The following is a 55,067-nucleotide window of genomic DNA, read 5'->3' on the forward strand; positions in this document are numbered from 1 at the left end:
CCCGCGCCCGCCCCCCCCCCCCCCCCCCCCCCCACCCCCCCCCCCCCCCCCCCCCCGCCCCCCCCCCCCCCCCGCCCCGCCGCCTCGCCAGTTGCCGCAGATGCACGTGTTGCCTTGCCAGACGCTCGGCGGGACTCACGAGGCGGCGCGCGAGCCAGTCGAGTTCTTGGGCGCGACGCTCCATCGTCCGGCCAAAACTTCGTGCGAGCGCCGCGTGACGCTGATCCAATTCCTGCAGCAACACCACGCGCTGCGGACTGACGAGTTCGGCAGCGGCGGTCGGCGTCGGCGCGCGCATGTCGGCGGCGAAATCGGCGATCGTGAAGTCGGTCTCATGGCCGACGCCGCTCACCACCGGCACGCTGCTCGCCGCGATCGCCCGCGCGAGCACTTCCTCGTTGAACGCCCATAAATCTTCGATGGACCCGCCGCCCCGGCACACGATCAGCACATCGACTTCGCGCCGCGCGCTCGCCGCTTCGACCATCGCCGCGAGCTTCGCGCCGACGCCCGTTCCTTGCACCGGCGCGGGATAAACGACGACCGGCACATGTGGCGCGCGGCGCGCGAGCGTCGTCAACACGTCGCGCAACGCCGCCGCCTGCAGCGACGTCACGATGCCTATGCCACGCGGATGCGTCGGCAGCGCGCGCTTGCGTTCCGCCGCGAACAAGCCTTCGCTTTCGAGCTGCGCCTTCAGCCGCAGAAATGCCTCGAAAAGCCGCCCCTGCCCCGTGCGCCGCACCGCTTCCACGTTGAGTTGCAGTTCGCCGCGCGGCTCGTACATGGTGACGAGCGCGCGCACCTCGATCTTGTCGCCTTCGCGCGGCGTGAATTCGGCGTATTGCGCGCGGCCGCGAAACATCACGCAGCGCATCTGCGCGCCCGCATCCTTGATCGAGAAGTACCAGTGTCCGCTCGCGGCGCGCGTGAAGTTCGAGACTTCGCCCGATACCCACACGAGCGGAAACGACCGTTCGAGCATCGTGTTGATCGCACGATTGAGCACGGAAACGGGGATGACGGCATCGCTGCCTTGCGGCATCAAAGAATCGGGAGTCATGGGCGAGAAAGCGAAAGATCGGGCCGGAAGAACCATCTGACTGATGGACAAGATCCGCCGGATAAGGTACGCCAGTGTAGCAAGTGTCCACACAGAAAGACTTACCGCTTGCTGATCGCAAGCACCCCGGCGAGCCTTTGAGTACGTTGCAACTCGTTGATTTAACTCGCTTATATTCGTCTTATGTCTGCATTATCCGAAGCAACTCTTTCCTGACGCGGAATCGCTGCTCTTCGGCCGCGAGTTTTTCACAGAGTTATCCACAGGCGCTCGCCCTCGGCCGTTTGGCTAACCGGCTGGCGTCGAGGCCGTCCGCGCGATAGAGTCCGGGGTTCGAGCACCGGCCTGACCCTGCGTAGCAATCGTCGCCGGCCATGCATTCCGTTCAACGCTGACCGTATAGAAGGAGTTGCCGTTGCGCGCCAAGCTTCACCCGTTGACCGGCTCAAACGCCATCGTCGCGAAGGCGGACCATGTCTGACTTCAAACCGCCCATCGAAAACTTTTTCGCACGCGAATGGCGCAAGCGCGGTCCCGTTGCGTGGGCGCTCACGCCCTTCGCCTGCATCTTCGGCGCGATTGCCGCGACGCGCCGAGCGTTCTTCGAACTCGGCTGGATCAAGCGCGTCGATGTCGGCGTGCCGGTGGTCGTCGTCGGCAACGTGACGGTCGGTGGCACGGGCAAGACGCCGACAGTCATCGCGCTCGTCGAGGCTCTGCGCGCGGCAGGGCATCAGCCGGGCGTCGTTTCGCGCGGATACGGCGCGAAGATCGCGAAGCCGACGAGCGTCGCGCCGACCTCGGCCGCCGCGCAAGTCGGCGACGAGCCCCTGCTGATCGCGCGCCGCACTCACGCGCCGGTCTTCGTGTGCCCGGATCGCGTGGCGGCGGCGCGTGCGCTGGTCGAGGCGCATCCCGAAGTCGATGTCATCGTGTCCGACGACGGCCTGCAGCACTATCGGCTCGCGCGCGTGTTCGAGCTCGTCGTATTCGACGATCGCCTCGGCGGCAACGGCTTCCTGCTGCCCGCCGGCCCGTTGCGCGAACCGATGTCGCGCCATCGCGACGCGACGCTCATCAACAGCCCCTACGACCGCACCTTGCCGCCGTGGCCCAACACCTTTGCGCTCGAACTCGAATCGGGCGATGCCTGGCTGCTCGACGATCCATCGGTGCGCCGTCCGCTCGCGCAGTTCGCAGGCGAGAAAGTGGTCGCCGCCGCGGGCATCGGTTCGCCCGAGCGTTTCTTCGCGACCTTGCGCGCCGCCGGCATCACGCCTGGCACGCGCGCGTTCCCCGATCACTATTCGTATCGCGAGAATCCTTTCGAGGACGTGAAAGCCGACGCCATCCTGATCACCGAGAAGGATGCAGTAAAATTTGGGGCCTGGCGTGATGCGCGCATCTGGGTCGTTCCCGTGCAAGCCGTGCTCAGGCCTCGCCTCATCGCTCTAGTTGTGGAGAAACTCCGTGGACGCACGTCTGCTTGAAATCCTCGTCTGCCCGATCTGCAAGGGTCCGCTCACCTATGACCGCGCGGCGCAGGAACTCGTCTGCAGCGCGGACAAGCTTGCTTATCCCATTCGCGACGGCATTCCCGTGATGCTCGTCGACGAAGCGCGTCAAACGGTGGAAGGCACGCCGGTCGAACCGTTGAAGCCGGTTGGCGGCGCGTAAGGTCCGATCATGTCCGTGCCGTTCATCGCCGTCGTTCCGGCGCGTCTTGCTTCCACACGGCTGCCGAACAAACCACTCGCCGATATCGGCGGCAAGCCGATGGTCGTGCGCGTCGCCGAACGCGCGCGCGAGTCCGGCGCGAGCCAGGTGATCGTCGCAACCGACTCCGATCGCGTGGTCGAGGCTTCGCGCGATCACGGCATCGAAGTGATGCTCACGCGCTTGGATCACCCCACCGGCACCGACCGTCTCGCCGAAGTGGCGACGCGTCTGAACTGGCCCGACGACGCCATCGTCGTGAACGTTCAGGGCGACGAGCCGCTCATCGACCCGCAACTCGTGCGCGATGTCGCCGCGCATCTCGCGGCGCATCCCGAATGCGCAATCGCCACGGCCGCGCATCCCATTCACGATCCCGCCGACGTGTTCAATCCGAATGTCGTGAAAGTCGTGCTCGATGCGAAGAGCGTCGCGCTCTACTTCTCGCGTGCGCCCATTCCCTGGACGCGCGACGCGTGGCAATCGCACTGGCCGGACGTCGCCGCGCTTTCGGCGCTGCCCGCGGTGCCCGAAAACGTGCTGCGGCATATTGGCCTGTACGCGTATCGCGCGAAGTTTCTGCGCGAGTTTCCAAACCTCGCGCAAGCGCCCATCGAAGCCGCCGAGGCGCTCGAACAACTGCGCGCGTTGTGGCATGGCGAGCGCATCGCGGTGCGCGTCACGCATGAAACACCTGCACCGGGCGTCGATACACCCGCCGATCTCGCGCGCGTCCAGGCGCTCTTTTCCAGCGCCGGCTGAAAGCTCGCACAACCCGTGTATACCCCCGCCAAACGCTTGCGCGGCGGGAATCACAGCGATTTCTATCGCCGTTATTACGGCCGCGTTCGTAATGAGCCGTGGCATAATCAAGCGATTGCGCGAGCCTTCCGGTCAGCGCCACGCTCAACGTTGCGCCGCTGTCCGCGGGTGCCGCGCCGACTTTCGAATCGGCTGCGCGCTCTGTCGTCGACGCCGCGCGAGCCTGGCCACCGGATGCAGATTCAGACTCGCCGCGCGGTTTCTAGACGATTCGGAGATATCACCATGCGTTTGATCCTGTTGGGCGCACCCGGCGCGGGCAAGGGCACCCAGGCAAACTTCATCAAGGAAAAGTTCGGCATTCCGCAGATCTCGACCGGCGACATGTTGCGCGCGGCCGTGAAGGCGGGCTCGCCGCTCGGCGTCGAGGCCAAGGGCTATATGGACGCGGGCGAGCTCGTGCCGGACACGCTCATCATCAATCTCGTGAAGGAGCGGCTGCTCGCGGACGACTGCAAGAACGGCTATCTGTTCGACGGTTTCCCGCGCACCATTCCGCAAGCGGAAGCCATGAAGAACGCGGCTGTCGTAATCGACTACGTGCTGGAAATCGACGTGCCGTTCGACGAGATCATCACGCGTATGAGCGGGCGTCGCGTTCACGCGGCGTCGGGCCGCACGTATCACGTCAAGTTCAATCCGCCGAAGAACGACATGACGGACGACTTCACCGGCGAGCCGCTGATCCAGCGCGACGACGACAAGGAAGAAACCGTGAAGAAGCGGCTCGACGTGTATGAAGCGCAGACCAAGCCGCTCATCGCGTACTACAACGACTGGGCGAAGCGCGGTGAAACGAACGGGCTGAAGGCGCCGGAGTATCGCAAGATTTCCGGGCTCGGCGCGGTCGATGAAATTCGCACGCGCGTGTTCGATGCTTTGAAGTAACTTGCCCGCGTCACGGAAAACCCGCTCTTCGCCGAGCGGGTTTTTTTACGCCTTCAGACTTGCTCGCCAAGCTAAAACGGCGAGCCATAAAATCGAACGGCCTCACGAGGGCCGCGAATGCAGCACTTCCTCATATCAAGGAGAAGAGACATGGAGATACAAGGCAACGTTTTTCTGATCACTGGCGGCGCGTCCGGCCTGGGTGAGGCCACCGCGCGGCTCGTCGCCGGGTTAGGCGGAACGGTCGTCATCGCGGACATGAACGAAGCGGCGGGCGCCGCGCTGGCGAAGGAGTTGTCCGGCGAGTTCGTCAAATGCGATGTCAGTCAGGAGAGCGACGGCCAGCGCGCCATCGAAGCCGTCACGCAACGCGGCACTCTGCGTGGACTGGTGAACTGCGCGGGCATCGCGCCGGCATCGAAGACGGTGGGCCGCGACGGGCCGCATCCGCTCGATCTGTTCAGCAAGGTCATCGCGGTTAATCTCATCGGCACGTTCAACATGATCCGGCTCGCGGCCGAGGTCATGTCGAAGAACGCGCCCAACGAAACGGGCGAACGCGGGGTGATCGTGAATACGGCGTCGGTCGCGGCGTTCGACGGGCAAATGGGTCAGGCGGCCTATGCGGCGTCCAAGAGCGGCGTGGCCGGCATGACGTTGCCCATCGCACGCGATTTGTCGAGAAACGGTATCCGCGTGATGACCATCGCGCCTGGTCTCTTCGAAACGCCGATGCTGCTCGGCATGCCGCAAGACGTACAGGACGCGCTCGGCGCCATGGTTCCGTTCCCGCCGCGTCTTGGCAAGCCGAACGAATACGCGCTGCTCGTCAAACAGATCTTCGATAACCCGATGCTCAACGGCGAAGTCATCCGTCTCGACGGCGCAATTCGCATGCAGCCGAAGTAAGCAAAAAAACGGCGGATCGCTCCGCCGTTCTTAGTCGCCGTCGTGCTGCGTGCGCTGCCTCAGTTCATGCAGCTCGGTTTCGACGACGGTTGCATCTTCCGCATCGGGACGATCTTCCAGATAACGCTGCAGATCTTCGAGCGCCGGACGCAGATAATCGAGCCGCGCGTAGGCAAAACCACGGTCGCGCACTTCCTCGATACTTCCCGGCAACACGATGACGAGCCGCTGCTGCACGGCGAGCAAGCGCTGCCAGCGCTCCGTCTGCAAGTAGATGCTTTTCAGATTGCGCAGCATGCGCGCGACGATCTCGCGGCGCGTCGCAGGCTGCAACAACACGCGCAACGCGCTGCCAATGGATTCGCCCACGCGCTGCACGTACGGCTCCAGCATTTCGACCATCTGCGCTTCGGAAAGCGTCTGGCCGGTGGTCGGATCGAGCATGAGATCGTGATCGGGCGTCGAGACACGCAGCAGGAAATGCCCGGGAAACGACACGCCGCGCACGGGCAGACCGAGCTGATCGGCCATTTCCAGATAGATCACCGCAAGCGAAATCGGAATGCCGCGACGCCGTCGCAACACCACGTTCAGATGGCTGTTGTCCGGGTCGTAGTAATCGTTGAGGTTGCTCGAGAAACCCAATTCGCGGAAGAAATAACGATTGAGCGCCTCGACCTTTTGCTTCATGTCCGCGTCGTCGGGCATGCGGCGGCGCGCCCGCACGACGAGTTCGTCGATCTCCGCGAGCACCGCTTGCATGTCGAGATCGGGATACGCGTCCTGCGCAAGCGACAAAGCCGCTTCCGTGAGCGGAAGACTCTCGTCGTCCGCCACGAGCGAAGTGAAGTAATCGAGGATACGCGTTGTCGTCATCAAAGCGTTCGTCTCTTGAAATAGGCGTATTTGAAGCCCATCGCCGCCAGAATACCGAAATATAACGCGGCGAACACGACAAGGCTCGCACCCAGCAACGCGATCCGCGTGAACGGCGTTGCGCGCATGGCGATCCAGTCGAAGTTGCCAGCGACCCAGTGCATGGTTCCAGCCAGCACGAGGCATGCCCCGATCATCTGCACGAAGAATAGCAGCCAGCCCGGCGACGGCTTATAGATCTGCCGGCGACGCAAGCCGATGAACAACAGCAGTGCGTTCGCGAGCGCGCCGAGGCCGATAGAGAGCGTAAGACCCGCGTGCGAGAAGATCGGCACGAAGACGTAGTTGCTCACCTGCGTCATGATGAGCACGCCAATGGCGATCTTCACCGGCGTCTTGATGTCCTGCTTCGCGTAGAAGCCCGGCGCCAGGATCTTGATGAGGATCAGCCCGATCAGCCCGATGCCGTACGCCGACAGCGCGCGGCCGACCATCACGACGGAATGGCTGTCGAACTTGCCGTAGTGAAAGAGCGTCGCGGTGAGCGGTTCGGCGAAGAAGAACAATGCGACCGCGCTCGGCGCCGCGAGCAGAAAGGTGATGCGCAAACCCCAGTCGAGCAGCGCGGAATACTCGTCGTTGTTGGCATCGACGTGGGCTTTCGAGAGACTCGGCAGCAGGATCGTGCCGAGCGCCGCGCCGAGGAGCGCGGTGGGAAACTCCATCAGCCGGTCGGCGTAGTTGATCCATGACACCGCGCCCTGCCCGATATTCGACGCGATATTCGTGTTGATGATGAGGCTCAGTTGTCCGACCGACACCGCGAACGTGGCGGGCACCATCTTCAGCAGCACGCGCTTCACGCCCGGATGCCGCAGCGCCTGCAAGAAGTTGAGCCCGATGCGCGGCGCCATGTCGATCTTCCGCAGCCCCGGAAACTGCACGAGGAACTGCAACGCGCCACCCGCGATCACCGCGTAGGCCAGCGCGTACACCGGCAATTTCAGATGCGGCGCGACGAACACCGCCGCGAGAATGAACGACACGTTCAGGAGCACCGGCGCGAACGCGGGCAACGAAAACTGCTTGTACGTATTGAGCACGCCCGAGGCGAGCGTCGTCAGCGAGATAAAGATGATGTACGGGAACATGATCCGCGTCATCTCAACGGCAAGGACGTACGCCTGACCATCGTGCTTCAGGCCGGACGCGACCGCGAAGACGACCCAGCTCGCGCCGGCCATGCCGACGAGCGAAAGCACGACGAGGCCCCAGGTGAGCACGGTGGACATGGCATCGACGAGCGCCTTGGTCGGATCGTGACCCTGGCTGTTCTTGAACTCGGCGAGGATAGGAACGAACGCCTGCGCGAACGCGCCTTCCGCGGACAGACGCCGCAGCAGGTTCGGTATGCGGAACGCGACATAGAACGCGTCGGTGTATAGACTGGCGCCGAAGGCACGGGCGATCAGCGTTTCGCGGATCAGGCCGGTCACGCGCGACAAAAGCGTGAAGCCGCTGACCGTCAGGAGAGCTCGGAATAGATTCATGGGGCGCTTATTATACGGGGCGTGCGCGATGCGCTTCGGATCGCGGCGGCCGCATCGGCGTTCGCGCACGTCACTTTGACCCATTGGATCGAATTTGCGGCGCAATGGCGTCAGAGCGAGGCTTTTCTTGTCACATCTCGTATTTGCTTGCTATAATCACGGGTTTCGAAGCTCGGCTTTCGCGCACTGCTACAATCCACGCAGTCGTCACGCACTTACAGTTCGCACAGTTCGACGCTTCATGTCATTTCTTGCCTAACAGGCAAGGGAGGCAAGGGAGACACGTGGAAATGGCATAGAGTCGACAGCAAGATTCACGCTGTCAGGCCAAGTTTCAAGGCTCCCGGGCAATCGTTCCCGGGAATTCCGATCATAGGCAGTGCGTTAAGAATCGCCCTCTCGTGCTCATGTCGAGCGCTCCCGGCAAGGCGCCGGAGTCATCGAGACAAGGGTAACGCGCTCCAGACAAGTAACAGCAGAAACAGGATAAGGAACCGTCATGGCAAATACCGCACAAGCTCGCAAGCGCGCCCGTCAGGGTGCCAAAGCCAACTCGCACAACTCGGCGCTGCGCTCGAAGTTCCGCACGGCCATCAAGGCAGTTCGCAAGGCGATCGACGCCGGCGACCAAGCCAAGGCAGCCGAATTGTTCAAGTCGTCGGTCAAGACGATCGACATCATCGCGGACAAGAAGATCGTCCACAAGAACAAGGCTGCTCGTCATAAGAGCCGCCTGGCCGCAGCCATCAAGGGCTTGCAGGCCCCCGCTGCCCAGTAATTCCGGCTTGCTTCCGGAAAACGCGCGCATGCAATGCTTTGCCGCAGTTGACTGGAAGCAGCTTCCTGTTTCCGCTGCGCAGTAAAGAAAAAGCCCGCAAACGCGGGCTTTTTTTCGTCTGTCCACAAGCGCTGATTAACGCTTCTGCTGCGTCTGCGTGCCGTGATGCGGCGGCAGTTCGCATGCTTCGGTCACGACCAGATCGTTGTCCTTCGCGAAGTTCAGCACGAAGTCGAAAGCCATTGGCTCGATGTCGCGCAGGCGCGAGTCGAGAATGACGACCTTGATGTCCCCGATGATGGTCGGCCGCACATAGATGGAATATTGCAGGCGCGCGTTCGGCCCTTTCTTCCCCGGCCCAAAAGCCGACATCACTCCGCACAGGCGCTCGGACCAGTCGCTTGGCCGAAACGTGCGCCCGCTCTTGGTGATGCCTTGTATGAAGTACTCGGTAGGGGATGATTCAGCCATGTAGCATTACCTTTTGACAGCCGGTGATGCACACCGGCGAACGCGCCGACCGGACGCGGAAACCACGAGCCCTGCATTGGCAGGCACTAGCGGCTCTGAACGCGGCAGTCACAGAAAATTCCCGACTTGGCCACGCCCGCACCCTGAAGACGGACTCGACTGCACTGTTGAATCCAGACACGCAAGGGGTAACACGAGCGGCTCTTGCGAGCCTTCGTACACATACGCGTGAAACGGTGCTGAATGTTGCAGAGCGGTTGAAACGAGCGAGCGCAATTATACAGCAGCGACCCTTCTTCCGCAGCGCACCAATGCTTGCAAGCGCCCTGCAAGGCCGTCCAGAAGCCTTCTGGAGAAAGCGATCGGCTCCTCGGTAGCCTCGTCAAACATCGCAAAATCCTTTATGCTCGAACGCGATACCACTCCCGACGGCGGCGCCGTCCGGTCTTTTCGATGCCGCTTCGCGCATCGGCGGGCACCGGGTCGAAGCCGCCGCTTGCGTTTCATGACCGCCAAAAAAATTCGCCATTATCTTCAGTTCAAGGATTTTTCACTCGACGACTACGAGTACGTGCTCGAACGCGCGCGCATTCTGAAGCGCAAATTCAAGAACTACGAGACTTATCATCCGCTGCACGACCGCACGCTCGCGATGATCTTCGAGAAGAATTCGACGCGCACGCGCCTTTCCTTCGAGGCGGGCATCTTCCAGCTAGGCGGCCACGCGGTGTTCCTCAATACGCGCGACACGCAGCTCGGGCGCGGCGAGCCGGTAGAGGACGCGGCGCAGGTCATCTCGCGCATGGTGGACATCATCATGATCCGCACGTTCGGGCAAGAGATCATCGAGCGCTTCGCGGAAAATTCGCGCGTGCCGGTCATCAACGGGCTGACCAACGAGTATCACCCGTGTCAGGTGCTCGCGGACATTTTCACGTACTACGAACAACGCGGGCCGATTCACGGCAAGACGGTCGCGTGGGTCGGCGACGCGAACAACATGCTCTACACGTGGATAGAAGCCGCGCAGATTCTGGGCTTCAAATTGCGCCTCTCGACGCCGCCCGGCTACACGCTCGATCACGCGCTGGTTTCTGAAGACAGCAAGCCGTTCTACGAAGCATTCGAAGACCCGAACGAAGCGTGCGCGGGCGCCGATCTCGTCACCACCGATGTCTGGACCAGCATGGGCTTCGAGGCGGAAAACGAAGCGCGCAAGGCGGCCTTCGCGGACTGGTGCGTCGATAGCGAGATGATGTCGCGCGCCAATCCGGATGCGCTCTTCATGCACTGCTTGCCGGCGCATCGCGGTGAGGAAGTGAGCGCCGAAGTGATCGACGGCCCGCAAAGCGTCGTGTGGGACGAAGCGGAAAACCGTCTGCATGTGCAGAAAGCGTTGATGGAGTTTTTGCTGCTGGGCAAGCTCAATCACTGAGTTGCTGTCCGGAAGGGCGGGGTTCGAATCGAAGTGCCGCCCTTCTTTGCGGCGTTTGTCAGGGTCTGGTCACGCGCGCGTGGCTGACCTCATCGCGGTCAACGCGACCGCATGCCGCCAACGTCGGCCCTCGACGCACGAACCCGCGCTCATCGGTTTCACAAGCAAACCGGCTCCATCTCCAGTTCGACGTCGAAGCGCGCGAGCACGTCGCGCTTGATCGCTTCGGCGAGTTCGAGCACTTGCGCGCCGGTCGCATCGCCACGATTCACGAGCACGAGCGCCTGCCGGTCATGCACCGCCGCGCCACCGACGCCACGCCCCTTCCACCCGCACTGGTCGATCAGCCAACCCGCGGCCAGCTTCACCGCTCCGTCCGGCTGACGATACGACACGACGCCGAGTTCGCGCACGCGCAATGCATCGAACGCTTCCGCGCTCACCACCGGATTTTTGAAAAAGCTGCCCGCGTTGCCGAGCACGGTCCAGTCCGGCAATTTGGCGCGGCGCACGGCGACGACGGCATCGAAGATGGCTCGTGCATCGTGGCTGGATGCGCCTTCCAGCGCCCGCGCGACATCCGCGTAGTCTGCGCGCGGCTGCCACGCCTTCGGCAGCCGGAACACCACCGACGTGATCAGAAAGCGCCCGCGCCCTGCCCGCTTGAAGAAACTGTCGCGATAGCCGAACGCGCATTCAGCCCGGTCGAAACGGGCGTGCGCGCCAGTCGCGAGTTCCACCGCGTGCAGCCGTTCGAAGCGCTCGCCCATTTCCAGGCCATACGCGCCGATGTTCTGGATAGGCGCCGCGCCGACCGTTCCGGGAATGAGCGCGAGGTTTTCAAGGCCCGGCATGCCTTGCGCAAGCGTCCACGCGACGAACTCGTGCCAGCTCTCGCCCGCGCCCGCTTCGACGAGCCAGGCGTCGTCGTCTTCGTGGATCACGCGCTTGCCACGAATGCCGACGATCAGCGCGACGCCATCGAATTCGCGCGTCAGCACGACATTGCTGCCGCCGCCGAGCACGAACTGCTGCATGTTGGCGATGCGCGCATCGGCGGCGAGCGAGATCGCGGCATCGACGCTATCGACGTGCATGGCGTGACGCGCTCGCACGTCGAAGCCGAACGTGTTGTGCGCTCGCAGCGAATAGTCGTCGAGCAACGGTGGCGGCGTGAAGGAAGCGTGGGACATGACAGGGAAAAACCGCGTGGCGAACCGGGAGAATCGGCGCAACCTTGGGGAACCGCAGGCGCGTCGGTAGAATGACGTCAGGTCTGTGATTATAGCGATTGCGCGAGCCGCGCCCGCTGCGCGCTCGCCTCATTGAAGGGGAAAACAAGATGCCATCGTTTGACGTCGTCAGCGAAGCAAACATGATCGAAGTGAAGAACGCGATCGAACAATCGAACAAGGAAATCTCGACGCGTTTCGACTTCAAGGGTTCGGATTCTCGCGTCGAACAGAAGGAGCGCGACCTCACGCTCTACGCCGACGACGATTTCAAGCTCGGCCAGGTCAAGGACGTGCTGGTCGGCAAGCTGGCCAAGCGCGGCGTCGACGTGCGTTTTCTCGACTACGGCAAGCAGGAAAAGATCGGCGGCGACAAGCTCAAGCAGGTCGTGACCATCAAGAAAGGCGTGTCGGGCGATCTGGCGAAGAAGGTCGTGAAGATCGTGAAGGACAGCAAGATCAAGGTGCAGGCGAGCATTCAGGGCGACGCGGTGCGCATACAAGGCACGAAGCGCGACGACCTGCAAAGCACCATCGCGCTGCTCAAAAAGGAAGTCACGGACACGCCGCTCGACTTCAACAACTTCCGCGACTGAGGTTTTCACCTTTAGCAAGCGGGCCAACGGCGCACTGCAGGACTTTCCCGCAGCGCCATGCAGCGCACGCAAAAACGCCGTTCCGCATGCCTGTGGAACGGCGTTTTGTTTGGTAGGACGAGCGTTGCGCCGGTCCGCGCTCAGTCCGCCTCGCTCGCCGCCTGCGCCGCTTTTTTCTTGTCGCCGATACGGCTCTCCTGCCCCGCCAGCAACTTCGAAATATTGGCCCGATGCCGCCAGATGAGCAGCGCGCTCATTGCCAGCACGGCGAGCGAGATGCGGCTCGGCCCGAACAGGAACACCTGAAAAAACGGTGCGAAGACCGCCGCGACGAGCGCCGCGAGCGACGAATAGCGAAAGAAGAACGCGATGATCAGCCAGGTCAGCAAGGTAGCCGCCCCGAGCGCCGGATGAATGGCGAGCAGCACGCCCGCCGCCGTCGCGACGCCCTTGCCGCCCTGAAACTTGAAGAAGATCGGGTACAAATGCCCGAGAAAAACCGCGATGGCCGACAGCGCGATCGCGCTCGCGAGCCCGGCCGGATCGAGCCCCCAGCCCGCGCCGAAGTGCACGACGACCCACACGGGCAGCCAGCCTTTGAACGCATCGCCGATCAGCGTGAGGATGGCCGCTTTCTTGTTGCCGGTGCGCAGCACGTTGGTCGCGCCGGGATTGCCCGAGCCGTACGAACGGGGATCGGCGAGTCCCATCGACTTGCTGACGACGACGGCGAATGAAATCGAGCCGATCAAATAGGACACGACGGCGACGATCAGAGGAATCATGTTGGCTCTTTCTTTGACGTGGCGAATGCGGTCAGCATTCTAATCGACGCTCGCGCACTGCACGGGCTTCGCGTTGAGCAAGCCGGTGAGCACCGCCGGATCGAGACTGACGAGATAGCCGCGCCGGCCGCCGTTCAGATAGATGATGTCGAGTTCGAGAATGCTCGATTCGACAAACACGGGCATTGCCTTCTTCGTGCCGAACGGCGACGTGCCGCCCACGAGATAGCCCGAATGCCGGTTCGCCACTTCGGGCTTGCATGGCTCGATGCGCTTCGCGCTCGTCTGCCGCGCGAGGTTCTTGGTCGACACCGTGCGGTCGCCATGCATGAGCACGATGAGCGGCTTCGCGTTCTCGTCTTCCATCACGAGTGTCTTGACGACGCGATGCTCGTCCACGCCGAGTTGCCGCGCGGACTCCTCCGTGCCGCCGTGCTCGACGTAATCGTAGGGATGCTCGCCGAACTCGACCTTGTTACGGCGCAGAAACTGCGTCGCCGGGGTTTCGGAGACATGTTTGGTTTTCGACATGGAGGCATTGTAGCGGCGCGGCTTCACGCTCACCATCGGCTGAACGGCCAATGCAGCGGCACGATCGTTCTGGCGAACAAGTCAACCGCGCGGGTGATGCTCCCGATGCAGCTTTTGCAAGCGCTCGCGCGCGACGTGCGTATAAATCTGCGTGGTCGAGATATCGGAGTGACCTAGCAGAAGCTGCACGACGCGCAAATCCGCGCCGTGATTGAGCAGATGCGTCGCGAACGCGTGACGCAGCGTGTGCGGCGAAAGCGGCGCCTGCACGCCGCCGTTCAGCGCATGACGCTTGATGATGTTCCAGAACTGCTGCCGCGTCATGCCCTCGCCGCGCGAGGTGACGAAGAGCGCATCCGCGGCGCGCGCGCCTAGCAACGCGGGACGCGATTCACGCAGATAACGCATCAGCCACTCATGCGCTTGTTCGCCGAAGGGCACGAGGCGTTCCTTAGAGCCCTTGCCCATCACGCGCACCACGCCTTCGTTCAGGCCGACGGCCACCGTCTTCAAGGTGACGAGTTCGGTGACGCGCAGGCCGCTCGCATACATCAGTTCGAGCATGGTGCGGTCGCGCAGACCGAGCGGCGTTTCGATGTCCGGCGCGCCGAGCAGCGCTTCGACTTGCGCTTCGTTGAGCGTCGATGGAAAGCGCGGCGGCTGCTTCGCCGAGCGCAGCTTCAAGGTTGGATCGATCGTCGCGCGATGCTCGCGCAACGCCCAGCCGTAATATCGGCGGAACACGGACAGACGCCGGTTCGCGGAGGTCGCCTTGTCGCCACGGCGCGCAGCCATGTAGCCGTTCAGGTCGCTTTCACTCGCCGTGTCGATGGACCCGCCGCGCGTCTTCGCGAGCCATTCGGCGAAGAGCTTCAGGTCGCGGCGATACGCTTCGAGCGAATTCTTGGCGAGCCCGTGTTCGAGCCAGAGCGCGTCGCAAAAGAGATCGATCGAGTCCGAACTCGCGATCAGTTCCGGCGTCGGCAGTTCCTCGGCGATTGCGCTCATGCGATCGATACACCCTCATGCGCCAGCAACCAGCGCTTCACGTCACGAAAAAAGCCATCACCGGGCGTATGCGCGAAGCCGCCTATCCCGCTCGATGAAACCACCCGGTGGCACGGTATCACGATCGGCAGCGGATTGGAGCCGCACGCTTGCCCGACCGCGCGCGGCACGCTGCCGACTTCGCGCGCGAGCTGGCCGTAGGTCCACACTTGTCCCGCCGCGATGCCAGAAATGCCCTTCCACACGCGCTCTTGAAACGCCGTGCCGCCGGTGCCGAGCGGCAGATCGAAACGCATGGCGGGTTGCTCGAAATATTGGCGAATCTGTGCGATGGCTTGTTGCACGAGCGGCTTGTCCGACTCGATGCTTTCGACCTCGGCCGAAAGATAGACGATCTCGCGCACGGCGCGCTCGTCGGCGCGAATGCCGACTTTGCCGAAGGGCGCGTCGATCACTGCATCGAAATGCTTCATGCCGGCCTCGCTATTTCGTCTGGCGCCGCGCGCTGCGCGAGCGCCCATTGCACATGCTCGCGAACCAGCGCGGAAGGATCGTCCATGCGCGCCTGCAACGCTTGCACGATACGCTCGCGCTCCACGCTTTCGAGCGACGCGCGCAGTGCATTGCCCATCGCCACCGCGATATTGCGTAGCCATCGCTCGTGTCCGATACGCCGGATCGCGCTGCCCTGCATGCGCGTGTCGAAGTCCTCGGCGCTCCACGCAAACAACTCGACGAGCGTGGAACGATCGAGCCCATGCCGCACATCGAAGTCCACGACCGGCGTGGCCTGCGCGAACTTGTTCCAAGGACACACGAGCTGACAATCGTCGCACCCGTACACGCGGTTGCCGATCAAAGGCCGCATCTCCTCGGGAATACTGCCTTGAAGTTCTATCGTCAGATACGAGATGCAGCGCCGCGCATCCACGCGATACGGCGCCACGATCGCGCCAGTCGGACATGCGCCGATACAGCGCGTGCACTGCCCGCAATGCGCGCCGTCCGTCTCGGGATGCGGGTCGACGGGCAATGCAATATCGACGTAAATCTCGCCGATGAAAAAGAGTGAACCGGCATCGCGATCGAGCAGCAACGTATGCTTGCCACGCCAGCCGACGCTTGCTTTTTGCGCCAGCGCGACTTCGAGAACCGGCGCGGAGTCCGTGAACGCGCGATGCCCGAACGGCCCGATGGCAGCTTCGATGCGCTCGGCCAGTTGCTGCAGCCGGTTGCGCATGACCTTGTGATAATCGCGGCCGCGCGCGTAGATCGAGACCATCGCCTGCGATGGATCGCTCAAGCGCGACCATTCGACGGCGCGCCAGTCGTTCTTCTGACCATCGGCTGTCGCGACACTTTCAGCGCCCTTGTGCTCGAGCGTCGCGCCAGGCAGATAAGCCATGCGCGCCGTGATGACCCGTCGCGTGCCGGCCACAAGCTCGGCGGGCCTTGCGCGTTTCATCCCATGTTTGGCCATATAATCCATCTCGCCGTGATAGCCTGCTTCAAGCCAACTGGCAAGGCCTTCCTCGGCATCCGTCAGGTCGGTATCGCCGATACCAACCGCACCGAATCCCAACTCGCGCCCCCACGTCTTGATGCGTAGCGCGAGTTCCGCCAGCGCGGCCTCATCGCGTAGTTCGACGTGATGCAAGGCGCGCGGCTCATCGGCGGCGTCGCTGGACGCGGTCGTGATTTCAACGGAATGTTCCGGCAATCGGTTCATCACGACATTTTACGAGCAATGCCCGAAAGCCCTGTACGAACGACGCCTGATTTTCCTTCCGCGCTCCTCGAACGCCGCTTCGATCTGCGCGACGAAGCGGCAACGCTCGCCTTCGGGGAACGCTTCGCACGCGCCATCGACGAGACGCGCAAGCAAACCTCGGCCGAACGTTTTTCGGGCTTGCAGGTCCAGTTGATCGGTGACTTGGGCGCGGGCAAGACCACGCTCGTGCGCGCGACCTTGCGCGCGCTCGGTCATGCGGGCCGCGTGAAGAGTCCGACTTACACGCTCGTCGAGCCCTATTCGCTCGACACGCCAGGCGGGCCGCTCGATGTCTATCACTTCGATCTCTACCGCTTCGCCGATCCCGCCGAATGGGCCGATGCAGGCTTTCGCGAGTATTTCGATCGCGGCGCGGTGTGCCTCATCGAATGGCCGCAGCAAGCAGGCGGACTGCTCGGCGTGCCGGACCTCGTGTTCGAACTTGCCTTGCCCGACGAGAGCCGTGAAGTCGAAGAAGGCCGCGTGCTGAATGCGCGGGCGTTTAGCGAAACAGGAAAGACATGTCTCGAAAGATGCTGATCAAGCCGTTTCATTCGATCGAATCGGGTGCGAGCGCGCCGCACAACTGGCGGCGGCGTCAGGTGCTGCGCGCGGGCGCATCGACGCTTGCGCTTGCGCTCGTCGCACCGAAGCTCGCGCACGCGAGTTCCGTGCTCGGCGTGCGCGTTTGGCCCGCGCGCGATTACACGCGCGTGACCATCGAATCCGACCAGCCGCTCACGAACAGCAATCAGACGCTGCAAGGCCCGGACAGACTCGTCGTGGATCTGAACGGCATCGATCTGGATCAGTCGCTGCGCGATCTCGTCTCGAAGATCACGCCGAACGATCCGCAGATTCAATCGGTGCGCGTCGGTCAGTACCAGCCGCATGTCGTGCGCATGGTGTTCGACCTCAAGGGTTCGGTGAAGCCGCAGGTCTTCACGCTAGGGCCAATTGGAAGCTACAAGTATCGGCTCGTGTTCGATCTTTACCCGGCCGTCGCGCCCGATCCGCTGATGGAACTGCTCGCGCAGTCCGAGCACAAGCAGGAGGCCTTCGACCGCGCCAATCCGAATCCTTCCGCGCCGCCGCCCGCCACGCTTTCGGGGCCGGCCACGCCGCAGAAATCGCTCTCGCAGGATTCGACCGACGAGTTTTTCCAGAAGTACGCTCAGGGCGATGCCCCGGACAACGCCGCGTCGGTGGCGCCGAAGCCTGCGCCTATGCCTGCGCCATCCGTGCCGAAGCCGTCGCGCGTCGTGCCGCCCGTGATCGCGAAGAAGGATGACGACGACAGCGACCAATACACGTTCTCGCAGCCCAAGCAGGATCGCTCGGGGACGACGCGCCTTCTGACTGTGGCCATCGATCCGGGTCACGGTGGCGAAGATCCCGGCGCCATCGGCGGCGCGGGGACGTATGAGAAGCACATTGCGCTCGATATCGCGAAGAAGCTGCGCGCGAAGATCGACGCGCAACCCAACATGCGCGCCATGATGACGCGTGATGCCGATTTCTTCGTGCCACTCAATGTGCGTGTGCAGAAGGCGCAGCGTGTCGGCGCCGATCTATTCGTGTCGATTCATGCGGACGCGTTTACCGAGTCTTCGGCGCGTGGTTCTTCCGTTTTCGCGTTGTCGGAACATGGTGCGTCGAGCGCGGCAGCGCGGTGGATGGCCGCCAAGGAAAATTCGTCGGATCAGGTCGGTGGCATCAACGTGAAATCGCAAGACGCTAGCGTGAATCGCGCGCTTTTCGACATGTCCACTACGGCGCAGATTCGCGATTCCATGCGGTATGGGAGTTTCGTGCTGAATGAAATCGGGGGCATTAACAAACTGCACAAGGGATCGGTCGAACAAGCAGGGTTTGCCGTGCTCAAGGCACCGGATATTCCTTCGATTCTCGTCGAAACCGCGTTTATCAGTAACCCGGATGAGGAGACTCGCCTCAACGATGATGCCTATCGGGACAAGATGGCTAGCGCCATTATGAAAGGCATCAGGCGGTATTTTGCTGCTAATCCGCCTTTGGCTAAGAGTCGCATGACTTGAAGACGTTGGTTTGCGGCTCTTTTGCGGTTCTTTTGCGGTTCTTTTGCGGTTCTCGCGCAGTCTCGTTCAGTAGCCGCCTCCCCGGCGGGGGGGTCCCTTTCTTTGCTGCTGCAAAGAAAGGAACCAAAGAAAGCAGCTCAGGAACCGGCTCCTGAAGCACAACTGGTTCCCCGCTGTTTCTCACAAACCCTTTGGGCACTTCCCATTGCTCGCGCTCGTGGTAATCAATTACTAGGCATGCGGATTTTTTTGACTGCGCTGGGACCTTTTTTGCGGTCTGATGTTTTTTCGCGCTTCTGATGAGTTGAGCCGTTGCCTTGCGTTTCCGTTCAGTAGCCGCCTCCCCGGCGGTGGGGTCCCTTTCTTTGCTGCTGCAAAGAAAGGAACCAAAGAAAGCAGCTCAGGAACCGGCTTCTGAAGCACAACTGGTTCCCCGCTATTTACCACAAACCCTTTGTGCACTCCCCCTCCACTCACGCTCTCGGTAAAACTCATAAGACCAAAGCTTTTTTCGGAGTCGCTGTTCGAGTTTCTTCTCTGGCACTTCCAAGGAAGTCGGCCGTTGTATTGCTTTTTTCTTTAGCCGCCTTCACTTTAAGGGTTCATTTTTCGCGGTTTTTTTATCGCGGGACGGGGAATAGTCTCTGTTTCAAGCGTGCGCCGAATACATTGACCGCCAATCCCGCCATTACCAGCGCCGCGCCCGCTACTTCCGCCGGTGTCAGCGCCTCGCCCAGAAACACCGCCGCCGATGCAATACCTATCACCGGCACCAATAACGAGAACGGTGCGACCTGCGCCGCCGGGTAGCGCGCAAGCAATTTGCCCCACAAGCTGTAGCCAATGATGGTCGCGATGAACGAGAGGTAAACGATCGCGAAGATCGATATCGACGGGATCGCCGCAAGGCTCGCTTCAATGCGCGCCGGGCCCTCGAAAATCAACGACAACGCAAGAAACGGCAGCGGCGGTATCAGGCTCGCCCACACTACGAGCGACAGCAAGTCGACCTTGCCCATGCGCTTCGTGACGACATTGCCAAGCGCCCACATCGACGCCGCGCCAAGCGTGAACAAGAACCCTGTGAGGGTCATCGCGTGGCCGCCCTGCATGCCGATCAGCGCTAGCCCGGCCGCCGCGATCAAGAGTCCAGCTATGTTCATCGCGCGGATGCGCTCGCCAAGCATGAAGGCGGCGAAGATCAAGGTGAAGAACGCCTGCGCCTGCAAGACGAGCGAAGCAAGTCCCGCCGGCATGCCGACCGACATGCCATAGAACAACAACGCAAACTGGCCGAACGAAATGGAAAGGCCATAAGCGAAAAGCCAGCGCAGCGGAATTCGCGGGCGCTTGACGAAGAAGACCGGCACCGCGGCCAGCGCGAATCGCAAGGCGCCCAGCAAGAACGGCGGCACGCCGTGCAAACCCAGTTTGATGACAACGAAATTCACGCCCCACGCGAGAATCACCACCAACGCAATCAACAAATCCCTTGGCGACATCGCCGCTCCTTCGTGCACTTCGATTGAAAGTCACACGAGTTTAGCGGGGCGCACTCTGCGGTGGCTTGTGAAAAACTGCGCTCACAACGCCTTGGCGTCTTGGCGCATGCAGACAAAAAAATGCCCGCGCCTCCCAAGGGAAGCGCGGGCGCTTCACAGCAATCCGGACCGCTTACTTGCTTTGGCCGGATTCCGCTGCCGCATTGTTGCCGGTTTCGACGTCAGGCGTCTTCTTGCCTGCCGACGGATGCGCGCTGTGCTTGCGCATCTTGTGCTTGGTCGTGCCCGACGACGACGTGCCATCGGTCGACGCGCCAGTGTCGGTCTGGCCCATGGCCGCCGACGAGTTGCCCGACGAGGTCTGGGCCATTGCGCCGGTTGCAGCCGTGGCGCTCAAAAGACCCGCGGTGATGGCGATCAACAGTTTATTCTTGCTCATGGTTTCCTCTCCTATCAATTGACGTTTGCGCACATTCTGCACGCATGCTGCAAAAAGCGCGGTCCCTTCGTAAAAAACACGTGAAGCACGCGTAACTCCGCACGAAGTCGATGAAGCGTTTTCCACATCCCCGATGAGAGCGCATCGCCGTAGCGGCCGGTAGAATCGGCGGTTCCAGGCGCGCAACCGGCGCGTCAGCTCCCGGAACCGCCAATGTCCACGTCGATCCGCGTCCTACTCAAACCACATCAACACGATGTCGGCGGCCTCACGGTGAGGCGCGTGCTCCCCGCACTGGCAGCACGCACTGTCGGACCCTTCATCTTCTTCGACCACATCGGTCCCGCAACCCTCGTGCCCGGACAGGGACTGGATGTACGGCCGCATCCGCATATCGGGCTCGCAACCGTCACGTATCTCTTTGAAGGCGCGATCATGCATCGCGACAGCGTCGACTCCGTGCAGAAGATCGTGCCCGGCGACGTCAACTGGATGACCGCCGGGCGCGGCATCGTCCATTCGGAACGTACACCCGACGAGGAACGCGAGCGAGGCCAGACGATGCATGGCATCCAGACCTGGGTCGCGCTGCCGGTGGCAAGCGAGGAAGTCGAGCCTTCGTTCGAGCATCATGCGGCGTCCGCCTTGCCGCAAATCGAGCGCGACGGCGTGACTTTGCGCGTAATCGCGGGCACCGCGTTCGGCGCCCAAGCGCCCACGCGCACGTTCTCGCCAACGCTTTACGTCGCCGCCGATTTCGCTCGCGGCAGCGCGCTCACGCTCGATACCGAACACGAGGAACGCGGCGTGTATCTCGTCGAAGGCGATCTGTCCATCGACGGCCAAGCGCTGCCCGAACAGCAAATGGCCGTGCTCGAACCGGGCGCGCCGGTGCGTTTCGAGAGCACGAACGGCGCGCGCGTGATGATTCTCGGTGGCGCGCCGCTCGACGGCGCACGCATCATCGAATGGAATTTCGTCGCCAGTTCGCGCGACAAGATCGAGGCCGCGAAACAGGCATGGAGCGAGCAGCGCATGGGGCACGTTCCCGGCGAGACGGAGTTCATTCCGCTGCCGCCCGCGCGCCGCGAGAATCGCGCGCCCGAGGCATGAGACGTGCATCGGCGTGAATCAACGCCGTGGCCGTTGAGAGTTATGCAAGCGTCCCCATCTAATTTCAAGACACATTGCAGGCATTAGGAGAGAACGCATGGAAACGACCCTCGCTACGTTTGAAAACGACGTCATTAACGCGTCGATGCTCGCGCCCGTTCTCGTCGATTTCTGGGCTCCGTGGTGCGGCCCGTGCAAGACGCTCGGTCCGATGTTGGAACGGCTCGAAGCCGAAGCCGCCGGTAACTGGAAGCTCGTCAAGGTGAATGTCGACGAGAATCAGGAACTCGCGCAGCACTTCCAGGTGCGCAGCATTCCGCACGTGATCGCGTTCGCGGAAGGCCGGCCAGTGGACCAGTTCATCGGCGTGTTGCCGGAGGGCCAATTGCGCGAGTTTCTCGACCGGCTCGTGCCTGCTGGCGCCGAGGCCGAGCGCCGCGCCGCGCACGACGCGTGGGCGAGCGGTAACCGCAAGGACGCGATCGATCGCATCAAGGCCACGATCGCGCTCGATCCGAGTTACGAAGATGCGCGCCTCGATTTGATCGAATGGCTGATCGCGGAACGGCGGATCGACGAAGCGAAGGAAGAAGACAAGCTGCTTTCGCCTAAGACGACGCAGGGCATCGACGCGCGCTACAACGCGCTCAAGACCGAACTCGACGCCGCCGATGCAGCCGCCGGACTGCCGCCCGCCGACGATCTCATCGCGGCGGTGCACGCGAAACCGGACGATCTCGAAGCGCGCTTTGCGCTTGCGAACCGTTTGATTGCCGGCCGCGATTATGGTGGTGCGCTGGAACATCTGCTGGAAATCGTCGTGCGCGATCGCGCGTTCATGGACGACGTCGGCCGCAAGACGATGCTATCGGTGTTCGAACTCGCGGCGAATCAGCCGGATGTCGTGGCGTACTGGCGGCGCAGGCTGAGTGCCGCGATGAATTGAGCATGCATGATCGGCTCGTGGATGCAAAAACGGCCAGCTCGTGGAAGCTGGCCGTTTTTTGTTGGCTGCGGTTGGTCGCGTGATGTCAAGCAGCGCATGTTCGCCGTGTGGCCACGTCGACTCGCGTGCATGCATGAAACTGGCGGATTTGCCGCGACGCCAGCTCGTCATATTCGTGCGAAAACCGACCTGCCATCGACGCAAGCCACCACCATTCACGCTTCTGTGACTTTATCCGCGCGCCGTTTTTACGTCCCCGCAAGAACCTGCCGCCCTAAGCCGCCTTCTTCGCCAACGCCCGAAGCACGAACGCCGCCGCCGCGAACCCAAAGCTCGCCGTCACACACACGCTGGACCCGAAACCCGCGCAATTCAGCCCGACCGGGCCCGCGTATCCCGCGCCGGTTTCTAGATGCTCCGCGCCCTCGCTGATATCGCAAGCCGCCGCTTCCGGGTAAATGAGCGGCTCGTCCGAATACACCGCGCTGACCTTGAAACGCGCCTTCGGTCCGCGCGGAAAGCCGTGCAATTTGCGCAACTGGCCGCGCACTTTCGAAAGCAGCGGGTCCTGAATGGTCAACGCCAGGTCGTCGATGCGAATACGCGTCGGATCGAGCTGCCCGCCCGCGCCGCCCACCGTGATCAGCGGCTGCTTGTTCGCGACACACCACGCAATGAGCGCGGTTTTCGTGCGCACGCTGTCGATGGCATCGACGATGAAGTCGAAACCGCCGCCGAGCATTGCATCGAAGTTACCCGGCTCCACGAAGTCCTCGATCTGCCGCACGTCGCAGGCGGGATCGATCAAACGGATGCGCTCGGCCATCGCCGTGACCTTGGCCTTGCCGTAGTTGCCGTCGAGCGCGTGGATCTGCCGGTTGGTGTTGCTTTCGGCGACGTTGTCGAGATCGATCACCGTGAGCTTGCCGATTGCGCTGCGCGCCAGCGCTTCAGCCACCCACGATCCCACGCCGCCTATGCCGATCACCGCGACATGCGCGCCTTCGAACGCCGCGAGCGCAGGCGCGCCATACAGACGCGCGATGCCGCCGAAGCGTCGGTCGCGGTCGGCGATCTCGTCGGCGGAAGGTGACTCGTTGGGAGCGATGGTGGCAGTCATAGGTGGAAGCAGAAACCGAAAAAGCGCGGAAGGGCTTCGCGGAGCATGGGCAAAAACAAGCCAAACGCCGCTGCGGCCCGTCAGGCATAGCTTACAAGCGCCTGTCTAATTGACAAAGTTGGTAGACCATTCATGCAGAAAGCGCGCGAATTGCGTATTCTGCCTTATCGAAACCCAAGGGGTGATAGCCGGACCGGATTCACCACGGCAAGGGCAAGAAAGAACCACCTTGGCTATACTGACGCCGACTGTAGCGTTTGCATAAAAATGACCACCCTCGCAGACCTTCGCAAAAATTATTCTCGCGGCTCACTCGACGCCGCCGACGTCGCGCCGGACCCGGTGCGCCAGTTCGACACCTGGTTCGCCCAGGCGCTCGACGCGAAACTGCCCGAACCCAACGCCATGACCTTGGCCACCGTCGACGAGAACGGCCGGCCCTCCGCGCGCATCGTGCTGATCAAGGGGTTCGACGAACGTGGCTTCGTTTTTTTTACCAATTACGATAGCCGCAAAGGCCGCGAAATCGCCGCCAATCCCGCGGCAAGTCTGCTGTTCCACTGGATCGAGCTCGAACGTCAGGTTCGTGTCGAAGGCGTGATCGTCAAGACGAGCGCCGAGGAAAGCGATGCCTATTTTCAGTCCCGGCCGCTCGGATCGCGCATTGGCGCGTGGGCGTCGGAACAGAGTCAGCCGCTCGAAAGCCGCGAGGCGCTCGAAGCGCGCGAGCGCGAAATGATCGAAAAATTCGGCGACGCACCGCCGCGCCCGCCACATTGGGGCGGCTACCGGCTCGTGCCGGACACAATCGAATTCTGGCAAGGACGTCCGTCGCGGCTGCATGACCGCATCGTCTATGAGCGCGAGCGCGCGGACGGCCCGTGGGATATCAAGAGGCTCGCACCCTAAGACGGGTCCGGTAGCAGGCAGTACGTCGTCATAAAACGCAGCACCACGGCAACGAACATGAAGGCGCGTCGATGCACGGGCATCCAGAACCGGCACGGCGGGCCTTCCCCTTGATTTTCTTTAGCGCGGAGAAGCAAGCATGTTCTGGGAGAAGAAGCTGACGCAATGGGTCGAGGAAGTGCGGGCCAGGGCCAACCTGCCTGCGCGCCTCGTGCTTTGGGATGGACAGCAGCACGACTTCGGGCAGTTCGCCGCGCCGCAAGTCACGTTGCATGTAAAGAGCGCGACGGCGCTGCCTTATCTGCTGGAACCGAGTCTCGACAATCTCGGTGAAGCGTACGTGAAAGGCAAGATCGATATCGAGGGCAAGCTCTCGGACATCATCAACGTCGGTTATTCGCTCGCGAAGAACACCGTCACGAGCGCGGGCAAGCTGGCTCGCGTGCGGCGCTACTTCAATCACTCGAAGGCGTCGGACAAGAAGGCCATTCAGTACCACTACGATGTGTCGAACGAGTTCTATCAGCTCTGGCTCGACAAGAACATGGTGTACTCGTGCGCGTACTTCGAAAACGGCGACGAAGATTTGGCCACCGCGCAGATCAAGAAAATCGATCACATCCTGACCAAGATTCAAGTGCAGCCGGGCCATCGTTTGCTCGACATTGGCTGCGGCTGGGGCGCGCTCGTGATCCGCGCCGCGCAGAAGTTCGGCGCGAAGTGCGTGGGCGTGACGCTCTCGGAAAACCAGTTCAAGCTCGCGACGCAGCGCGTGAAAGATGCCGGCCTCGAAGATCAGATCGAAATCCGTCTGCAAGATTATCGCGACGTGCCGGGGCAATTCGACCGCATCACGAGCGTGGGCATGTTCGAGCACGTCGGACGCAAAAATCTGCCGGGCTACTTTGCAAAGATTCGCGATCTGCTGGTCGATGACGGCGTCGCGATGAATCACGGCATCACGTCATCCGACGCCGACAGCGGCGAGACCGCGCTCGGCGGCGGCGAGTTTATCGACCGCTACGTGTTTCCGGATGGCGAGTTGCCGCATATCGGTCTCGCGCTCGAAAGCATGCAGCGCGGCGGGCTGGAAGCGATCGACATCGAAAGCTTGCGCCGGCATTACGCGCGCACGCTCGACATCTGGGCCGAGAGCTTCGAGGCAAATGCCGAGCAAGCCAAGAAGCTCGTCGATGACGAGAAATTCCGCATCTGGCGCGTGTATCTCGCGGGTTGCGCGTACGCGTTCGAGAACGACGACGTGTCGATCTATCAGGTGGTGTGCCGCAAGGCGGGCCGCAGCGCGACGACCTTGCCGTGGTCGCGGAAATACATTTACGAGAAGGCGCTCTGAAGCAGGGATCGAAGTTTTCGGGAGAGGACGCTGCGCGTGACGGCGACGCGCAGGGCTCCCTGCTCGATGACGCGGCGCCGAGTGAGATTGCGCCAGCCGGTGAGCCAGAGTGCCTGCCGGCGTCGGCGGAACACGGGCAAGCCACAGAACCCGACCTGTTCGAAGAACCCGCGCCGCGCAAGCCCGCGAGCCAGCCGAAGGCACGCGGCGTCCTGCCCGCGCCATTGAACGCCGATCTCTACGCGCTCGCGAAAAAACTGCCCGAAGCCATTCATCTCGGCACATCGACATGGTCGTTTCCGGGCTGGCGCGGCATCGTCTACGGCGACGCGTATTCGAACACGAAGCTCTCGCGCGACGGCCTTACCGCCTACAGCGCACATCCGTTGTTGCGCTGCGTGTCCATCGACCGCTCGTTCTACGCACCGCTTTCGCTCGCCGACTACGCGCGGTATGCGAGCCAGGTGCCGGAGCACTTTCGCTTCATCGTGAAGGCGCCTGCCGCCGTCACCGACGCCTTCATCCGCGGCCAGCGCGGCGCGCCCGATGCGGAGAACCCCGCGTTTCTGAACGCGCGGATTGCCATCGACGAATTCGTGACGCCGTGCATCGGCGGGCTTGGGACGAAAGCCGGCGCGCTCGTGTTCCAGTTCTCGCCGCTGCCGGATGTGATGATCGTCGAGCCATCGCGCTTCATCGACCGGTTGGCGGCGTTTCTCGGCGCGCTTCCGCCGCTCGAAGGCGAGACGCGTTACGCCGTCGAATTGCGCGACGCCGTCATGCTGACACCGCGCTTCATACGCGCGCTGCGGGACGCGAACGTGCGCTATTGCATCGGCGTGCACGCGCGCATGCCGGACGTGCGTCGCCAGGCGAAGGCGCTCGCGTTGCTGGACGAAGAAACGCTAGGGCCGCTCGTCGTGCGCTGGAGTTTGCACAGCGGCTTTCGCTACGAACAGGCAAAGGCGAAGTACGAGCCGTTCGACCAAATAGTCGATGAAGACCGCGACACGCGCGAGGCGCTGGCCGAACTGGCCGCGCGATATGCGATCGCGGGCCAACCGGTGGTCATCGCGGCGAACAACAAGGCGGAGGGTTCCGCGCCGCTTACGTGCTTCGAGCTTGCGCGTGGGATTGCGCGGGAATGCGAGCGCGTACAACGCGGCTAGCGGTAAAGCTATAACGTGCGACGGCTGAAATCGACCGGGCTCCCCGGCGTACTGGCTGAACGCTCTATCCACCGCTATCGAGCCGCACTTCAGGCACGGCTCGCATGCCGTCACGTCTTTTCTTCAAGCGTGACTTGCACGCTAAGATGCCTTGCCTTATGGCATGGACTGAACGCGGCGACTTCCCGGCTCCGACACGGTATGCAGACCGCCCTCAAGCGCGGCCTCCGCCCCGCCTTTCACTTCTTCAACCGATGCGCGAACTTCTTGCGGAACTTTGCGACCTTCGGGCCGACAACCGCCGCGCAATACCCCTGGTTCGGATGCTGCTCGAAGTAGTTCTGGTGATACGCTTCGGCCGGATAGTAGTCGTTATCGAGCGCGGTGACCTGCGTGACGATCTTGCCGCCGAAGACATCCTCGCGCTGCAGTTCATCGATCACTTCGAGCGCGACCTTTCGTTGCTCGTCCGAATGCGTGAACACCGCCGAGCGATACTGCGTGCCCACGTCATTACCCTGGCGATTGAGTTGCGTCGGATCGTGCGTCGCGAAGAAAATCTCGAGCACTTCGCGGTAGCTGATGATCGCCGGATCGAACACGACCTTCACCACTTCCGCGTGCCCGGTTTCGCCGTCGCAGACCTGTTCGTACGACGGATCGACCACCTTGCCGCCCGCATAGCCGGATTCGACCGACACCACGCCTTCGACCGCCAGAAACACCGCTTCCGTGCACCAGAAGCAACCGCCGCCGAGCGTCGCGGTTTCGGTTCTCGCCTGCTCATTCTGCTGGGTCATGCGCAACTCCTCGTCAAGTGCATGCGGCCATGCCGCGGATCACCCATATGGATGCGCCTCGCCGCTTCTTCAACATTCCCCACGGTTTCTTCGATGTTTCGATGCGCGCAAAGGGCTTGCTCCGAGCTTACCGGCTTTTACAAAGCGGCGTTGGCCACACTGCCGACGCTGGCTTATGGCGGTTCCGGACGGCTGATTCCGCTAGAATCGAGCCAATCTCCAGCTTTTAGACAACACGAGAACAGGCCCTTCCGATTCGAATGCAACACGTATCCGGTTCGGCAAGACGAGATTCCACCACCTGATGACAAGCCCTTTCGCCCCGAGGAAACGCGCGTCCGGATCGGCATAAAACAAGACACTTCTAACCGATGACAAGTCCTCTCGCTCCAAGCGAAACTCGTCAGGTCGGCGAAAAAACAAGACGACTTTGCCCGATGACAAGCGCTAAAACCCCGAACTTCGATCCGAAAGAATTCCGCGCCGCGCTCGGCCAGTTTGCGACGGGCGTGACCGTCATCACCACGCGCACCGAATCCGGGCAGTTGATCGGCATCACGGCCAGTTCGTTTAATTCGGTATCGCTCGACCCGCCGCTCGTGCTGTGGAGTCTCGCCACCAAGTCGGCTTCGATGCCGGTGTTTCGCGCCAATAGTCACTACGTGGTGAACGTGCTCGCGGCATCGCAACTGGAGCTTTGCCGGCGCTTCGCCACGGTCAAGGGCGACCGCTTTGCGGGCGTCTCGCACGCGGCGGGCGACACCGGCATGCCAGTGCTCGACGGCGCGATTGCCTGGTTCGAATGCCACAATCGCAGCCGCTACGACGAAGGCGACCACGTGATCTTTGTCGGCGAAGTGGAGCGCTGTGGCGTGCGCGCGAAAGACGACAGCGCGCCTCCGCTCGTGTTTCACGCCGGCGGATTCCACACGTTGGGATCGATCGAATAAGCGCCTCGACGCTTGAGTATCAACGCCTCAGGCTCAAGGCGGGCTGCTTGGCCGCGCCGGTTGTTCGATCAGCGCGACGGGCACACCCGCATCGTCCTTCATGGTTTGCAAGACGATATTCGAGCGAATGTCGATAACGCCCGGCGCCTTATACAGCTTGCTCAGAATGAAATCCGAGTAGTGCTTGAGGTTGTGCGCGAGCACGCGCAACACGTAATGCGTGTCGCCCGTGACGACGAACGCGCCCACCACTTCCGGCCATTCGCGCACGGCCGCCGCGAACTTCTCGTGCCAGTTTTCCTGGTCGTTGCGCATGGAGACGTGCACGAAGGCTTCGAGCTCGATGCCCAGCCGCTCACGGTCCAGACACGCGCGATAGCTCGCAATCACGCCCTCTTCTTCGAGCAGGCGCATGCGGCGCAAACACGCCGAAGGCGAGAGCGCGATGCGCTCCGCAAGGTCCAGGTTACTGATCCGTCCATCTTCCTGCAGTACCGCCAGAATTCGGCAATCTGTTGCATCGAGCGTGAATCCGGTCATTTTTTAGTCCCCTAGCCCGTTTCATCGAATTATGTTCTAGCCACAACGTTTTTGGGTAGTTTTTTTGCAATCACATTTCGAGATAGCACGGCTATGATTTGACGCATCCCAGCGCTTTCTGTTAGCCGACATGACGCTTCTCGATGTTTCTCCGCCGATTTCCACCGACACGCCGGTCTGGCCGGGCGATACGCCCGTTGGTATCGAACGCGTCTGGCGCATGGAAGCGGGCTCGCCCGTGAACGTGGCGCGTTTCACGCTTTCGCCGCACACCGGCGCTCATGCCGATGCCCCGCTGCATTACGACGAACACGGCGCGGCTATTGGCGAGGTGCCGCTCGACACGTATCTCGGCGCTTGCCGGGTCGTGCATTGCATTGGCGCGGCGCCGCTCGTTTTGCCAGAACATATCGCCGATTTTCTCGACGATGACAACGCCCCGCCGCGCATCCTCCTGCGTACCTACGCGAGTGCGCCGCTCGACACTTGGGACAGCGCATTTTGTGCCGTCGCGCCCGCGACCATTGATCTATTGGCGGCGCGTGGCGTGAAGCTCATCGGTATCGACACGCCATCGCTCGATCCGCAGGAATCGAAGACGATGGACGCGCATCGCCGGATTCGCGCGCACGGCATGGCGATTCTCGAAGGCCTCGTGCTCGATGCCGTCGCGCCCGGCGACTACGAACTCATCGCGCTGCCGCTCAAATTTTCGACGCTCGATGCGAGCCCGGTGCGCGCCGTCCTGCGCCCGCTTTCCTGATCGCCCGATCTTCCCTGAACAATTGGACTTTTCGATGAAAAACCGTGACGACGCCGCCGCACTCGACCGCGACGACCCGCTGAATGCCCTGCGCGATCAATTCGTGCTTGCGAACGACGTGATCTATCTGGATGGCAACTCGCTCGGCGTGCCGCCCAAAGCGGCTGCCGCGCGCGCGGCCGGCGTGATCGCCGAAGAATGGGGCGAAGGGCTGATCCGCAGTTGGAACACCGCCGGCTGGTACGCGCTGCCGCGACGGCTCGGCAACAAGCTGGCTCCGCTCATCGGCGCGGGCGAGGATGAAGTCGTCGTGAACGACACGATCTCGGCCAATCTCTTCAAGATCCTCTCCGCGGCGCTCAAACTCGCGAACGAGCGCGATCCGAAACGTCGCGTGATCGTCTCCGAACGTTCGAACTTTCCGAGCGACCTGTATATCGCGCAGGGTTTGATCGAGCAGCTCGATCGCGGCTATGAACTGCGTCTCGTCGATGACGCGTCCGAACTGCCTGCCGCCATCGACGAACACACCGCCATCGCGATGATCACGCACGTGAACTACCGCACCGGCTACATGCACGACATGGCCGCGCTCACCGAGACGATTCATCGCTCGGGCGCAATCGCGGTCTGGGACCTGGCGCATTCGGCAGGCGCGGTGCCGGTCGATCTGAACGGCGTCGGCGCGGACTACGCCGTCGGCTGCACGTATAAGTATCTGAACGGCGGACCGGGTTCGCCTGCGTTCGTGTGGGTGCCCAAGCGTCATCAGGACACATTCTCGCAGCCGCTCTCGGGCTGGTGGGGGCACAAGAAACCGTTCGCGATGGACCCGGTGTATCGCCCGGACGATGGTATCGGTCGATATCTGTGCGGCACGCAGCCTATTGTCTCGATGTCGCTCGTCGAGTGCGGGCTCGATGTATTCCTGCAAACGGATATGCAGACCTTGCGGCGCAAGTCGCTTGCGCTTGGCGATCTGTTCATCGAGCTGGTGGAAGCGCGTTGCGGCGAGTTTCCGCTGACGCTCGCGACGCCGCGCGAACATGCGCGACGCGGCTCGCAAGTGAGCTTCGAGCATCCGAACGGCTATGAGGTGATGCAGGCGCTGATCGCGCGTGGCGTGATCGGCGATTATCGCGAGCCGCGTATTTTGCGCTTCGGCTTCACGCCGCTTTACGCGCGTTTCGTCGATGTCTGGGACGCGGTTGAAACCTTGCGCGATGTGCTCGCGACCGAAAGCTGGCGTGCGCCGGAGTTTGGCGAACGCGCTTCGGTGACTTGAGAGGTGACGGCCATGAATGAGGTCAAAGGCGGCGGATGTCCGTTCGGCCACGGTGCGGCCGATGCCGCACGGGCGGTGCATCCGGCAGAATCAGGCTGGCACGAAGCCAAGCTCGATTTCTCCGATTCGATGAGCTACGGCGACTATCTCGGCCTCGATTCGATTCTGACCGCGCAGCATCCACGCTCGCCGGACCACAACGAGATGCTGTTCATCGTGCAGCACCAGACGAGCGAACTCTGGATGAAGCTCGCGCTCTACGAACTGCATGCTGCCCTCGAAGCGGTTCATACCGACGCCCTGCCATCCGCCTTCAAGATGCTCGCGCGCGTGTCGCGCATCTTCGAGCAACTGGTGCAGGCGTGGAGCGTCCTCGCGACCATGACGCCTTCCGAATACACCGCGATGCGGCCGTATCTCGGTGCGTCATCCGGGTTTCAGTCGCATCAGTATCGGCAGATCGAGTTCATGCTCGGCAACAAGAATGAGCAGATGCTGAAGCCGCATGCGCATCGGCCGGAGATTCTCGCGCAGGTGCGACAGACGCTCGAAGCGCCTTCGTTCTACGACGAAGTGATCCGACTGCTCGCGCGACGTGGCTTCCAGATCGCGCCCGAAAGACTGCAGCGCGACTGGACCCAGCCCACGACGCACGACGCGTCGGTCGAAGCGGCGTGGCTCGCGGTGTATCGCGATCCGTCACGCTACTGGGAGCTCTATGAGATGGCGGAGGAACTCGTCGATCTGGAAGACGCCTTCCGGCAATGGCGCTTTCGGCATGTGACGACGGTGGAGCGCATCATCGGCTTCAAGCAAGGAACGGGCGGCACGGCGGGCGCTTCGTATCTGCGCAAGATGCTGGACGTGGTGCTGTTTCCGGAGCTTTGGCATGTGCGCACGATGCTTTGAGGTTGCGTGCGGTCGATGAGCTCAAGCTGCGGCGACTGCGCAATCGCGCGCGACCCTCGCCGCCCGGCGACGCTTCGAGCACGGCTGCTTCACGATGCCGCGAGCAGCCCAATCGAGCGGTCCTTCAGGCGAGCCGTCCCGCCAACGCCCTTAGCTTCGGCGCAATCGACTCGCGGAAATAACCCTCATCCATCGACGACGCCGGCCCGCTGCTGCTCAACACCAGCCAGCGCCCATTGCGCACGTCGCGAAACGGCGCGGCAATCGCGTTGACGTCGTCGTGCCATTCACGGAATGAATAGCAGCAGCCGTCGCGCGCGAAATCTTCGATCGCGCGCTGTGCCGAAGCCACTCGTTCGGCGCCTTCCCGTTCCCGCAATTCTTCCAGCAAGGCCGCGCGCTCATCGGCGTCGAGCACGGCGAGATAGGCGCGTCCCATGGAACTCGTGAGCATCGACAGACGCGATCCGGGCGCGAGGCCGAGCGTGAGCGCGGTTTCGCTACGAATGGTTTCCAGATAGATCATGTCGAGGCCATCGCGACAGCCGAGCGATACCGCCGCGCCGATCTCACGCGCCAGCGCCCGCATATGTGGCCGGGCGAGTTCCAGTGTGTCCGCGCCCGCCAATAGCGAGAAGCCGAGCGAGAGCACGCCCGTGTCGAGCGCGTACTTGCCGGCGGCATCGTCGAAACGCAGGTAACCGAGCGTGGTCAGCGTGTAGGCCAGACGGTTGACCGTCGCCTTGGGCAATCCCGTGCGCGCGACGAAATCGCGATTGCCAAGAAGCGTCTCGCCAGGGCGAAATGCGCGCAACATATCGAGACCGCGTGCGAGGGCGACGACGAACTTGCGATCGTCGGATGCGTTGGGCGACAGGTGGGAGTGGCGGTCGGACTCGTGGTTTGAAGCGCGTTTGGACGCGTGTCCGGGATTACGCTCATCCACACGCACGAATTCGTGGATGGATTCACGGCCGGACTCGCAGCTCGATTCGCGGCCTGAAGCGCGGACAGATTCGCGGCTAGAAGCGCCTTTGGAGTCGCCGGCTAATGCGTCTTCGGTTCTGCCATCAGATGCACGTTCGGCTTTTCGGCGAGATTCGCCGTCGGTTTCACGCCCAGAACCACGTTTGAAAGCAGCAGACATCGGGTGCTAAACTCGAATCTAATTGCAAAACATTGTTCCGCTAAGCGGAACGCAAGTCAAGCGCCGAAGCGAGGCGCTTTTCAATCGACACTGCATGGGAGGAGACGCATATGGCCGACGCCGCTCGCTTCAACTGGGAAGACCCGCTCTTGCTGGATCAGCAACTCAACGAAGAAGAACGCATGGTCCGCGACGCCGCGCGCGCCTACGCGCAGGACAAGCTGCTGCCGCGCGTGACGCAGGCGTTTCGCGAGGAAACGACCGATCCGTCGATCTTCCGCGAAATGGGCGAGCTCGGTCTGCTCGGCCCGACCATCCCCGAACAATACGGCGGACCGGGCCTCAAGTACGTGAGCTACGGCCTGATCGCGCGCGAAGTGGAACGCGTGGATTCCGGCTATCGCTCGATGATGTCGGTGCAATCGTCGCTCGTAATGGTGCCGATTCACGCTTTCGGCAGCGACGCGCAAAAGGAAAAGTATCTGCCGAAGCTCGCGCGCGGCGAGTGGATCGGCTGCTTCGGGCTCACCGAGCCGAACGCCGGTTCCGATCCCGCCAGCATGACGACGCGCGCGAAGAAAGTGCAGGACGGCTACTCGCTTTCGGGCTCGAAGATGTGGATCTCGAACTCGCCTATCGCGGATGTGTTCGTCGTCTGGGCGAAGCTGGATGAAAACGGACGCGATGAGATTCGCGGCTTCGTCCTCGAAAAGGGCTGGAAAGGACTGTCCGCGCCAGCCATTCACGGCAAGGTTGGATTGCGCGCGTCGATCACCGGCGAGATCGTGATGGACGAAGTGTTCGTGCCGGAAGAAAACCTGTTTCCGGAAGTTCGCGGTCTCAAAGGGCCGTTCACCTGTCTGAACTCGGCGCGCTACGGCATCTCGTGGGGCGCGCTCGGCGCCGCCGAAGCCTGCTGGCATATGGCGCGGCAATACACGCTGGATCGCAAGCAGTTCGGTCGTCCGCTTGCGGCAAACCAGTTGATCCAAAAGAAACTTGCCGATATGCAGACGGAAATCACGCTAGGCCTGCAAGGCGTGCTGCGACTCGGGCGCATGAAGGACGAAGGCACGGCAGCGGTCGAGATCACCTCGATCATGAAGCGCAATTCGTGCGGCAAGGCGCTCGACATCGCCCGGCTCGCGCGCGACATGCTGGGCGGCAACGGCATTTCGGACGAATTCGGCGTGGCGCGTCACCTCGTCAATCTCGAAGTGGTGAATACCTACGAAGGCACCCACGATATCCACGCGCTTATTCTCGGACGCGCGCAAACCGGAATTCAGGCTTTTTTCTGAAAGGCGTATGGTGCGACTCGAACTGATCGATCCTCTTTGTAACTTTCGATCAGTTTGCTGAAACTTTTACGGGTCAGATCGGCTCCCACCGTCAGTGATGTCGAGAGTTTGACAAGGCTGCGGCGATTTCCTTTGATTAGCATCAAGTGGAATGAAACCTGCAAGGAGTCTGTGTTGCAGGTTCCAGCCTGCTCGTCAGCAATCGCATCTCTGGCTGCGAATCAGGTAGCCTCACCGATTGGAGCCTTTAATGTCAGAAATCAATAAGGAGCGATTCATGTCGGACATCAAAACCGTTCTCGCTGACGCCGAAGATCTTCTCAAGCAAGCCGCCAGCGCCACGGGCGAACGCGCTTCCGAACTGCGCGAGAGCGCGCTCGCTCGACTGAAACAAGCGAAGGAGAAAGCCGCCGATGCACAAGTCGTCGTGATCGAACGAGGCAGAAAAGCCGCGCGCGCCACGGACGATTACGTCCACGAGCACCCGTGGGCATCCATTGGTATTGCGGCTGGCCTCGGCACGGTGATCGGGCTTCTCATCAACCGCAAATAAGCAGCACTTCCTCACGCTCCTCGACAATGGCCCGGTGATTGCTACGTTCGTAACAGTCACGGTCCATCATCAAGAAAGGACCGAGCCGCCAACGCCCGCTCGGGGCGCGCGGATCGACTCTCGCGCCGGAACGCCGCCTCGTGCGGCGACCGGGACAATATCAAAGCGGCACCCAACGCGCTTCTCGCACCCAAGCCATGACGACCGAACGGCCACCGCAGCAATCGTCCCCCGGACCGTTGCGACGAATCATCAGTTCTGCCTTCGCCATCTTCGAGACGCGCCTTGAACTCATCGGTATCGAGCTTCAGGAAGAGAAGGAGCGGCTTATCGGCGTACTGTTTCTTGGTCTCGCCGCCATGATGCTGGCAATGATGGCGCTGATCTCCCTCACCGTGCTCATCGCCATATTCTTCTGGGACACGTATCGCTGGCAGGCGCTTGGCGGCATCACGCTCGTTTATGCGCTGATTGCAATCGCCTGCGGACTGCGCGCGCGCAGCACGCTGCTCGACGCGCCGAACATGTTTGACGACACGCTCGCCGAATTCCGCAAGGACCGCGACACGTTCCACTGAACTCACACGGGCAGTCCGACCATGAGCAAAAAAGACGATACCTTCAAGCCGCCCAAGCGTGACAACGCCAAGGCGCTGCGCACGCCGCACATGCGCGCGCTGCGCAAGGAACTGCTGATTGCGCGCGCCGATGTCGAACGCATGGAGCTTCAACAGGCCACGCACGATCTGCGCACGTCGATCACGCACTTCAGTTTCCTGCGTTTTCTGATGCCTGGCGGCGGCAACCGGCGCACGCCGAAGCGCGGCGCATCGGGTGGCGGCATCGGCGGCATTCTGGCTTCGGTCAGCTCGATGCTTGGCGGCAAGGGCAGCAATCTCGGCCTGCTCTTCAAGCAGTATCCGATCATCGGCTCGGTGGCGTCGCTCGTGCTGACCAAGCCAGTGCGGACCGCCGTGGTGCGTGGTGCCAAGCCCGCGCTCAAGTGGGGCGGTCTGGGTTTGGTCGCCTGGGAAGGCTGGCGCATCTGGCAACAGATGAAAGCCCCGCATGCCGAAGCCACCACCGAAGCCGTCGATCCGACGGTCTTCTGAACGTTTAATTTTTCCCTCCCCAGCAAGCGGTGGACTGCGCGGTGTCCAGTGCAGTCGCCGCTGATCCCGTCGTGCGGTTCGACCGCACGCCCGTCGCGTCGACGATGAATACGCCGCAAGAATCGTCCTGCATCGGACCATATGCGACTGGCGTCGCCTCGATGCTGTATCCGCCATTCGTCGCCGATTCCGGCAGCACCGCAAGCCGATAAACCGGCGCACCGCTCGATGGCGCCTGATCCATGCCGGCGGAAAGCGTCACTGCATCCGTCGCCGACTGCGCGAGCCGCGTACTTTCGATGTATTGCACGGCGCGCATCGACGCCGCCGCCGCATCGAGCCGATGCGCCTTCGCCACGTGCTGCCGATACGCAGGCACCGCGAACGTCGCGATGATCGCCACGATGCAGAGCGCGATGATCAATTCCAGCAGCGTAAAGCCCTTGTCCTTCATGGTTCGTCCTCAAAACGGCTTCGCTACGACGCGCCGCCAATGTCGGGTCGCGCCATCGATTCTTGATTGCAGCCACGCCTCGGTCTCGGGCGATGCGCCGAAACCACGCGCCGTCACGAGATACGACGTCACCGCCACCGCCTGGTCCGTATGCGACCAAGCCTCGATCAGACATTGCGGCGCGCGGCGCGCATCGGCCAGTCGCCAAACGGCTCGATGGCGACGGCCGACGCTCCTTCGAACGACGCCTTGCTGCGCCAGCCCACGGGCTCCTGCGCGCCCGAACTCGTCACGACGGGCGCATCGGCAATCATGCGAACGCAGCGGACCAACGCGCTGTCGGCCGCATGGAACGCCTGCATCCGCTCGCGCGCCGACACGGCCGTGCGGGTCGCGACGAGCGAGGCTTGCAGCCAGGCGCTGGCGGTCACGAGCATCATCGCGGCGAGCAAGAGGACGATAGGCAGCACCGTGCCGCGCGAATGCGCGCGCCGCCTCACGACGCGCCTCGCGCGTTGCGTATGCCAACCGTGCGCCAGAAGGCCATGCGCGTGCGTCCGTCATCGCTGACGGCTGGTGCGCCATCGCAATCGACATAGTTCGCCCGACGTTTCGCCTGAATCGCCGCGCCACGCACGAGCACGCAAACCTCGGCGGCGTAGACATCCGGCCAGCGTTCGCGCGCGATGGCCGACGCGTCGAGCGCGGCCGGCGCACCCGCGATCCAGTAGACGACGCGCATCCGTTCGACGCCCTCCACCAGCGGTTGCGCCTGACGACCCCCGCCCTCGCAATAAAGCTCCGGCTCGCCGCTCGACGTGCTGGGCTTTGCGTAATAGCGGTTGAAGACGAACGCATCCGAAACCGTCTGGCCGATGCAGTCGGTAGGCGTGCCGCTCGTCGATGGCCACGTCGAAACCGTGTCGGCCGCGTAGCGGACCTGCAGACCGTCCGAGTGACTCGCGAGCGACTCGCACGACGCCGACGTCTCCGCGCCAATCACGCGCCCCTGCGAACAGCCGAAGAGCGGCGCGTCGGTCGCGCCCGCGGTCGAAAATCCGGCCATCTGCACTTGTTGAGCGACGAGATCGAGCGCGCCGGCGCCGGCATCGTGAATGTGCGCGGCATCGGCGGCACGTTCGAAGCCCGCACGCTGAGCGCGATAAACCGACAGCGACGCGGCCAGGATCAACAGCCCGAGCGCAAGCGCAATCGAAAGTTCGAGCAGCGTGTGGCCGCGTGAATGAATGAGCCGCGTGTTCATCGTGCAAAGGCCATCGCGATGCATGACGTGTGCGGTCGCGCCTGCGGTTCGGGACAAGGCTCCGCGCCTTCCGCGACATGCCAGCTGACGGTTGCGACCTGCACGCCGTTGCCGCGATCCGAGATGGCGATGTCTCCATCGGGCAGCAAAGCAGCCGCCCTCGCCCGCCACCTCGACAACATGGCCGAGCTATCCGCGCTGCCACGCGTTGCCTCGCCGATGGAGTCGGCAATCAGTGCCGCGCGTTCGCTCAACAGCGCCGTTCGTTCGGCTTTTGCCAGCGCGCTTTGCATGGCGACGAGTCCGAGCGCCGTGACCGCCGCGATCGACAGGGCGATCATCACCTCGATCAGCGAATCGCCGCGCGGGCGAACGGATCGAGTGCGCCCGCCGCGCCTGACGCTCGCCATGACCGATCGCGCGTTCATGCCGATGCTCCGCAAGCGCCTTGAGTCATGCGCGCACGCCCGCCCGCAGCCAATCGAATGCAGCGCCGCGACGACGCATTCGCGTTGGCATCCGCGCTGCGCGGGCCGAAATCGAAGCTACGGAAGCCGCCGATCACTTGGCCCATCGGCGGCGTGAACGAAAGATCCGTCGATGCGCCCGCAATGGCGACCGATGTCATCGCCGGCTGCAAGCGCAAGAGCGTCAGCGCGCCGTCTTTATCGACGAAGAGGCCCCAGCCGCACGACCAGTCCGCGATACCCGCGTCGCAAGCCTTGCCCGCCGCGAGGCAATGCCGGCTCGCATCGACGCGGCATAGCGTGACGCGCGCGCCGCGTTTGAGCGATTCGGCCCGCGCGAGCGAAAGCGTCGAGAAAAGCGAGCGCGCGCGGGCATCGATCTGATCGCGTGCCTGCCAGGAGAGAAACGAAGGCGTGGCGAAAGTCGCGAGGATCGCCATCACGGCAAGCACCACGCAAAGTTCGACGAGTGTGAAACCGGAATTCGAGAAGCGGCTCATCTGCATGCCTTATCGACGAGTTGAACGAATGCTCAATCTAGCGATAAGGAACGCGCGCCGCCATTAGCCGAATGGACGAGTGTTCACGCGCGTTCGCACGGGGCACACTGCCCGAGGGCAAAAGATCGACTGGGGGAAAGATGCTCGGTACAGACGCGCGATCAGCGCTTGCGGGAAGTGGTCTTTTTGGGCGCGGCGCGGCGGAATTCCTCGAGCACGTCCTCGAACTCGGACACGTCTTCGAAACGCTTGTAGACCGACGCAAACCGTACATAAGCGATGGTGTCGAGCTGCCGCAACTCGTTCATCACGAGTTCGCCGAGACGTTCGCTCTGCACTTCTCGCTCGCCGCTGCCAAGCAATTGATATTCGATGCGCGCGACGGCTGCCTCGATGGCGTCCGCCGCAACCGGCCGCTTGCGCAGCGCCAGCTTCATGCTCGCGACGATCTTGCGGCGATCGAACTCGGTGCGGCTGCCGTCTTTCTTCACGACCGACGGCAGCGCCAGTTCGACGCGCTCATACGTGGTGAAACGCTTGTCGCAGGATGGACAGCGTCGCCGCCGCCGGATGGCTGCGCCGTCCTCCGACACGCGAGAATCCACGACCTGGGTGTCTTCGTGTCGGCAGAAGGGGCAGCGCATCGGGGCTTGGTTCCTGGCTCGGTTCGAATATCAGCGATAGACCGGGAAACGCTTGGTCAGCTCGGTCACTTGAGCGCGCACGCGCTCGAGGTTCGCCTGGTCTTCCGGTGCGTCGAGCACGTCCGCAATCAAATTGCCGACCTGCTCCGCTTCCTTCACGCCGAAACCGCGCGTGGTCATGGCGGGCGAACCGAGACGCACGCCGCTCGTGACGAACGGCTTTTCCGGATCGTTCGGAATGGCGTTCTTGTTGACCGTGATGTGCGCGGCGCCGAGCGCGGCTTCGGCCGCCTTGCCGGTGATCTTCTTCGCGCGCAGATCGACCAGCATGACGTGGCTTTCCGTGCGGCCCGAGACGATACGCAGACCGCGCTTGACGAGCGTTTCGGCCAGCACGCGCGCGTTATCGACCACTTGCTGCTGGTACGTCTTGAACTCCGGCGTCAGCGCTTCCTTGAACGCGACGGCCTTCGCCGCGATCACGTGCATGAGCGGACCGCCCTGAATGCCCGGGAAAATGGCCGAGTTGATCTGCTTCTCGAATTCGGCCTTCATGAGGATCACGCCGCCGCGCGGCCCGCGCAGGCTCTTGTGCGTGGTCGTGGTCACGAAGTCCGCGTGCGGAACGGGATTCGGATAGACGCCTGCCGCGACGAGACCTGCGTAATGCGCCATGTCGACCATGAAGTAAGCGCCGACACTCTTCGCGATTTGCGACAGGCGCTCGAAGTCGATACGCAGCGCGAACGCCGACGCGCCCGCGACGATCAGCTTCGGCTTGTGCTCCTTGGCGAGCGCTTCGGTCTTTTCGTAGTCGATGTCTTCGGCTTCGTTCAGGCCGTAGCTCACGACGTTGAACCACTTGCCCGACATGTTGACGGGCGAACCGTGCGTCAGGTGGCCGCCTTCGGCGAGGCTCATGCCCATGATCGTGTCGCCCGGCTTCAGTACGGCGAAGAACACGCCCTGGTTGGCCTGCGAACCGGAGTTCGGCTGCACGTTCGCGGCTTCGGCGCCGAACAGTTGCTTGACGCGGTCGATTGCCAGTTGCTCGACGATATCCACGTATTCGCAACCGCCGTAGTAGCGCTTGCCGGGATAGCCTTCGGCGTATTTGTTGGTGAGTTGCGAGCCTTGCGCGGCCATGACGGCCGGGCTCGTGTAGTTTTCCGAGGCGATCAGCTCGATGTGATCTTCCTGACGGCGATTTTCCTGCTCGATCGCTTTGAGCAGTTCGGGATCGACCTTGGCGAGGGTACTTTCGGCTCTGTCAAACATACGTTTTCCGTGAGATCAAAACAGGTTGACCGGATCGCGCGTGACGATGCGTTCGAAGCACGAACGCAAAACGCAAGGAAGACGCAGGACGCCAGACGGGTCCACACGCGACGGATGAGGGAAGAATCCGGGTTCGCGGAACGGACAGCCACCGGCAACGCAGCGACGGCGCGCGGATCTCAGCTGCCCAGGCGAACGGCAAAACGACACTCCGCGCTTCCTAGTGGGTCGTTCCACCTTGAATCCGAAGATTCTATCGCCAGTCACGCGGGGTTTGAGCGTTGTAGTGTAATGGTGCGGCCGGGTTTAGGCAACTTGGCGAGCGTCTGCGAAACGCTTGAAACGCACGATCGTTCGGGTTTGCAGTTGCTTGCCGCATCGCATCATTGGAAGTACTCTGTGCGCCGTTGCCGGTCGTGTGTCCGCGCGCGCTCCGGTACAGCCCCAACCCCCACTTTCCGGAGCCCGCTCATGATCGTATTCGTCACCGGCGCCTCTGCCGGCTTCGGCGCAGCCATTGCCCGCACTTTCGTCAAGGGCGGCCATCGCGTCGTCGCGGCCGCGCGCCGTAAAGACCGGCTCGCCGCGCTATCGAAGGAACTCGGCGACTCGCTCTTGCCAGTCGAACTCGACGTGCGCGACAGCAATGCCATCAAGAGCGCCATCGCCTCGCTGCCCGAATCGTTCGCCCAGATCGACGTGCTGGTCAACAACGCGGGCCTCGCGCTCGGCCTCGAACCGGCACAACGCGCGAATCTCGACGACTGGAAGAACATGATCGACACCAACTGCATGGGACTCGTCGATGTCACGCATGCCGTCCTCCCCGGCATGGTTGCGCGCAATCGCGGTCACGTGTTCAACCTGGGTTCGGTCGCGGCGTCCTACCCGTATCCGGGCGGCAACGTGTACGGCGCGACCAAGGCGTTCGTGCGGCAATTCAGCCTGAACCTGCGCGCCGACCTTGCCGGAACCGCGTTGCGCGTGACGGATATCGAGCCGGGCCTGTGCGGCGGCACCGAGTTCTCCAACGTGCGCTTCAAGGGCGACGACGACAAGGCCAGCGCCGTCTACAAGGACGTGCAGCCGCTCACCGCCGAGGATATCGCCGACGCCATCTACTGGATTGCGACGCGCCCCGCGCACGTGAATATCAACGCGATCGAACTCATGCCCGTGGCCCAAACCTTCGGACCGTTGCAAATACACCGCGGCTCGTAAGAGGAATCGACTGTATTTGGTGGCCCAACTTCCGCTTCCGGTAAAATGCCGCGGATGTTTATTTGTCAAAAAGCGAGCCGGAGCGGGTCCAAAAGCCTCCGCGCGAGCGGGGCGGCGCAAAGGTGAGTGATTCGTTGAATTTCGAATGGCCGATTCGGGTGTACTACGAGGACACCGACGCGGGCGGCATTGTCTTCTACGCGAACTACCTGAAGTTCTTCGAGCGTGCGCGCACCGAATGGCTGCGCGCGTGCGGTATCGACCAGCAGCGGCTGGCCGAATCGGCCGGCATCGTGTTCGTCGTGAGAAGAACATCCGTCGATTATTCGGCTCCCGCGCGCCTGGACGACTCCATTCGCATCGTGAGCCGTATCGCGCGGCTCGGGCGCGCATCGGTGGATTTTCATCAGGAAGCGTGGCGTGACGCGGTTCTTCTTGCAAGCGGCGATATTCGCGTCGCTTCGGTGGATCGCGCAACGATTCGCCCTGCCGGTATTCCCGAACGAGTTCTCGAAGGATTGAGGCGCGGTCCTCATGCCGGGCAGGTCGTGCTTGCCGCGGACGAGCGTCGCGCGCACCCGGTTTGAACGCTTCACGAGCAAGAGCCGGCCACGAGGCGGCTTTCGTTTTATTGATGTCGCGGTCACGAAAGCCTGACGCGCCTTTGACCGGAAGCCCCTTTTCCGGACGTAAATAGCAGCTAATAGCAGGTGGAAGCAGCGGACTTTTATGAACAACACACAAGACTTGTCGATCGTATCTCTCGTCATTCATGCGAGCCTGCTCGCGCAGGCCGTCATGGCCCTGCTGCTTCTGCTCTCGCTGCTGTCGTGGACTTTCATCTTCCGCAAGTGGTTCGCCATTCGGCGCGCGCGCGCGCAAACCGAGCGTTTCGAACGCGATTTCTGGTCCGGCGGCGACCTGCAGGCGCTGTATCAAAGCGCGGCGAACAACCGTCACACCATCGGCGCGCTCGAGCGTATCTTCGAATCGGGCATGCGCGAGTTCTTGAAGGGCAAGGAGCGCCGCATCACCGATCCGGGCGCGATTCTCGACGGTTCGCGCCGCGCCATGCGGGCTGCCTTTCAGCGTGAAATGGACGTGCTCGAAGCGAATCTCGCGTTTCTCGCATCGGTCGGCTCGGTCAGTCCGTATATCGGTTTGTTCGGCACGGTCTGGGGCATCATGAATTCGTTCCGCGGCCTCGCAAACGTACAGCAGGCAACGCTCGCCAACGTGGCGCCCGGCATTGCCGAAGCGCTCGTCGCGACCGCGATCGGCCTCTTCGCCGCGATTCCCGCCGTGGTCGCTTACAACCGCTACGCTCACGATATCGACCGTCTGGCGATCCGCTTCGAGACCTTCATCGAAGAGTTCTCGAACATCTTGCAGCGTCAGGCGCACTAAGGAGTCACAATGGCAGGCTCGTCCCGTTCCAGCATGCGCGGCAGTTCGCGCCGCGCCATGGCCGACATCAATGTCGTGCCGTATATCGACGTGATGCTCGTGTTGCTCGTCATCTTCATGGTGACGGCGCCGCTCGTGTCGCCTTCGATCATCAACTTGCCGACCGTCGGCAACGCGCAGCCGCAGGAACAGCAGCCGCCGCTCGTCATCAACATCAAGGCCGACGGCAGCATGAACGTGCGCTACAAGGAAGAAGGCGGCGCGACGCAAGAGCAGAGAATGACCAAGGACGACCTGAACACGTTCGTGCTCAATCGTCAGGAGTCGCATCCGGATCAACCCGTCGTCATCGCGGCGGACAAGACCGTGAAGTATGAAGTCGTCATGAACGTGATGTCCGATATGAAGGCGCGCGGCGTGAAGCGCGTCGGATTGCTCGTCAAATCGCAATGACCCTTTTGCAGAACCGGCAGACGCGCGGCTCATCAGCGCGACCCATCCGCCCGCCGCGCGAACGCGGTACGGGCCGCGCTTTCGCGCTCGCCGCCGTCATGCACTTGCTGCTTGGCTGGTTGCTATATCACGGCATCAACTGGCAGAACAACACCCCCGCCGGAGCCGAGGCGGAACTGTGGACCGAGATTCCCGACACGCCTGCTCCCACGCCGCGCGTCGCGCCCCCGCCGCCCGTGGCCGTGAAGCCGCAGCCTGCGCCGCCGCCCGCGAAGGACGAGGACGCCGACATCGCGCTGCAGGAAAAGAAGCGTAAGCAGGAAGCCGCCGCACGCGATGCACAATTGGCCGAGCAGCGCCGCCAGCAGGAATTGGCGCAGCAGGAAGCCGAAGCGAAGCGCCAGCAGCAAGTCGCCGCTCAGGCCGCCGCGGCGGCCGCCGCGCAGAAGGCCATGCAGGACAAGCAAAAGCAGATCGAACAGCAACGTCAGGCCGACCTGCAAAAGCAACAGCAGGCGAAGCTGCAACAGGACAAGGCGCGTCAGCAGCAACAAGCCGAAGCGCAAAAGGCCGAGCAGCTTCAGGAACAGAAGGAAGCCAAGGCGAAAACCGATGCCGAAGCCAAGGCAAAAGCCGATGCGCAAGCCAAGGCCAAGGCCGCGGCGCAGGCAAAAGCCAAGGCGGATGCGGAAGCGAAGGCGAAGGTCGATGCCGAACGCAAGTCGCGCCTCGCGCAGTTGCAAGGGCAGCTCGGCGGCGGCACGAATTCGAGCGGCGAAGGGCTGGCCAAGGGCGGCACCGGCAAGGGCGCGGGCGGCAACGCGGCGTCGGCGGGTTATGCCGAGAAGGTGCAGCGTCGCGTGCGGCCGAATATCATCTGGTCGGGCGAAACGTCCGGGCTGGAAACGGTCGTGTCGGTGCGCTGCGCGCCTTCGGGCACGCTGCTTTCGGCGACCATTACGCGGTCGAGCGGCAACGAGCAGTGGGACGCTGCCGCGTTGCGCGCGGTGCAGCGCTCCGATCCCATGCCGAAGGACATTAACGACCAGGCGCCAGGGTCATTTACGATCACGCTGCGCCCGGCTGGCAGTTGATTGCGCGGGATCACTGCAAAGCGCAAGACCGTTGCCGCACGGGAACGAATCGTGCAATCGGGGGTCTGTTTGTGCAGTCTCGGGTCACTTGAAAACGCATTTTTCTGGAACGAATACAGCATGAGTTTGATGAAGAAGCTTGGCTTGAAAACGCTGGTCGCATCCTGTCTGATCGCCGCCGGTACCGCCGCACATGCCCAGTTGAACGTGCTCGTGACTGGCGTCGGTTCTACCCAGTTTCCGATCGCCACGGCCAACTTCGCCAATGAGGGCAGCTCACCGCAACAGGTCAGCGCGATCATTCGTCAGGACCTGCAGAGAAGCGGCAAATTCACGAATATCGACGCGGGCGGCACGCCGGTTTCCGAGACCGATTCGGTCGATCTCGGCGCATGGAAAGCCAAGGGCGCGGACGCGTTCGTATCGGGTAGCGTGAACAAGCTGCCGAACGGCCAGTACGAAGTGCGCTTCCGTCTCTACGACACGGTCAAGCAGCAGAATCTCGGCGGTTTGTCGCTCGTTTCCGCCGAAAGCGGCCTGCGCATGAGCGCACACAAGATCGCGGACTACATCTACGCCAAGTTGCTCGGTGGCCGCGGCGTGTTCGCAACCCGTCTGTCGTACGTCATTCAGACGGGCGGACGCTACCAATTGCAGATTTCGGACTCGGACGGTCAGGACGCGAAGATCGCCCTTTCCAGCCCGGAGCCAATCATTTCGCCGGCATGGTCGCCGGACGGCACGAAGGTCGCCTACGTGTCGTTCGAAAAGAAGAAGCCGGTGGTCTACATCCACGATCTGCCGACCGGGCGGCGCGTGGTCGTATCGAATCAGAAGGGCAACAACAGTGCGCCGGCGTGGTCGCCTGACGGCAGCAAGCTGGCCGTGGCCTTGTCGCGCACCGGCAATACGCAGGTTTTCGAAGTCAACGCGGACGGCTCTGGCCTGCGTCGTCTGACACAAGGCAGTTCCATCGATACCGAGCCGGCCTTCTCGCCCGATGGCAACTCCATTTACTTTACGAGCGATCGCGGCGGCCAACCGCAGATCTACAAGATGCCGGCGGCGGGTGAAAACGCCGGCGCGGCCCAGCGGGTCACGTTTACGGGCAGCTACAACACAAGCCCGCGCGTGAGTCCGGACGGCAAGCAACTCGCGTACATTTCGCGCACCGGTGGCGGCTTCAAGCTGTATTTGCAGGACCTCGGGTCCGGCACGGCGACGGGGCTGACCGACACGACGCATGACGAATCGCCGAGCTTCGCGGCGAATGGTCAGTACATCCTCTACGCCACCCAAGTGAACGGACGTGGCGTGTTGGCAGCCGTATCGACCGATGGTCGTACGCGGCAAGTCTTGTCCGTACAGGGCGGTGTGGTGCGCGAGCCGTCCTGGGGTCCGTTCATGCAGTAAGTTCAGCAAACACGTTCAAATACAACGTTCAGCTACAACACAAGGAGAGGTACCATGATGTCGAAACTTCGTATCGGCCTGGCAGTTGCGATGGTCGGCGCATTGGCAGCTTGTCACTCGGGCGTGAAGCTCGATGAAGGCGCGAACAAGGGCTCGGTCGGCACGCAGCCGAACCCGACGGACGTCAAGCAGGTCAACATCGACCCGCTGAACGACCCGAACAGCCCGCTCGCCAAGCGCAGCATCTTCTTCGACTTCGACAGCTACGCCGTGAAGGACGACTATCAGCCGCTGCTGCAACAACACTCGACGTACCTGAAGAGCCACCCGGAACGTCACGTCCTGATTCAAGGCAACACCGACGAGCGCGGCACGAGCGAGTACAACCTGGCGCTTGGTCAGAAGCGTGCGGAAGCCGTGCGTCGCGCCATGTCGTTGATGGGCGTTGCCGATTCGCAAATGGAAGCGGTAAGCCTTGGCAAGGAAAAGCCGATGGCGACGGGTCACGACGATTCGTCGTACGCACAGAACCGTCGTGCGGATCTTGCCTACCAGCAATAACAGCAGCAATAGCAGTAGTCCACGTAACGTAACTTAGTCACGGGTGAGTTGCCCTATGTTGTATCGCTTTTCCTTGCTGCGCCTTGCCGCAGCCGCGTGCGTCGCAGGTTCGACGATGCTTGCCGTGCCCGCGCACGCTGGCGTCTTCGACGACAACGAAGCGCGCAAGGCCGTACTCGATCTGCGCACGAAGACGGACAGTCTGGGCAACCAGTTGTCCGCCGCGCAGCGCACGATCCTCGATCAGTCGAATCGTATCGATCAGCTTAATCAGCAGGTCGCGACGCTTCGAGGGCAGAACGAGGATCTGGGCAATCAGGTTGCCACGCTGCAGAAGCAGCAGAAAGACTATTACGCCGACCTCGATACGCGCTTGAAGAAGTTCGAGCCGCAGCAGCAGACTATCGACGGCGTATCGGGCGCCGTGCAACCTGGCGAGACGGAAGCGTTCAACGCGGCATCGACCGAGTTCCGCAACGGTGACTACAAGAATGCCGCGACTTCGTTCAAGGCATTCGTCTCGAAGTATCCGCAGAGCCCGTATCAGCCGACCGCGCAGTATTGGCTCGGCAACGCGCTGTATGCGCAGCGCGACTACAAGGGATCGACTGGGGTCTGGCAGAATCTGGTGAAGACGTACCCAACGCATCCGCGAGCGCCTGAGGCGTTGCTCGCAATCGCGAATAACCAGATCGAACAGGGTCAGAAAGCGGCTGCTAAACAGACGCTGCAGCAGATCATCTCGCAGTATTCCGGCACTGAAGTCGCACAGTCGGCGCAGAGCAAGATGTCGCAGGTGAAGTGACAAGAAGCATCGAAGCATCGAGCGAAGCTTTCGGGTTTCGCGCCTCTCGAGACGAATGCCCGCGGGCCGTTGCGCCGCGGGCGTTTTTCTTTGTTTCGTCGATGCGCGCACAGCCCGCGCTGCCTTGACAGAATCCGAAACGGCCGATTATAATTTCGCCTCTTTGGGTCGTTAGCTCAGCTGGTAGAGCAGCGGACTTTTAATCCGTTGGTCACAGGTTCGAATCCCGTACGGCCTACCAAAGAAATCGAAGGGCCGCGCTTAGCGCGGCCCTTTCCTTTTTCTTCGCTGGCTTCGCACCAGCACCAGTCTTCATCGTTCGAGCAATTCGACCCTTGGCGTCAACTCAAGCGCCGCTACTGATTCAAAATTCGCGTTGGCCTCGCTCACAGCGCGATCCGCGTCTGCACGGCGCCGCTTGTACTTCAAGTGCTTGCCAAGTCCGGCGCCGAACACGATCAGTCCGGCGAGCGCGAATGGCCACTCGATGTAAGCCATCATCAGCAATAACAGGCCCCACGCCGCATGAGGCCAGAGCTTTGGCTGGGCTGGCACCGAACGCATGGCCACATCGAGTCGCGCGAGCGCCGCATCCAATCCGTCGACGGCGCCGTGCCGCTCTTGCAACCGCGCTTCGATCTCGTACACCGCGCGCATCGACTTTTCCTTCGACGGAAGCGACAATGATCCGATATCGCCCAGCAAACCGATCGCTTCGTTAACCTGCGCAAACGAAGGTCTCAGCGCGAGGAAAGTCGGTTCGTGTTCCGGCAGCCGCATCGCGCGATGAATGTCCAACCGGCTCACGCACACGCCGTGCGAGAAGAAATACCGCTGGATGGCATGTGTTGTCCGGCCCTTGAGCTTCTGTAAAAGCTCCTCGTTGGCTTGCTCTCGTTTGCTCATGCTTCTGAATGCTCCTCGACGCTCGTTTAACCGTGGGCATTCTTTCCGCTCGCCGCGCGAAACGTCACTAGAACAATCCTAAACAGCGCTCGACCGTTCGAGACATCCTCTGTCCCAATGCTGCCTATAATCAAACCTCTCCGCTTCCAACCCAACGCACCGTCATGACCTCGAGCCTCGACGAAGCCATTCTCCGCGTGCTGCCAACCGAACGCGACGCGCTCGCGTGGCTCTCCACACCCGAAATTCGCCGTCGTCTCGAAGAGCGCGGGCATCGCGTTGGATACACGAAAAAAGTGCAGCGGCATCTCACCGCGCTCGAAGCCGAATCGCGCGTCATGTCGATGCAAAACGGCCGCGAACTGCTCTGGCAACGCAAACCGTGGCTGCATGGTCTGCAGGAAGGCGTCGGCTTGATGAGCGCATCGGAAGCCGTGGCGTTTCACATCCTGCAGCGCTTTGCCGGCAACAAGCTGCCGAACGCGGTCACGCGCGACATCGACCCGCTCTTCAAGGCAGCCGAAGCGCGGCTCTCGCAGGAAAAGGCGGACAGCCGCATCTACCGCGCGTGGGCGGACAAGATCGATTCCGTCGATGGCGCCTTCACGCTGATTCGTCCAAAGCTGCGTCCGGACATCTTTCAGGCCGTGGCGACAGCGACTTTCTTCGAGCGCGAACTGCTCGTGCAGTACCGCGCCGCGTACAAAGGCGAGCAAGGCGACGCGCCAAAAACCAGGACGCTCTGGCCGCTCGCGCTCGTCGAATCCGCTGGCGTGATGTACATGGTCGCGCAGGACCCGGGCCGTGCGCCGCGCCCGGAAAAAGGCGAAAAGGAATGGGTGCGCGCGCTGTACAGGCTGGACCGCATTCGTTCGGTGTCCGAGTCGGGCGAGTCCTTCACGTATCCCGAAGACTTCAAGCTGCGCAAGTACATCGAGACGCAGCAGGTCTTCGACTTTCTGCCCGAGCCGCCCGTGCGCCTCGAACTCGCGTTCGAAGGCAGTTCGGGCAACCAGCTACGCGAGTCGCCGATGTCGAAAGATCAGCACATCGACATGCTGCCCGACGGCCGCATGAAGGTGACCGGCACGGTGACGCCGAGCCTTAAGCTGCGCTGGTGGCTGCGCGCGCTCGGCGCGGGCGTCGAGATTCTCGCGCCGCAAACGCTGCGCGACGAATTCGCGGACGACTTCCGCAAGCTCGCGGCTCGGTACGCGCGTGCGAGTGAAACCGCCTAGCGCATGAAGTGCACGTTGACCTTCGGTCCGAACACTTCGCGCACCATGTCCACGAGATGATCGTGATGGCTCAAAAAAATCACCTGCGTGTGCATCGCGATTGCGCTCAAGACGCGCAGGCCGGCGCGCGCGCGGCCGTCGTCGAAATTGATGAAGAGATCGTCGGCCACGAACGGTAGCGGCGACGCCTTCTCGGCATGCTCCTCCAACGCAGCCAGACGCAGCGCGAGATAAAGCTGATCGCGCGTGCCTTCGCTCATGCCGGTGATCTCGACGTGTTCGCCGCTCTCGCGAATGGCGGCGAGCGCCATCGGCTGGCGGTCGTAATCCACGGCGAGCCGCGAGAACGCGCCGAGCGTGAGCTCCGAGAAAATCGTGCTTGCGCGCGTGAGCATCGGGCCTTGACGGCGTTCGCGGTATCGGTCGATCGCCCACTTCAGGAGCGTCGATGCCGTCTCCACCTTGACGAAGCGCTCGGCGGCATCGGCCATGACGGATAGCGCTTCCTGCCGCTTCGCTTCGGCGCGCGCGGCGTTGCCTTCGCCGGAGATCGCGTTGAGTTCGCGGCGCGCGGCATCGAGCTCCGTCGCCAGTTCGCTCGATGCCTTCACGGAATCGCCGAGCGCCGCGCCGATCAGCGACAGTTCGCCGTGCAGACCGGACAGGTCCGCGCCCTCCACTTCCGCGATCAGAACGTCGAGCGCGAGGCCGTCGCCACCTTTGATCAGCGCATCGCGCGCGGCATCGATCGCGGTGAGCAACGCGCGCTTCTTCTGCGATTTGCCGATGAGCGGCGCGAGCAACTCCGCGCTGTCCACGCGGGCCCGCTCGTAAAGCGGACGCAGCGCCGACTTCGCTTCCTCGACGCCCGCCTCGGCGCGGCTCACCTGCTCGCTCGCCGATGCCAGTTCCTTCTTCAGACGCTCGGCATCGGCACGCGCCGCGCACGCGGTATCGAGCCGCGCCGAGAGTTCGGCCGCGATTGCGCCGGGCTCACGCACATGGTTCGTGCCATCGAGTTCAAGCGCGAGCTGCCTTGCATCGGACTCGAACGAGGCGAGCGCCGCGCGCATGGCGTCGATCTGTCCGTGGCGAATGGCGTCGATCTGCACGAGCTGTTCGCCGATCTTGTGGACGATACCAATGGCCAATTCGGCCGCCGCCTGCGAGTCCGCCGCAGCCGCCACGCCCGCTTTCGCCGCGGCTTGCGACCATTCGGCTTGCCATCGCTCGAAGGCAAGCGCAGCGGCCTTGGCCGTGTTCTGCCGCGTGACCAGTTCCGCTTGCGCTTCGTCGAGTTGCCCGACGATATGACGCCGCTCGATCACCGCTTCGTCGATAGCGCCGATATGCGCTTCGGCGGCATCGCAGAGCGCGTCAAAGTCGGCGGTGGCTTCCGCCAACGGCAAATGCCGCGCGAGGTCTTCATGGCGCGTGGCCGCTTCGGCGCTTTCGCGCTCGAACTCTTCCGCGCGCCGGGCAAGCGTGCGCGCCGCCTCGATTACGTGCTCGCGACGCGTGAGCCATGAAGGGACGTCGTCGAGCGCCATCTCCGCAATTTGACTGTGCGATGCGAGCGCGTGCCACGCCGCATCGACGTCCGCGAGCGCTTTTGCGGCTTCGTCCGCGCTGCGTTGCCTTCGTGCGAGCGTTTCCTGATCGACCGCCACGCGCCGCTGCAACGCGCTGAACTGCGTGGCTTGTCCGATGGAATCGAGTCTGCGGTCGGCAAGGTCATCGGCGGTGTGCATCGCCGTCTCGAAAAGCGGCGCGCCCGAATCGAGCGGCGTCGCGCCACTCTTGAGCGCGTGCCACGCGGTATCGCGCGTCTTGCGAGCACCGCGAACCTGATCGCCCGTGACGACATCATGCGTCTGCGTGAAATCGGCGAGTTCGGCTTGCGTGGCGTGCAGCGCGTCGTGCGCTTCGTTCATGCGATCGGCGGCGCGCGTCAGCCGAAGCGCGAACTCCTGCCGCTCGTTGCGCAAGATGGCGATACGCTCGATCGACGGCAAGTTCATCGCTTGCAGTTCGGCAATTGGCCGCGACCATTGGCCAAGCGATGCAAGGCCCGCTTCGAGCGCTTGCGCGGCTTCGCGGCGCGCGTCGCCGAGACGGTCTTGCGCCGCGCCCGTTTCGCGATACTTCTGCGCTTGCCGCAGCGCGCGACGCAACTCCTGCGAGACCTCGCCCTCGGCGATGCCGCCAAGTCGCGCCTTCAATGTCCCGATCTGGCCGAGCGTCTCATCGACCGAGCGCGCCGCATTGCGCGCCGCCGTCTCCAACGTGCCGCGTTCGCGCATCAGGCTCGTGACCGTCTGCAACGCAAGCTGTCCGGGCAGCGCCTGACGCGCGCCCGCTTCGTTTTGCGGCCAGCCGAGTTCCGCGCAATCCTGCGCGACTTGGCGCAAGCGCGCGGCGACATCGTGTTCGAGTCGCGCGATGTCGGTCGCGTGATGCGCGCACCGATGACGCGTGGTGTCGAGCGCGCGTATCCGGGTTTCCAGCGCGAGCAACGCGTGGTCGATACGGATTTCGTTCAGCTCCGCCTGACGTTGCGCCGTCGCCTTCGCGTGCAGCTCGTGCGCGGTTTGCGCCGATGCAAGCCGTGTCAGCGCGCTTTGCAAGACAGCTTCGGCGTCGGCGGGAAGATCGGTGACTTCGCCGAGTTCCGCGAGCTCGGCCGCCTTCTCGCGCCACACGTTCAAATACGGCGCGACGCGGCGAATCCGCTCCAGCTTGCCGCGTTTCGCTTCGAGTTCCGCGCGACGCGTTTCGAGCGCGCGGCCGCGCTCCTCGGCTTCATCGACCGCCGTATATGTCTTGCGCCATTGCGTCGTGCGCACGCTTGCCATCTTTAGTTCGCTCGTGGCTTCCTCGAATTGCTTGAGGCCGATGTAATACGCGCGGTCGCCTGACTTGCGCTTGGCCCAGAGCGCGTCCGCTTCCTCGGCCAGGCGTTGCCGCACGGCGCCAAGACTCGCAATGCCCGCAGCCGATTGAAACAGCACCTGCCCGACATCGCTCGATGCATCGAGAATGCTTCGTCCGCCCGCAATCAATCCTTCGTGGCCGAGACAGTACATCTGCTCGAAGAAGCTCTTGTCCGCCGTGCCGATGAAGGGCGCGAGCGCATCGGCGGCGAGCGCGTCGCCATTGGGTTTGGCAAGCGACGCCTTGCGGCTCTTGGTGCGATGAAACGCGAGCGTCTCGTCGTTCAGTTGCAGCGTTGCGCCGAGTTGCAGATCGCTCTGCGGATGCACGAACGCGAGCGGCGAGCGCTGCGGAATGCCGAACAGCAATTCGGCAATCGCCGTCTTGATGGTCGACTTGCCCGCCTCGTTCGGTCCGACGATGAAGTGAAAATCCTGCGGCGCCGCCGGAAATTCGATGACGCGATCCGTGAACTTGCCGAAGCGAATCAGTTCTAGCTTGCCGATGCGCATGAGCCTATTCCGCATCCGCGAGTTGGGCGATCAGACCAGAGCGCACTTCGGCGACGATCCGCGCGAGATCGTCGTTTCGCACGTATTCGAGTTCGGGCACCGACTTTTGTAATTCGCTCGGCGCCTGCGACGCCAGACCGATCAAACGCTCTTTCAACATGCTTAGAAATTCCGGGTCGGACTCGGCTTCGACCAACAAGGCGTGCAGGTCGGCGAGCGCATCGGCGCCGCCGGCGAACGGTTCGCCCGCCGCGCTCGAATGCACGATCGGCTGCGTCGCGATCTTCACTTTTTCCAGCCACAGACGGTCGTGGCTGATCGCCGCGATCTGCGCCAACACTTCGGCGCGCAGTTGCGCTTCGAGACCGAATAGCGCGCCATGCGCTTCGGTCGCGCCGGTGATGGTCACCCGCACCGCGAGCGGCACGGGTTGCGCGGCGGATTCGACGAGCGCATCGAGCGCGCGTCCGACCGCGAGCGCGACGTCATCGAGCGTGACGGCTTCGCTGGCATCGACGATAACGGACTCCCAGCGCAAGACATCGATGAAAAGCCGCGCGACGCTCACCTCTTCCGTCTCCGAAACCGTGGACGATCACCGCGCCGCGCCGGCCCGTTTCGCGGATGTTGCGGCCCTGAAGGTTGCCAGGAAACACGATCGTGGAGGCCTCTTGCCAGATGGCGAAATCGTGCACGTGGCCAAGCGCCCAGTAGTGATATTGCCGCGCGTGCAACTCGGCGATCGAGCACGGCGCGTAACTCGCGTGCGCCGCGCTGCCTTCGAGCGCGGTATGCAACACGCCGATGTTGAAGTAGCCCTCGACCGGCTGCGGATACGCGGTGACGAGATTCGTCGTGACCGCTTTTTCCTTGAAGCTGTGGCCGTGCAGCGCCACCTTCAGGGCGTCGAGTCGAAAGGTCTGCGGTTTTCTGCTCGAAAACGTGTGCACGTTGTCGGGCAGCTGCAACTGGCTCGTCATCTCGCTCTCGGCGTCGTGATTGCCGAAGAGTACATAAACCGGAATGCCCGCGCGTCGCAAGCGCCCCATCTCGCGGCAAAAGAAGATGCCCGTGTTGTAGTCGCGCCAGGTGCCGTCGTAGAGATCGCCCGCGATGACCATGAAGTCCACCGCCTCTTCGAGCGCGACATCGACGAGTTTCGTGAATGCGTCGCGCGTGGCGTTGCGCAAGAGATCGGCGGGCGCGTCGGCATAAGCGGCGAGACCGTGCAACGGGCTGTCCAGATGGATATCCGCCGCGTGAACGAACCGCATGGCGTTGCCTCCTTTTTGATGTACTCGATGACCGCGCGGAGCGACGATGATAGCAGCCGCAATGAACGAATCGCGTCGCGTTGGAACGTGTTTCTTCGGGACGCGATGTGTCCCTGCGGGCTTGCACAATGACTCACTCGCATCCGCCGAAGAACGAACAGAACGAGGAGAACAAGTGAGCGCAACGAGCCCTTACACCACGCAGACAGTCGATGCCGCCATCGTGCATCTGGAACGCGTCC

58 protein-coding genes, 1 tRNA gene, 1 pseudogene and 1 riboswitch (1 of these 61 running past the window's edge) are annotated in these 55,067 nt (G+C 62.6%); of the genes and pseudogenes, 34 read left to right on the forward strand and 26 right to left on the reverse strand.

Annotated features, from left to right (window positions below):
- Positions 1–1,063: exodeoxyribonuclease VII large subunit (gene xseA, locus NCT04_RS11755; RefSeq protein WP_250465549.1), on the reverse strand; the 1,063-nt coding region annotated here is incomplete at its 3' end.
- A 473-nt stretch (positions 1,064–1,536) separates the two neighbouring features.
- Between xseA and lpxK the strand changes: the two genes are divergently transcribed.
- From lpxK to NCT04_RS11780, 5 genes are all read left to right on the forward strand, one after another.
- The gene (lpxK, locus tag NCT04_RS11760) at positions 1,537–2,553 is read left to right on the forward strand and encodes a tetraacyldisaccharide 4'-kinase (RefSeq protein WP_244826148.1); all 1,017 of its coding nucleotides are present in this window, start codon (positions 1,537–1,539) and stop codon (positions 2,551–2,553) included.
- On the forward strand, positions 2,534–2,740 hold the full coding sequence (locus NCT04_RS11765; RefSeq protein ID WP_244826149.1) for a Trm112 family protein: 207 nt from the start codon (positions 2,534–2,536) through the stop codon (positions 2,738–2,740). The genes lpxK and NCT04_RS11765 overlap by 20 nt, the downstream gene beginning before the upstream one ends.
- 9 nt (positions 2,741–2,749) lie before the next feature.
- The gene (gene kdsB / locus NCT04_RS11770; RefSeq protein WP_250465550.1) at positions 2,750–3,541 is read left to right on the forward strand and encodes a 3-deoxy-manno-octulosonate cytidylyltransferase; all 792 of its coding nucleotides are present in this window, start codon (positions 2,750–2,752) and stop codon (positions 3,539–3,541) included.
- A 285-nt stretch (positions 3,542–3,826) separates the two neighbouring features.
- Positions 3,827–4,489, forward strand: a complete 663-nt coding sequence (gene adk, locus NCT04_RS11775) for an adenylate kinase (RefSeq protein WP_250465552.1) — start codon at positions 3,827–3,829, stop codon at positions 4,487–4,489.
- Between the two features lie 150 nt (positions 4,490–4,639).
- On the forward strand, positions 4,640–5,398 hold the full coding sequence (locus tag NCT04_RS11780; RefSeq protein ID WP_250465554.1) for a 3-hydroxyacyl-CoA dehydrogenase: 759 nt from the start codon (positions 4,640–4,642) through the stop codon (positions 5,396–5,398).
- 30 nt (positions 5,399–5,428) lie between these two features.
- On the opposite strand, the gene NCT04_RS11785 is transcribed toward NCT04_RS11780, so the two are convergent.
- Positions 5,429–6,274, reverse strand: coding sequence for a SirB1 family protein (locus NCT04_RS11785; protein ID WP_244826153.1), 846 nt, complete (start codon positions 6,272–6,274; stop codon positions 5,429–5,431).
- Positions 6,274–7,824 carry a murein biosynthesis integral membrane protein MurJ gene (murJ, locus tag NCT04_RS11790; RefSeq protein ID WP_350030011.1) on the reverse strand — a complete coding sequence of 517 codons (1,551 nt, stop codon included), beginning with the start codon at positions 7,822–7,824 and terminating at the stop codon, positions 6,274–6,276. The genes NCT04_RS11785 and murJ overlap by 1 nt, the downstream gene beginning before the upstream one ends.
- Positions 7,825–8,323: 499 nt before the next feature.
- On the opposite strand from murJ, the gene rpsT reads away from it, so the two are divergent.
- Complete coding sequence (gene rpsT / locus NCT04_RS11795; RefSeq protein WP_244826155.1) at positions 8,324–8,602, forward strand: 30S ribosomal protein S20; 279 nt, start codon at positions 8,324–8,326, stop codon at positions 8,600–8,602.
- 135 nt (positions 8,603–8,737) lie between these two features.
- Here rpsT and NCT04_RS11800 read toward each other — a convergent pair whose 3' ends face one another.
- Complete coding sequence (locus NCT04_RS11800) at positions 8,738–9,073, reverse strand: DUF3579 domain-containing protein (protein ID WP_244826156.1); 336 nt, start codon at positions 9,071–9,073, stop codon at positions 8,738–8,740.
- A gap of 505 nt (positions 9,074–9,578) precedes the next feature.
- On the opposite strand from NCT04_RS11800, the gene argF reads away from it, so the two are divergent.
- Positions 9,579–10,508, forward strand: a complete 930-nt coding sequence (gene argF / locus NCT04_RS11805) for an ornithine carbamoyltransferase (protein ID WP_250465558.1) — start codon at positions 9,579–9,581, stop codon at positions 10,506–10,508.
- A 158-nt stretch (positions 10,509–10,666) separates the two neighbouring features.
- Here argF and murB read toward each other — a convergent pair whose 3' ends face one another.
- Positions 10,667–11,701 carry a UDP-N-acetylmuramate dehydrogenase gene (gene murB / locus NCT04_RS11810; protein WP_250465559.1) on the reverse strand — a complete coding sequence of 345 codons (1,035 nt, stop codon included), beginning with the start codon at positions 11,699–11,701 and terminating at the stop codon, positions 10,667–10,669.
- A gap of 149 nt (positions 11,702–11,850) precedes the next feature.
- Here murB and NCT04_RS11815 point away from each other — a divergent pair, with 149 nt between their 5' ends.
- Positions 11,851–12,336: a YajQ family cyclic di-GMP-binding protein gene (locus NCT04_RS11815; RefSeq protein WP_244826159.1), complete on the forward strand. Its 486-nt coding sequence runs from the start codon at positions 11,851–11,853 to the stop codon at positions 12,334–12,336.
- A gap of 140 nt (positions 12,337–12,476) precedes the next feature.
- On the opposite strand, the gene plsY is transcribed toward NCT04_RS11815, so the two are convergent.
- The 5 genes from plsY to queG all read right to left on the reverse strand — a co-directional run bounded on the left by plsY (position 12,477) and on the right by queG (position 16,389).
- Positions 12,477–13,121 carry a glycerol-3-phosphate 1-O-acyltransferase PlsY gene (gene plsY / locus NCT04_RS11820; protein WP_244826160.1) on the reverse strand — a complete coding sequence of 215 codons (645 nt, stop codon included), beginning with the start codon at positions 13,119–13,121 and terminating at the stop codon, positions 12,477–12,479.
- Positions 13,122–13,160: 39 nt separating this feature from the next.
- The gene (gene ybaK, locus NCT04_RS11825) at positions 13,161–13,652 is read right to left on the reverse strand and encodes a Cys-tRNA(Pro) deacylase (RefSeq protein ID WP_250465561.1); all 492 of its coding nucleotides are present in this window, start codon (positions 13,650–13,652) and stop codon (positions 13,161–13,163) included.
- 81 nt (positions 13,653–13,733) lie between these two features.
- Positions 13,734–14,660 (reverse strand): site-specific tyrosine recombinase XerD, encoded by a 927-nt coding sequence (xerD, locus tag NCT04_RS11830; protein ID WP_250465563.1) that lies wholly within the window; start codon positions 14,658–14,660, stop codon positions 13,734–13,736.
- On the reverse strand, positions 14,657–15,133 hold the full coding sequence (locus tag NCT04_RS11835) for a methylated-DNA--[protein]-cysteine S-methyltransferase (protein ID WP_250465565.1): 477 nt from the start codon (positions 15,131–15,133) through the stop codon (positions 14,657–14,659). The genes xerD and NCT04_RS11835 overlap by 4 nt, the downstream gene beginning before the upstream one ends.
- Positions 15,130–16,389 carry a tRNA epoxyqueuosine(34) reductase QueG gene (queG, locus tag NCT04_RS11840; RefSeq protein ID WP_250465567.1) on the reverse strand — a complete coding sequence of 420 codons (1,260 nt, stop codon included), beginning with the start codon at positions 16,387–16,389 and terminating at the stop codon, positions 15,130–15,132. Before queG ends, NCT04_RS11835 begins: the two co-directional genes overlap by 4 nt.
- An 18-nt stretch (positions 16,390–16,407) precedes the next feature.
- Between queG and tsaE the strand changes: the two genes are divergently transcribed.
- Complete coding sequence (gene tsaE / locus NCT04_RS11845; protein ID WP_244826165.1) at positions 16,408–16,971, forward strand: tRNA (adenosine(37)-N6)-threonylcarbamoyltransferase complex ATPase subunit type 1 TsaE; 564 nt, start codon at positions 16,408–16,410, stop codon at positions 16,969–16,971.
- Entirely contained in the window at positions 16,953–18,488 is a 1,536-nt protein-coding gene (locus tag NCT04_RS11850; RefSeq protein WP_250465569.1) for an N-acetylmuramoyl-L-alanine amidase, read from the forward strand. The genes tsaE and NCT04_RS11850 overlap by 19 nt, the downstream gene beginning before the upstream one ends.
- A gap of 620 nt (positions 18,489–19,108) precedes the next feature.
- Here NCT04_RS11850 and NCT04_RS11855 read toward each other — a convergent pair.
- Complete coding sequence (locus NCT04_RS11855) at positions 19,109–19,990, reverse strand: EamA family transporter (RefSeq protein WP_250465571.1); 882 nt, start codon at positions 19,988–19,990, stop codon at positions 19,109–19,111.
- A 172-nt stretch (positions 19,991–20,162) separates the two neighbouring features.
- Positions 20,163–20,429, reverse strand: coding sequence for a hypothetical protein (locus NCT04_RS11860; RefSeq protein WP_244826168.1), 267 nt, complete (start codon positions 20,427–20,429; stop codon positions 20,163–20,165).
- 213 nt (positions 20,430–20,642) lie between these two features.
- Between NCT04_RS11860 and NCT04_RS11865 the strand changes: the two genes are divergently transcribed.
- Both NCT04_RS11865 and trxA read left to right on the forward strand, forming a co-directional pair.
- On the forward strand, positions 20,643–21,542 hold the full coding sequence (locus NCT04_RS11865) for a pirin family protein (RefSeq protein ID WP_250465572.1): 900 nt from the start codon (positions 20,643–20,645) through the stop codon (positions 21,540–21,542).
- A gap of 97 nt (positions 21,543–21,639) precedes the next feature.
- Complete coding sequence (gene trxA / locus NCT04_RS11870; protein ID WP_250465574.1) at positions 21,640–22,488, forward strand: thioredoxin; 849 nt, start codon at positions 21,640–21,642, stop codon at positions 22,486–22,488.
- A gap of 274 nt (positions 22,489–22,762) precedes the next feature.
- Here trxA and NCT04_RS11875 read toward each other — a convergent pair whose 3' ends face one another.
- Positions 22,763–23,608: a tRNA threonylcarbamoyladenosine dehydratase gene (locus NCT04_RS11875; RefSeq protein ID WP_250465576.1), complete on the reverse strand. Its 846-nt coding sequence runs from the start codon at positions 23,606–23,608 to the stop codon at positions 22,763–22,765.
- A gap of 267 nt (positions 23,609–23,875) precedes the next feature.
- Between NCT04_RS11875 and pdxH the strand changes: the two genes are divergently transcribed.
- From pdxH to NCT04_RS11890, 3 genes are all read left to right on the forward strand, one after another.
- On the forward strand, positions 23,876–24,517 hold the full coding sequence (pdxH, locus tag NCT04_RS11880; RefSeq protein WP_250465577.1) for a pyridoxamine 5'-phosphate oxidase: 642 nt from the start codon (positions 23,876–23,878) through the stop codon (positions 24,515–24,517).
- A gap of 139 nt (positions 24,518–24,656) precedes the next feature.
- Positions 24,657–25,871 carry a class I SAM-dependent methyltransferase gene (locus tag NCT04_RS11885; protein ID WP_244826172.1) on the forward strand — a complete coding sequence of 405 codons (1,215 nt, stop codon included), beginning with the start codon at positions 24,657–24,659 and terminating at the stop codon, positions 25,869–25,871.
- A gap of 155 nt (positions 25,872–26,026) precedes the next feature.
- Positions 26,027–27,040: a DUF72 domain-containing protein gene (locus tag NCT04_RS11890; protein ID WP_502800662.1), complete on the forward strand. Its 1,014-nt coding sequence runs from the start codon at positions 26,027–26,029 to the stop codon at positions 27,038–27,040.
- A gap of 239 nt (positions 27,041–27,279) precedes the next feature.
- On the opposite strand, the gene msrA is transcribed toward NCT04_RS11890, so the two are convergent.
- Positions 27,280–27,840, reverse strand: coding sequence for a peptide-methionine (S)-S-oxide reductase MsrA (msrA, locus tag NCT04_RS11895; protein ID WP_244826174.1), 561 nt, complete (start codon positions 27,838–27,840; stop codon positions 27,280–27,282).
- A gap of 437 nt (positions 27,841–28,277) precedes the next feature.
- Here msrA and NCT04_RS11900 point away from each other — a divergent pair, with 437 nt between their 5' ends.
- Positions 28,278–28,790 carry a flavin reductase family protein gene (locus NCT04_RS11900; protein WP_250465581.1) on the forward strand — a complete coding sequence of 171 codons (513 nt, stop codon included), beginning with the start codon at positions 28,278–28,280 and terminating at the stop codon, positions 28,788–28,790.
- 33 nt (positions 28,791–28,823) lie between these two features.
- Here NCT04_RS11900 and NCT04_RS11905 read toward each other — a convergent pair whose 3' ends face one another.
- Positions 28,824–29,330: an Lrp/AsnC family transcriptional regulator gene (locus NCT04_RS11905; protein WP_244826176.1), complete on the reverse strand. Its 507-nt coding sequence runs from the start codon at positions 29,328–29,330 to the stop codon at positions 28,824–28,826.
- 130 nt (positions 29,331–29,460) lie between these two features.
- On the opposite strand from NCT04_RS11905, the gene kynB reads away from it, so the two are divergent.
- The 3 genes from kynB to kynA are packed head-to-tail and all read left to right on the forward strand — an operon-like array spanning position 29,461 to position 32,287.
- The gene (gene kynB, locus NCT04_RS11910; RefSeq protein WP_250465582.1) at positions 29,461–30,093 is read left to right on the forward strand and encodes an arylformamidase; all 633 of its coding nucleotides are present in this window, start codon (positions 29,461–29,463) and stop codon (positions 30,091–30,093) included.
- Between the two features lie 34 nt (positions 30,094–30,127).
- Complete coding sequence (gene kynU / locus NCT04_RS11915; RefSeq protein ID WP_250465585.1) at positions 30,128–31,378, forward strand: kynureninase; 1,251 nt, start codon at positions 30,128–30,130, stop codon at positions 31,376–31,378.
- 12 nt (positions 31,379–31,390) lie between these two features.
- On the forward strand, positions 31,391–32,287 hold the full coding sequence (gene kynA, locus NCT04_RS11920) for a tryptophan 2,3-dioxygenase (protein ID WP_250465586.1): 897 nt from the start codon (positions 31,391–31,393) through the stop codon (positions 32,285–32,287).
- Positions 32,288–32,411: 124 nt separating this feature from the next.
- Here the strand turns inward: kynA and NCT04_RS11925 are convergent, their stop codons facing one another.
- Positions 32,412–33,164 (reverse strand): IclR family transcriptional regulator, encoded by a 753-nt coding sequence (locus NCT04_RS11925; protein WP_244828103.1) that lies wholly within the window; start codon positions 33,162–33,164, stop codon positions 32,412–32,414.
- 380 nt (positions 33,165–33,544) lie between these two features.
- Between NCT04_RS11925 and NCT04_RS11930 the strand changes: the two genes are divergently transcribed.
- The 4 genes from NCT04_RS11930 (at position 33,545) to NCT04_RS11945 (ending at position 36,400) form a co-directional block, all read left to right on the forward strand.
- On the forward strand, positions 33,545–34,735 hold the full coding sequence (locus NCT04_RS11930) for an acyl-CoA dehydrogenase (RefSeq protein ID WP_250465588.1): 1,191 nt from the start codon (positions 33,545–33,547) through the stop codon (positions 34,733–34,735).
- Positions 34,736–34,985: 250 nt separating this feature from the next.
- Complete coding sequence (locus NCT04_RS11935) at positions 34,986–35,288, forward strand: ElaB/YgaM/YqjD family protein (RefSeq protein WP_244826181.1); 303 nt, start codon at positions 34,986–34,988, stop codon at positions 35,286–35,288.
- 197 nt (positions 35,289–35,485) lie between these two features.
- Positions 35,486–35,866, forward strand: a complete 381-nt coding sequence (locus tag NCT04_RS11940; protein WP_244826182.1) for a phage holin family protein — start codon at positions 35,486–35,488, stop codon at positions 35,864–35,866.
- 21 nt (positions 35,867–35,887) lie between these two features.
- Positions 35,888–36,400: a DUF3318 domain-containing protein gene (locus NCT04_RS11945; RefSeq protein ID WP_244826183.1), complete on the forward strand. Its 513-nt coding sequence runs from the start codon at positions 35,888–35,890 to the stop codon at positions 36,398–36,400.
- 4 nt (positions 36,401–36,404) lie between these two features.
- Here NCT04_RS11945 and NCT04_RS11950 read toward each other — a convergent pair whose 3' ends face one another.
- The 7 genes from NCT04_RS11950 to glyA form a co-directional block, all read right to left on the reverse strand.
- The gene (locus NCT04_RS11950; RefSeq protein WP_250465589.1) at positions 36,405–36,854 is read right to left on the reverse strand and encodes a type IV pilin protein; all 450 of its coding nucleotides are present in this window, start codon (positions 36,852–36,854) and stop codon (positions 36,405–36,407) included.
- Between the two features lie 167 nt (positions 36,855–37,021).
- Complete coding sequence (locus NCT04_RS11955) at positions 37,022–37,354, reverse strand: pilus assembly PilX family protein (protein ID WP_250465591.1); 333 nt, start codon at positions 37,352–37,354, stop codon at positions 37,022–37,024.
- Positions 37,351–38,118 (reverse strand): PilW family protein, encoded by a 768-nt coding sequence (locus NCT04_RS11960; RefSeq protein WP_250465624.1) that lies wholly within the window; start codon positions 38,116–38,118, stop codon positions 37,351–37,353. The genes NCT04_RS11955 and NCT04_RS11960 overlap by 4 nt, the downstream gene beginning before the upstream one ends.
- Positions 38,115–38,546, reverse strand: coding sequence for a type IV pilus modification PilV family protein (locus NCT04_RS11965; RefSeq protein ID WP_250465593.1), 432 nt, complete (start codon positions 38,544–38,546; stop codon positions 38,115–38,117). The genes NCT04_RS11960 and NCT04_RS11965 overlap by 4 nt, the downstream gene beginning before the upstream one ends.
- Complete coding sequence (locus NCT04_RS11970) at positions 38,543–39,091, reverse strand: GspH/FimT family pseudopilin (RefSeq protein WP_244826187.1); 549 nt, start codon at positions 39,089–39,091, stop codon at positions 38,543–38,545. The genes NCT04_RS11965 and NCT04_RS11970 overlap by 4 nt, the downstream gene beginning before the upstream one ends.
- Before the next feature lie 155 nt (positions 39,092–39,246).
- The gene (nrdR, locus tag NCT04_RS11975) at positions 39,247–39,729 is read right to left on the reverse strand and encodes a transcriptional regulator NrdR (RefSeq protein WP_250465595.1); all 483 of its coding nucleotides are present in this window, start codon (positions 39,727–39,729) and stop codon (positions 39,247–39,249) included.
- 30 nt (positions 39,730–39,759) lie between these two features.
- Complete coding sequence (gene glyA, locus NCT04_RS11980; RefSeq protein WP_250465596.1) at positions 39,760–41,007, reverse strand: serine hydroxymethyltransferase; 1,248 nt, start codon at positions 41,005–41,007, stop codon at positions 39,760–39,762.
- Between the two features lie 178 nt (positions 41,008–41,185).
- Positions 41,186–41,284: riboswitch (ZMP/ZTP riboswitch) on the reverse strand.
- 194 nt (positions 41,285–41,478) lie between these two features.
- On the opposite strand from glyA, the gene NCT04_RS11985 reads away from it, so the two are divergent.
- The 9 genes from NCT04_RS11985 (at position 41,479) to NCT04_RS12025 (ending at position 48,202) form a co-directional block, all read left to right on the forward strand.
- Positions 41,479–42,228 (forward strand): SDR family NAD(P)-dependent oxidoreductase, encoded by a 750-nt coding sequence (locus NCT04_RS11985; RefSeq protein ID WP_250465598.1) that lies wholly within the window; start codon positions 41,479–41,481, stop codon positions 42,226–42,228.
- Positions 42,229–42,362: 134 nt separating this feature from the next.
- Positions 42,363–42,815, forward strand: a complete 453-nt coding sequence (gene ybgC / locus NCT04_RS11990; RefSeq protein ID WP_250465599.1) for a tol-pal system-associated acyl-CoA thioesterase — start codon at positions 42,363–42,365, stop codon at positions 42,813–42,815.
- A 142-nt stretch (positions 42,816–42,957) separates the two neighbouring features.
- The gene (tolQ, locus tag NCT04_RS11995) at positions 42,958–43,635 is read left to right on the forward strand and encodes a protein TolQ (protein ID WP_016346195.1); all 678 of its coding nucleotides are present in this window, start codon (positions 42,958–42,960) and stop codon (positions 43,633–43,635) included.
- A 9-nt stretch (positions 43,636–43,644) separates the two neighbouring features.
- The gene (tolR, locus tag NCT04_RS12000) at positions 43,645–44,088 is read left to right on the forward strand and encodes a protein TolR (RefSeq protein WP_244826192.1); all 444 of its coding nucleotides are present in this window, start codon (positions 43,645–43,647) and stop codon (positions 44,086–44,088) included.
- Positions 44,085–45,182 carry a cell envelope integrity protein TolA gene (tolA, locus tag NCT04_RS12005; protein ID WP_244826193.1) on the forward strand — a complete coding sequence of 366 codons (1,098 nt, stop codon included), beginning with the start codon at positions 44,085–44,087 and terminating at the stop codon, positions 45,180–45,182. Before tolR ends, tolA begins: the two co-directional genes overlap by 4 nt.
- A 120-nt stretch (positions 45,183–45,302) precedes the next feature.
- Positions 45,303–46,595, forward strand: a complete 1,293-nt coding sequence (gene tolB, locus NCT04_RS12010) for a Tol-Pal system beta propeller repeat protein TolB (RefSeq protein WP_244826194.1) — start codon at positions 45,303–45,305, stop codon at positions 46,593–46,595.
- Positions 46,596–46,649: 54 nt separating this feature from the next.
- Positions 46,650–47,156, forward strand: coding sequence for a peptidoglycan-associated lipoprotein Pal (gene pal / locus NCT04_RS12015; protein ID WP_244826195.1), 507 nt, complete (start codon positions 46,650–46,652; stop codon positions 47,154–47,156).
- Positions 47,157–47,211: 55 nt separating this feature from the next.
- Positions 47,212–47,961 (forward strand): tol-pal system protein YbgF, encoded by a 750-nt coding sequence (gene ybgF / locus NCT04_RS12020; RefSeq protein WP_250465601.1) that lies wholly within the window; start codon positions 47,212–47,214, stop codon positions 47,959–47,961.
- Positions 47,962–48,126: 165 nt separating this feature from the next.
- Positions 48,127–48,202: transfer RNA gene (locus tag NCT04_RS12025), tRNA-Lys, on the forward strand.
- 71 nt (positions 48,203–48,273) lie between these two features.
- Here the strand turns inward: NCT04_RS12025 and NCT04_RS12030 are convergent.
- On the reverse strand, positions 48,274–48,618 hold the full coding sequence (locus NCT04_RS12030; RefSeq protein ID WP_250465603.1) for a hypothetical protein: 345 nt from the start codon (positions 48,616–48,618) through the stop codon (positions 48,274–48,276).
- A 413-nt stretch (positions 48,619–49,031) separates the two neighbouring features.
- On the opposite strand from NCT04_RS12030, the gene NCT04_RS12035 reads away from it, so the two are divergent.
- Positions 49,032–50,105 carry a helix-turn-helix transcriptional regulator gene (locus tag NCT04_RS12035; protein ID WP_244826198.1) on the forward strand — a complete coding sequence of 358 codons (1,074 nt, stop codon included), beginning with the start codon at positions 49,032–49,034 and terminating at the stop codon, positions 50,103–50,105.
- Here the strand turns inward: NCT04_RS12035 and NCT04_RS12040 are convergent.
- Both NCT04_RS12040 and NCT04_RS12045 read right to left on the reverse strand, forming a co-directional pair.
- The gene (locus NCT04_RS12040) at positions 50,102–53,551 is read right to left on the reverse strand and encodes an ATP-binding protein (RefSeq protein WP_250465605.1); all 3,450 of its coding nucleotides are present in this window, start codon (positions 53,549–53,551) and stop codon (positions 50,102–50,104) included. The two genes, NCT04_RS12035 and NCT04_RS12040, sit on opposite strands and share 4 nt — an antisense overlap.
- A 4-nt stretch (positions 53,552–53,555) precedes the next feature.
- Positions 53,556–54,825: pseudogene (locus NCT04_RS12045) on the reverse strand (metallophosphoesterase family protein).
- Positions 54,826–55,000: 175 nt separating this feature from the next.
- Between NCT04_RS12045 and NCT04_RS12050 the strand changes: the two are divergent.
- Positions 55,001–55,067 carry the 5' portion of a hypothetical protein gene (locus NCT04_RS12050; protein ID WP_244826201.1) on the forward strand. Its footprint extends 161 nt past the window's final position, so the window shows 67 of its 228 coding nt (coding positions 1–67); its start codon is at positions 55,001–55,003; its stop codon lies beyond the right edge, outside the window.

Source organism: Caballeronia sp. GAFFF2, assembly GCF_023631485.1.
Lineage (GTDB): Bacteria > Pseudomonadota > Gammaproteobacteria > Burkholderiales > Burkholderiaceae > Caballeronia.

Coding starts and splice junctions, on each gene's coding strand:
- tolB (WP_244826194.1), top strand. CDS start 45,303: ATGAGTTTGATGAAGAAGCTTGGCTTGAAAACGCTGGTCGCATCCTGT.
- NCT04_RS11950 (WP_250465589.1), bottom strand. CDS start 36,854: ATGAAGGACAAGGGCTTTACGCTGCTGGAATTGATCATCGCGCTCTGC.
- NCT04_RS11965 (WP_250465593.1), bottom strand. CDS start 38,546: ATGAACGCGCGATCGGTCATGGCGAGCGTCAGGCGCGGCGGGCGCACT.
- glyA (WP_250465596.1), bottom strand. CDS start 41,007: ATGTTTGACAGAGCCGAAAGTACCCTCGCCAAGGTCGATCCCGAACTG.
- tolR (WP_244826192.1), top strand. CDS start 43,645: ATGGCAGGCTCGTCCCGTTCCAGCATGCGCGGCAGTTCGCGCCGCGCC.
- NCT04_RS11985 (WP_250465598.1), top strand. CDS start 41,479: ATGATCGTATTCGTCACCGGCGCCTCTGCCGGCTTCGGCGCAGCCATT.
- NCT04_RS11970 (WP_244826187.1), bottom strand. CDS start 39,091: ATGCAGATGAGCCGCTTCTCGAATTCCGGTTTCACACTCGTCGAACTT.
- NCT04_RS11855 (WP_250465571.1), bottom strand. CDS start 19,990: ATGTCGCCAAGGGATTTGTTGATTGCGTTGGTGGTGATTCTCGCGTGG.
- NCT04_RS12030 (WP_250465603.1), bottom strand. CDS start 48,618: ATGCGCGCGGTGTACGAGATCGAAGCGCGGTTGCAAGAGCGGCACGGC.
- queG (WP_250465567.1), bottom strand. CDS start 16,389: ATGAACCGATTGCCGGAACATTCCGTTGAAATCACGACCGCGTCCAGC.
- murJ (WP_350030011.1), bottom strand. CDS start 7,824: ATGAATCTATTCCGAGCTCTCCTGACGGTCAGCGGCTTCACGCTTTTG.
- pdxH (WP_250465577.1), top strand. CDS start 23,876: ATGACCACCCTCGCAGACCTTCGCAAAAATTATTCTCGCGGCTCACTC.
- NCT04_RS11930 (WP_250465588.1), top strand. CDS start 33,545: ATGGCCGACGCCGCTCGCTTCAACTGGGAAGACCCGCTCTTGCTGGAT.
- NCT04_RS11780 (WP_250465554.1), top strand. CDS start 4,640: ATGGAGATACAAGGCAACGTTTTTCTGATCACTGGCGGCGCGTCCGGC.
- tsaE (WP_244826165.1), top strand. CDS start 16,408: ATGCCCGAAAGCCCTGTACGAACGACGCCTGATTTTCCTTCCGCGCTC.
- ybgF (WP_250465601.1), top strand. CDS start 47,212: ATGTTGTATCGCTTTTCCTTGCTGCGCCTTGCCGCAGCCGCGTGCGTC.
- NCT04_RS11875 (WP_250465576.1), bottom strand. CDS start 23,608: ATGACTGCCACCATCGCTCCCAACGAGTCACCTTCCGCCGACGAGATC.
- ybaK (WP_250465561.1), bottom strand. CDS start 13,652: ATGTCGAAAACCAAACATGTCTCCGAAACCCCGGCGACGCAGTTTCTG.
- tolQ (WP_016346195.1), top strand. CDS start 42,958: ATGAACAACACACAAGACTTGTCGATCGTATCTCTCGTCATTCATGCG.
- xerD (WP_250465563.1), bottom strand. CDS start 14,660: ATGAGCGCAATCGCCGAGGAACTGCCGACGCCGGAACTGATCGCGAGT.
- NCT04_RS11945 (WP_244826183.1), top strand. CDS start 35,888: ATGAGCAAAAAAGACGATACCTTCAAGCCGCCCAAGCGTGACAACGCC.
- NCT04_RS11940 (WP_244826182.1), top strand. CDS start 35,486: ATGACGACCGAACGGCCACCGCAGCAATCGTCCCCCGGACCGTTGCGA.
- NCT04_RS11815 (WP_244826159.1), top strand. CDS start 11,851: ATGCCATCGTTTGACGTCGTCAGCGAAGCAAACATGATCGAAGTGAAG.
- kynB (WP_250465582.1), top strand. CDS start 29,461: ATGACGCTTCTCGATGTTTCTCCGCCGATTTCCACCGACACGCCGGTC.
- NCT04_RS11905 (WP_244826176.1), bottom strand. CDS start 29,330: ATGACCGGATTCACGCTCGATGCAACAGATTGCCGAATTCTGGCGGTA.
- NCT04_RS12040 (WP_250465605.1), bottom strand. CDS start 53,551: ATGCGCATCGGCAAGCTAGAACTGATTCGCTTCGGCAAGTTCACGGAT.
- NCT04_RS11865 (WP_250465572.1), top strand. CDS start 20,643: ATGTCCACGTCGATCCGCGTCCTACTCAAACCACATCAACACGATGTC.
- NCT04_RS11900 (WP_250465581.1), top strand. CDS start 28,278: ATGACAAGCGCTAAAACCCCGAACTTCGATCCGAAAGAATTCCGCGCC.
- plsY (WP_244826160.1), bottom strand. CDS start 13,121: ATGATTCCTCTGATCGTCGCCGTCGTGTCCTATTTGATCGGCTCGATT.
- NCT04_RS11960 (WP_250465624.1), bottom strand. CDS start 38,118: ATGAACACGCGGCTCATTCATTCACGCGGCCACACGCTGCTCGAACTT.
- NCT04_RS11850 (WP_250465569.1), top strand. CDS start 16,953: ATGTCTCGAAAGATGCTGATCAAGCCGTTTCATTCGATCGAATCGGGT.
- kynU (WP_250465585.1), top strand. CDS start 30,128: ATGAAAAACCGTGACGACGCCGCCGCACTCGACCGCGACGACCCGCTG.
- tolA (WP_244826193.1), top strand. CDS start 44,085: ATGACCCTTTTGCAGAACCGGCAGACGCGCGGCTCATCAGCGCGACCC.
- kynA (WP_250465586.1), top strand. CDS start 31,391: ATGAATGAGGTCAAAGGCGGCGGATGTCCGTTCGGCCACGGTGCGGCC.
- murB (WP_250465559.1), bottom strand. CDS start 11,701: ATGTCCCACGCTTCCTTCACGCCGCCACCGTTGCTCGACGACTATTCG.
- NCT04_RS11800 (WP_244826156.1), bottom strand. CDS start 9,073: ATGGCTGAATCATCCCCTACCGAGTACTTCATACAAGGCATCACCAAG.
- rpsT (WP_244826155.1), top strand. CDS start 8,324: ATGGCAAATACCGCACAAGCTCGCAAGCGCGCCCGTCAGGGTGCCAAA.
- msrA (WP_244826174.1), bottom strand. CDS start 27,840: ATGACCCAGCAGAATGAGCAGGCGAGAACCGAAACCGCGACGCTCGGC.
- NCT04_RS12035 (WP_244826198.1), top strand. CDS start 49,032: ATGACCTCGAGCCTCGACGAAGCCATTCTCCGCGTGCTGCCAACCGAA.
- kdsB (WP_250465550.1), top strand. CDS start 2,750: ATGTCCGTGCCGTTCATCGCCGTCGTTCCGGCGCGTCTTGCTTCCACA.
- NCT04_RS11885 (WP_244826172.1), top strand. CDS start 24,657: ATGTTCTGGGAGAAGAAGCTGACGCAATGGGTCGAGGAAGTGCGGGCC.
- argF (WP_250465558.1), top strand. CDS start 9,579: ATGACCGCCAAAAAAATTCGCCATTATCTTCAGTTCAAGGATTTTTCA.
- NCT04_RS11860 (WP_244826168.1), bottom strand. CDS start 20,429: ATGAGCAAGAATAAACTGTTGATCGCCATCACCGCGGGTCTTTTGAGC.
- lpxK (WP_244826148.1), top strand. CDS start 1,537: ATGTCTGACTTCAAACCGCCCATCGAAAACTTTTTCGCACGCGAATGG.
- NCT04_RS11785 (WP_244826153.1), bottom strand. CDS start 6,274: ATGACGACAACGCGTATCCTCGATTACTTCACTTCGCTCGTGGCGGAC.
- pal (WP_244826195.1), top strand. CDS start 46,650: ATGATGTCGAAACTTCGTATCGGCCTGGCAGTTGCGATGGTCGGCGCA.
- NCT04_RS11835 (WP_250465565.1), bottom strand. CDS start 15,133: ATGAAGCATTTCGATGCAGTGATCGACGCGCCCTTCGGCAAAGTCGGC.
- adk (WP_250465552.1), top strand. CDS start 3,827: ATGCGTTTGATCCTGTTGGGCGCACCCGGCGCGGGCAAGGGCACCCAG.
- trxA (WP_250465574.1), top strand. CDS start 21,640: ATGGAAACGACCCTCGCTACGTTTGAAAACGACGTCATTAACGCGTCG.
- NCT04_RS11935 (WP_244826181.1), top strand. CDS start 34,986: ATGTCAGAAATCAATAAGGAGCGATTCATGTCGGACATCAAAACCGTT.
- nrdR (WP_250465595.1), bottom strand. CDS start 39,729: ATGCGCTGCCCCTTCTGCCGACACGAAGACACCCAGGTCGTGGATTCT.